General features: G+C 48.5%; 62 protein-coding genes (2 of these 62 only partly in view). 20 read left to right on the top strand and 42 right to left on the bottom strand.

Going from position 1 to position 56,524, the window contains the following annotated elements; all coding sequences use genetic code 11:
• The 6 genes from ssuC to AC07OI_RS16700 form a co-directional block, all read right to left on the bottom strand.
• On the bottom strand, positions 1-446 hold the 5' portion of the coding sequence (gene ssuC, locus AC07OI_RS16725) for an aliphatic sulfonate ABC transporter permease SsuC (RefSeq protein WP_495257994.1). It extends 439 nt beyond the left edge of the window; 446 of the gene's 885 nt are visible here — the first part of the coding sequence; its start codon is at positions 444-446; its stop codon lies beyond the left edge, outside the window.
• 9 nt (positions 447-455) lie between these two features.
• On the bottom strand, positions 456-1,601 hold the full coding sequence (gene ssuD, locus AC07OI_RS16720; protein ID WP_495258103.1) for an FMNH2-dependent alkanesulfonate monooxygenase: 1,146 nt from the start codon (positions 1,599-1,601) through the stop codon (positions 456-458).
• A 120-nt stretch (positions 1,602-1,721) separates the two neighbouring features.
• Positions 1,722-2,702, bottom strand: coding sequence for a sulfonate ABC transporter substrate-binding protein (locus AC07OI_RS16715; protein ID WP_495257993.1), 981 nt, complete (start codon positions 2,700-2,702; stop codon positions 1,722-1,724).
• Between the two features lie 5 nt (positions 2,703-2,707).
• Complete coding sequence (locus AC07OI_RS16710) at positions 2,708-3,688, bottom strand: sulfonate ABC transporter substrate-binding protein (RefSeq protein WP_492704807.1); 981 nt, start codon at positions 3,686-3,688, stop codon at positions 2,708-2,710.
• Between the two features lie 104 nt (positions 3,689-3,792).
• Entirely contained in the window at positions 3,793-4,365 is a 573-nt protein-coding gene (gene ssuE, locus AC07OI_RS16705; protein WP_495257992.1) for an NADPH-dependent FMN reductase, read from the bottom strand.
• 31 nt (positions 4,366-4,396) lie between these two features.
• Positions 4,397-5,416 (bottom strand): sulfate ABC transporter substrate-binding protein, encoded by a 1,020-nt coding sequence (locus AC07OI_RS16700; RefSeq protein WP_495257991.1) that lies wholly within the window; start codon positions 5,414-5,416, stop codon positions 4,397-4,399.
• Between the two features lie 397 nt (positions 5,417-5,813).
• On the opposite strand from AC07OI_RS16700, the gene AC07OI_RS16695 reads away from it, so the two are divergent.
• The gene (locus AC07OI_RS16695) at positions 5,814-6,380 is read left to right on the top strand and encodes a glutathione peroxidase (protein ID WP_492704802.1); all 567 of its coding nucleotides are present in this window, start codon (positions 5,814-5,816) and stop codon (positions 6,378-6,380) included.
• Positions 6,381-6,390: 10 nt separating this feature from the next.
• On the opposite strand, the gene AC07OI_RS16690 is transcribed toward AC07OI_RS16695, so the two are convergent.
• Positions 6,391-7,194: an IclR family transcriptional regulator gene (locus AC07OI_RS16690; RefSeq protein ID WP_495257990.1), complete on the bottom strand. Its 804-nt coding sequence runs from the start codon at positions 7,192-7,194 to the stop codon at positions 6,391-6,393.
• A gap of 135 nt (positions 7,195-7,329) precedes the next feature.
• Between AC07OI_RS16690 and AC07OI_RS16685 the strand changes: the two genes are divergently transcribed.
• From AC07OI_RS16685 to AC07OI_RS16675, 3 genes are read left to right on the top strand one after another with little or no spacing between them, the layout of a single operon-like run.
• Positions 7,330-8,292, top strand: a complete 963-nt coding sequence (locus AC07OI_RS16685; protein ID WP_495257989.1) for an MBL fold metallo-hydrolase — start codon at positions 7,330-7,332, stop codon at positions 8,290-8,292.
• Between the two features lie 56 nt (positions 8,293-8,348).
• A complete protein-coding gene (locus tag AC07OI_RS16680; protein ID WP_495257988.1) occupies positions 8,349-10,025 on the top strand; it encodes an FAD-dependent oxidoreductase in 1,677 nt (558 codons plus the stop codon).
• Positions 10,025-10,276: a DUF2783 domain-containing protein gene (locus tag AC07OI_RS16675; RefSeq protein ID WP_495258102.1), complete on the top strand. Its 252-nt coding sequence runs from the start codon at positions 10,025-10,027 to the stop codon at positions 10,274-10,276. Before AC07OI_RS16680 ends, AC07OI_RS16675 begins: the two co-directional genes overlap by 1 nt.
• On the opposite strand, the gene AC07OI_RS16670 is transcribed toward AC07OI_RS16675, so the two are convergent.
• Complete coding sequence (locus tag AC07OI_RS16670; protein ID WP_495257987.1) at positions 10,273-10,893, bottom strand: TetR/AcrR family transcriptional regulator; 621 nt, start codon at positions 10,891-10,893, stop codon at positions 10,273-10,275. The two genes, AC07OI_RS16675 and AC07OI_RS16670, sit on opposite strands and share 4 nt — an antisense overlap.
• Positions 10,894-11,158: 265 nt before the next feature.
• On the opposite strand from AC07OI_RS16670, the gene AC07OI_RS16665 reads away from it, so the two are divergent.
• From AC07OI_RS16665 to AC07OI_RS16635, 7 genes are read left to right on the top strand one after another with little or no spacing between them, the layout of a single operon-like run.
• Positions 11,159-12,460, top strand: a complete 1,302-nt coding sequence (locus AC07OI_RS16665; RefSeq protein WP_495257986.1) for an NAD(P)/FAD-dependent oxidoreductase — start codon at positions 11,159-11,161, stop codon at positions 12,458-12,460.
• A 2-nt stretch (positions 12,461-12,462) separates the two neighbouring features.
• A complete protein-coding gene (locus tag AC07OI_RS16660; protein WP_495257985.1) occupies positions 12,463-13,272 on the top strand; it encodes a DUF1365 domain-containing protein in 810 nt (269 codons plus the stop codon).
• Positions 13,269-14,534, top strand: coding sequence for a class I SAM-dependent methyltransferase (locus tag AC07OI_RS16655; protein ID WP_495257984.1), 1,266 nt, complete (start codon positions 13,269-13,271; stop codon positions 14,532-14,534). Before AC07OI_RS16660 ends, AC07OI_RS16655 begins: the two co-directional genes overlap by 4 nt.
• Positions 14,531-15,130, top strand: coding sequence for a chalcone isomerase family protein (locus AC07OI_RS16650; RefSeq protein WP_495257983.1), 600 nt, complete (start codon positions 14,531-14,533; stop codon positions 15,128-15,130). Before AC07OI_RS16655 ends, AC07OI_RS16650 begins: the two co-directional genes overlap by 4 nt.
• Before the next feature lie 37 nt (positions 15,131-15,167).
• On the top strand, positions 15,168-15,719 hold the full coding sequence (locus tag AC07OI_RS16645; RefSeq protein WP_495257982.1) for a DUF3833 domain-containing protein: 552 nt from the start codon (positions 15,168-15,170) through the stop codon (positions 15,717-15,719).
• Positions 15,716-16,483 (top strand): SDR family NAD(P)-dependent oxidoreductase, encoded by a 768-nt coding sequence (locus AC07OI_RS16640; protein ID WP_492704784.1) that lies wholly within the window; start codon positions 15,716-15,718, stop codon positions 16,481-16,483. Before AC07OI_RS16645 ends, AC07OI_RS16640 begins: the two co-directional genes overlap by 4 nt.
• A complete protein-coding gene (locus AC07OI_RS16635; protein ID WP_495257981.1) occupies positions 16,484-16,954 on the top strand; it encodes a nuclear transport factor 2 family protein in 471 nt (156 codons plus the stop codon).
• A gap of 30 nt (positions 16,955-16,984) precedes the next feature.
• Here AC07OI_RS16635 and AC07OI_RS16630 read toward each other — a convergent pair whose 3' ends face one another.
• The 13 genes from AC07OI_RS16630 to AC07OI_RS16570 form a co-directional block, all read right to left on the bottom strand.
• Positions 16,985-17,413: a nuclear transport factor 2 family protein gene (locus AC07OI_RS16630; protein WP_495258101.1), complete on the bottom strand. Its 429-nt coding sequence runs from the start codon at positions 17,411-17,413 to the stop codon at positions 16,985-16,987.
• Positions 17,414-17,517: 104 nt separating this feature from the next.
• Positions 17,518-18,726 (bottom strand): phospholipase effector Tle1 domain-containing protein, encoded by a 1,209-nt coding sequence (locus AC07OI_RS16625; RefSeq protein WP_492704780.1) that lies wholly within the window; start codon positions 18,724-18,726, stop codon positions 17,518-17,520.
• 11 nt (positions 18,727-18,737) lie between these two features.
• On the bottom strand, positions 18,738-19,247 hold the full coding sequence (locus AC07OI_RS16620; RefSeq protein ID WP_492704779.1) for a hypothetical protein: 510 nt from the start codon (positions 19,245-19,247) through the stop codon (positions 18,738-18,740).
• Positions 19,248-19,822: 575 nt separating this feature from the next.
• The gene (locus AC07OI_RS16615) at positions 19,823-20,137 is read right to left on the bottom strand and encodes an HU family DNA-binding protein (RefSeq protein WP_495257980.1); all 315 of its coding nucleotides are present in this window, start codon (positions 20,135-20,137) and stop codon (positions 19,823-19,825) included.
• Positions 20,138-20,373: 236 nt separating this feature from the next.
• The gene (locus AC07OI_RS16610) at positions 20,374-21,408 is read right to left on the bottom strand and encodes a hypothetical protein (protein WP_495257979.1); all 1,035 of its coding nucleotides are present in this window, start codon (positions 21,406-21,408) and stop codon (positions 20,374-20,376) included.
• Positions 21,409-21,445: 37 nt separating this feature from the next.
• Positions 21,446-22,486 (bottom strand): M23 family metallopeptidase, encoded by a 1,041-nt coding sequence (locus AC07OI_RS16605; RefSeq protein WP_495257978.1) that lies wholly within the window; start codon positions 22,484-22,486, stop codon positions 21,446-21,448.
• 49 nt (positions 22,487-22,535) lie between these two features.
• The gene (locus tag AC07OI_RS16600) at positions 22,536-23,252 is read right to left on the bottom strand and encodes a hypothetical protein (RefSeq protein ID WP_495257977.1); all 717 of its coding nucleotides are present in this window, start codon (positions 23,250-23,252) and stop codon (positions 22,536-22,538) included.
• Positions 23,249-23,890, bottom strand: a complete 642-nt coding sequence (locus AC07OI_RS16595; RefSeq protein ID WP_495257976.1) for a hypothetical protein — start codon at positions 23,888-23,890, stop codon at positions 23,249-23,251. The genes AC07OI_RS16600 and AC07OI_RS16595 overlap by 4 nt, the downstream gene beginning before the upstream one ends.
• A 40-nt stretch (positions 23,891-23,930) precedes the next feature.
• On the bottom strand, positions 23,931-25,427 hold the full coding sequence (locus AC07OI_RS16590) for a transglycosylase SLT domain-containing protein (RefSeq protein ID WP_495257975.1): 1,497 nt from the start codon (positions 25,425-25,427) through the stop codon (positions 23,931-23,933).
• 211 nt (positions 25,428-25,638) lie between these two features.
• Entirely contained in the window at positions 25,639-26,829 is a 1,191-nt protein-coding gene (locus AC07OI_RS16585) for a hypothetical protein (RefSeq protein WP_495257974.1), read from the bottom strand.
• 14 nt (positions 26,830-26,843) lie between these two features.
• Entirely contained in the window at positions 26,844-27,473 is a 630-nt protein-coding gene (locus AC07OI_RS16580) for a hypothetical protein (protein WP_492704771.1), read from the bottom strand.
• 123 nt (positions 27,474-27,596) lie between these two features.
• Complete coding sequence (locus tag AC07OI_RS16575; protein WP_495257973.1) at positions 27,597-28,217, bottom strand: hypothetical protein; 621 nt, start codon at positions 28,215-28,217, stop codon at positions 27,597-27,599.
• Positions 28,214-28,702: a type IVB secretion system protein IcmW gene (locus tag AC07OI_RS16570; RefSeq protein WP_495257972.1), complete on the bottom strand. Its 489-nt coding sequence runs from the start codon at positions 28,700-28,702 to the stop codon at positions 28,214-28,216. The genes AC07OI_RS16575 and AC07OI_RS16570 overlap by 4 nt, the downstream gene beginning before the upstream one ends.
• 178 nt (positions 28,703-28,880) lie before the next feature.
• Between AC07OI_RS16570 and AC07OI_RS16565 the strand changes: the two genes are divergently transcribed.
• Together AC07OI_RS16565 and AC07OI_RS16560 are read left to right on the top strand one after the other, a co-directional pair.
• Complete coding sequence (locus AC07OI_RS16565) at positions 28,881-29,411, top strand: hypothetical protein (protein WP_495257971.1); 531 nt, start codon at positions 28,881-28,883, stop codon at positions 29,409-29,411.
• 90 nt (positions 29,412-29,501) lie between these two features.
• Entirely contained in the window at positions 29,502-31,796 is a 2,295-nt protein-coding gene (locus AC07OI_RS16560; RefSeq protein ID WP_495257970.1) for a DotA/TraY family protein, read from the top strand.
• A gap of 224 nt (positions 31,797-32,020) precedes the next feature.
• On the opposite strand, the gene AC07OI_RS16555 is transcribed toward AC07OI_RS16560, so the two are convergent.
• From AC07OI_RS16555 to AC07OI_RS16495, 13 genes are all read right to left on the bottom strand, one after another.
• Complete coding sequence (locus AC07OI_RS16555; RefSeq protein WP_495257969.1) at positions 32,021-33,034, bottom strand: hypothetical protein; 1,014 nt, start codon at positions 33,032-33,034, stop codon at positions 32,021-32,023.
• A gap of 817 nt (positions 33,035-33,851) precedes the next feature.
• On the bottom strand, positions 33,852-34,934 hold the full coding sequence (locus AC07OI_RS16550; protein ID WP_492704765.1) for a hypothetical protein: 1,083 nt from the start codon (positions 34,932-34,934) through the stop codon (positions 33,852-33,854).
• 4 nt (positions 34,935-34,938) lie between these two features.
• The gene (locus tag AC07OI_RS16545; RefSeq protein ID WP_495257968.1) at positions 34,939-35,583 is read right to left on the bottom strand and encodes a YcbK family protein; all 645 of its coding nucleotides are present in this window, start codon (positions 35,581-35,583) and stop codon (positions 34,939-34,941) included.
• Positions 35,584-35,591: 8 nt separating this feature from the next.
• On the bottom strand, positions 35,592-38,150 hold the full coding sequence (locus AC07OI_RS16540) for a type IV secretory system conjugative DNA transfer family protein (RefSeq protein ID WP_495257967.1): 2,559 nt from the start codon (positions 38,148-38,150) through the stop codon (positions 35,592-35,594).
• Between the two features lie 93 nt (positions 38,151-38,243).
• Positions 38,244-39,023 (bottom strand): hypothetical protein, encoded by a 780-nt coding sequence (locus AC07OI_RS16535; RefSeq protein WP_492704762.1) that lies wholly within the window; start codon positions 39,021-39,023, stop codon positions 38,244-38,246.
• Positions 39,024-39,063: 40 nt separating this feature from the next.
• Positions 39,064-40,221, bottom strand: coding sequence for a type IVB secretion system coupling complex protein DotM/IcmP (gene icmP, locus AC07OI_RS16530; protein ID WP_492704761.1), 1,158 nt, complete (start codon positions 40,219-40,221; stop codon positions 39,064-39,066).
• Complete coding sequence (locus AC07OI_RS16525; protein ID WP_492704760.1) at positions 40,199-40,726, bottom strand: lytic transglycosylase domain-containing protein; 528 nt, start codon at positions 40,724-40,726, stop codon at positions 40,199-40,201. The genes icmP and AC07OI_RS16525 overlap by 23 nt, the downstream gene beginning before the upstream one ends.
• A 10-nt stretch (positions 40,727-40,736) precedes the next feature.
• Complete coding sequence (locus tag AC07OI_RS16520; protein ID WP_492704759.1) at positions 40,737-41,279, bottom strand: hypothetical protein; 543 nt, start codon at positions 41,277-41,279, stop codon at positions 40,737-40,739.
• A 23-nt stretch (positions 41,280-41,302) separates the two neighbouring features.
• The gene (locus AC07OI_RS16515) at positions 41,303-41,866 is read right to left on the bottom strand and encodes a hypothetical protein (protein ID WP_495257966.1); all 564 of its coding nucleotides are present in this window, start codon (positions 41,864-41,866) and stop codon (positions 41,303-41,305) included.
• Complete coding sequence (locus AC07OI_RS16510) at positions 41,863-42,582, bottom strand: hypothetical protein (protein ID WP_495257965.1); 720 nt, start codon at positions 42,580-42,582, stop codon at positions 41,863-41,865. Before AC07OI_RS16510 ends, AC07OI_RS16515 begins: the two co-directional genes overlap by 4 nt.
• Before the next feature lie 5 nt (positions 42,583-42,587).
• Positions 42,588-43,205, bottom strand: coding sequence for a hypothetical protein (locus tag AC07OI_RS16505; RefSeq protein WP_495257964.1), 618 nt, complete (start codon positions 43,203-43,205; stop codon positions 42,588-42,590).
• 11 nt (positions 43,206-43,216) lie between these two features.
• Positions 43,217-43,678, bottom strand: coding sequence for a hypothetical protein (locus AC07OI_RS16500; RefSeq protein ID WP_495257963.1), 462 nt, complete (start codon positions 43,676-43,678; stop codon positions 43,217-43,219).
• Positions 43,679-44,030: 352 nt separating this feature from the next.
• Positions 44,031-44,804: a hypothetical protein gene (locus tag AC07OI_RS16495; protein WP_495257962.1), complete on the bottom strand. Its 774-nt coding sequence runs from the start codon at positions 44,802-44,804 to the stop codon at positions 44,031-44,033.
• A gap of 746 nt (positions 44,805-45,550) precedes the next feature.
• Between AC07OI_RS16495 and AC07OI_RS16490 the strand changes: the two genes are divergently transcribed.
• Complete coding sequence (locus AC07OI_RS16490) at positions 45,551-46,417, top strand: hypothetical protein (protein ID WP_495257961.1); 867 nt, start codon at positions 45,551-45,553, stop codon at positions 46,415-46,417.
• A gap of 16 nt (positions 46,418-46,433) precedes the next feature.
• Here AC07OI_RS16490 and AC07OI_RS16485 read toward each other — a convergent pair whose 3' ends face one another.
• The 3 genes from AC07OI_RS16485 to AC07OI_RS16475 all read right to left on the bottom strand — a co-directional run bounded on the left by AC07OI_RS16485 (position 46,434) and on the right by AC07OI_RS16475 (position 48,076).
• Complete coding sequence (locus AC07OI_RS16485; RefSeq protein WP_495257960.1) at positions 46,434-46,781, bottom strand: hypothetical protein; 348 nt, start codon at positions 46,779-46,781, stop codon at positions 46,434-46,436.
• A 171-nt stretch (positions 46,782-46,952) separates the two neighbouring features.
• The gene (locus tag AC07OI_RS16480) at positions 46,953-47,174 is read right to left on the bottom strand and encodes a hypothetical protein (RefSeq protein WP_492704751.1); all 222 of its coding nucleotides are present in this window, start codon (positions 47,172-47,174) and stop codon (positions 46,953-46,955) included.
• Between the two features lie 62 nt (positions 47,175-47,236).
• The gene (locus AC07OI_RS16475; RefSeq protein ID WP_495257959.1) at positions 47,237-48,076 is read right to left on the bottom strand and encodes a FimL-related protein; all 840 of its coding nucleotides are present in this window, start codon (positions 48,074-48,076) and stop codon (positions 47,237-47,239) included.
• A gap of 520 nt (positions 48,077-48,596) precedes the next feature.
• Between AC07OI_RS16475 and AC07OI_RS16470 the strand changes: the two genes are divergently transcribed.
• Both AC07OI_RS16470 and AC07OI_RS16465 read left to right on the top strand, forming a co-directional pair.
• Positions 48,597-48,935, top strand: coding sequence for a hypothetical protein (locus AC07OI_RS16470; RefSeq protein ID WP_495257958.1), 339 nt, complete (start codon positions 48,597-48,599; stop codon positions 48,933-48,935).
• Positions 48,936-49,052: 117 nt separating this feature from the next.
• A complete protein-coding gene (locus AC07OI_RS16465; protein WP_492704748.1) occupies positions 49,053-49,583 on the top strand; it encodes a PH domain-containing protein in 531 nt (176 codons plus the stop codon).
• Positions 49,584-49,590: 7 nt separating this feature from the next.
• On the opposite strand, the gene AC07OI_RS16460 is transcribed toward AC07OI_RS16465, so the two are convergent.
• Positions 49,591-50,226, bottom strand: coding sequence for a DsbA family protein (locus AC07OI_RS16460; RefSeq protein WP_495257957.1), 636 nt, complete (start codon positions 50,224-50,226; stop codon positions 49,591-49,593).
• 350 nt (positions 50,227-50,576) lie between these two features.
• On the opposite strand from AC07OI_RS16460, the gene AC07OI_RS16455 reads away from it, so the two are divergent.
• The 4 genes from AC07OI_RS16455 to AC07OI_RS16440 are packed head-to-tail and all read left to right on the top strand — an operon-like array spanning position 50,577 to position 52,951.
• On the top strand, positions 50,577-51,455 hold the full coding sequence (locus AC07OI_RS16455; RefSeq protein WP_495257956.1) for a UbiA prenyltransferase family protein: 879 nt from the start codon (positions 50,577-50,579) through the stop codon (positions 51,453-51,455).
• Positions 51,455-51,895, top strand: a complete 441-nt coding sequence (locus tag AC07OI_RS16450; RefSeq protein ID WP_495257955.1) for a hypothetical protein — start codon at positions 51,455-51,457, stop codon at positions 51,893-51,895. Before AC07OI_RS16455 ends, AC07OI_RS16450 begins: the two co-directional genes overlap by 1 nt.
• Entirely contained in the window at positions 51,892-52,545 is a 654-nt protein-coding gene (locus AC07OI_RS16445) for a hypothetical protein (protein WP_495257954.1), read from the top strand. The genes AC07OI_RS16450 and AC07OI_RS16445 overlap by 4 nt, the downstream gene beginning before the upstream one ends.
• Positions 52,535-52,951, top strand: a complete 417-nt coding sequence (locus AC07OI_RS16440) for a hypothetical protein (RefSeq protein ID WP_492704743.1) — start codon at positions 52,535-52,537, stop codon at positions 52,949-52,951. The genes AC07OI_RS16445 and AC07OI_RS16440 overlap by 11 nt, the downstream gene beginning before the upstream one ends.
• A gap of 67 nt (positions 52,952-53,018) precedes the next feature.
• Here AC07OI_RS16440 and AC07OI_RS16435 read toward each other — a convergent pair whose 3' ends face one another.
• From AC07OI_RS16435 to AC07OI_RS16420, 4 genes are all read right to left on the bottom strand, one after another.
• Positions 53,019-54,461 carry a hypothetical protein gene (locus AC07OI_RS16435; RefSeq protein WP_495257953.1) on the bottom strand — a complete coding sequence of 481 codons (1,443 nt, stop codon included), beginning with the start codon at positions 54,459-54,461 and terminating at the stop codon, positions 53,019-53,021.
• Positions 54,462-54,573: 112 nt separating this feature from the next.
• Positions 54,574-54,861, bottom strand: coding sequence for an IcmT/TraK family protein (gene icmT, locus AC07OI_RS16430; RefSeq protein ID WP_492704741.1), 288 nt, complete (start codon positions 54,859-54,861; stop codon positions 54,574-54,576).
• Between the two features lie 9 nt (positions 54,862-54,870).
• Positions 54,871-56,133, bottom strand: coding sequence for a type IV pilus twitching motility protein PilT (locus AC07OI_RS16425; protein ID WP_492704740.1), 1,263 nt, complete (start codon positions 56,131-56,133; stop codon positions 54,871-54,873).
• Between the two features lie 13 nt (positions 56,134-56,146).
• On the bottom strand, positions 56,147-56,524 hold the final stretch of the coding sequence (locus AC07OI_RS16420) for a type IV secretory system conjugative DNA transfer family protein (RefSeq protein ID WP_492704739.1). Its footprint extends 567 nt past the window's final position; the window shows 378 of its 945 coding nt (coding positions 568-945); the start codon falls outside the window, past its right edge — the gene reads right to left on this strand; it ends in the stop codon at positions 56,147-56,149.

Raw genomic sequence — 56,524 nt, 5'->3', positions numbered from 1 at the left:
ACCAGCGGTATCAAGGCCAGGGCAGGAATATTCCTGACCATTTGCAGCGTCGTATCCAGCAAGGTTTCTGCGAAGCGGAAACTACCTGTCAGCAAACCCAGCAAAAGACCCAGTCCGCCACCTACTGCAAAGCCGGAAATCGCGCGCCATAAACTGGTCTTGGCATGCACCCAGATTTCACCAGAGGCTGCCAGTGTCCAGAATGCTTTTATCACCGCCAACGGTTCAGGCAAGATACGGCTCGATAACCAGCCAGTCTGCGCCGCCAGTTGCCAGAACAGGATCAATGCTACTGGTACCAGCCACGGCAAACCCCGCTTCAGCAGGCGCACGCTGGCCTGATGAAAGACATCCGGCTTTTTTGTCGTGAACTGTGCTGCATGGCTGGAGCCACCCTGCACATAGGTGGCAGCAAATTCGCTCACTTCAGTAATCATTGGTCCCATATTGCCTCCCTAGCTTTGTGATACCTTGGGGACGATGCCATTGGCCATGACTTCACCAAACGGGCCAGTCAGACTGCTGGAAACACCGGGCACTTCCTTGCCTATCAGAGGGAATACCAGTTCTGAGAAACGGTAAGATTCTTCCAGGTGTGGATAGCCTGAGAAAATAAAAGTGTCTATGCCCAGTGCCTGATATTCCTTGATGCGTGCCGCCACAGTTTCAGGGTCGCCCACCAAAGCAGTTCCCGCGCCACCGCGCACCAGACCTACGCCAGCCCACAAGTTGGGCGACACCTCCAGCTTGTCGCGCTTGCCACCATGCAGGGCGATCATGCGTTGCTGGCCGACTGAATCCATCCTGGAGAATGCAGCCTGGGCACGGGCGATGACATCGTCATCGACATAACGGATCAGGTCTTCTGCGGCTTTCCAGGCTTCATCGTTGGTTTCACGCACGATGACATGCAGGCGTATGCCAAAGCGCAAGGTCCTGCCATGTCTGGCTGCGCGTTCTCGCATGTCAGCAATCTTGGCCGCCACGGCTGCAGGTGGTTCACCCCAGGTCAGGTAAACATCCACCTGTTCTGCGGCCAGCTCATGCGCTGGTTCAGAAGAACCGCCAAAATACAAGGGCGGATAAGGCTTTTGCAAAGCAGGGTACAAAGTCTTGGCAGCCTTGACCGTAATATGCTTGCCTTCGAAATCATAACCGGCATCCCCACCCTCGCCGGAAAGCGAAGCGCGCCAGACGCGCAGGAATTCGTCGGTGATTTCATAGCGTTTTTCATGATCGGCAAATACGCCATCGGCTTCCAACTCACCCTGATCACCACCGGTAACGATATTGATCAACAAACGCCCTTTGGATAAACGGTCAAAGGTAGCGGCCATGCGCACAGCCAGGCCGGGGCTACTCAAACCCGGACGTATCGCCACCAGAAATTTCAGCTTGCTGGTCGCGCCTATCAAACTGGAGGCGACTACCCAGGCATCTTCGCAAGAACGGCCAGTCGGCAAGAGCACGCCATCGTAACCCTGGGTATCTGCCGCAACCGCAATCTGTTTCAGGTAGTCATGGCTGACCTGACGTGCGCCTTGCGTAGTTCCCAGATAGCGGCTATCGCCGTGTGTAGGGATGAACCAGAATATATTCAAACTCATTATTTGCTCCTGTATTTTTCTAGTGTCATAGTTAGAGGCTTTTGCAAAATTAAGCTGGCTAGGCGCCCCCGGCAAGACGGCGCAACAACGCCAGATTAATTTTGCGAGAGCCTCTCATAATTTCGTGCCCAGTGGCAGCCATACTGCATCACGCACAATGACAGCTTTGGGTATCAATTTTTGTTGATAGAAATTGTCAGCAACTCTTTGCTGTTCATCGACTATATTTTGGGTCAAATACACCACTGGAGAACGTGGCCGGCGCTCCAGAAAACTGGCGATGGTTGGCTTATCCAGACCAGTGCTGGCGGCAATGATGGCCACTGCCTCATCGCGATTCTTTTGCACGAAAGTGTCGCTGCGTGTCAGTTCTTCAAACAGCACTTGTATGACTTTGGGATATTTGTCGGCAAAGCTGCGTGCTGACAAATAGTGCGACAGATTGTTGACCAGCCCCTTGCCAGTCGCCAATATTCTTGGCGCGGCACTTTGTTCGATTGCTGCCCAGTACGGGTCCCAGATAGCCCATACATCAACACTGCCACGCTCGAAAGCTGCACGCGCATCAGCCGGCGCCAGGTAGACAGGAGTAATGTCTGACCACTGCAAACCAGCCTGTTGCACGGCACGTAAAACATGGTAATGCGCGCTTGATCCTTTTTGAATGGCGATCTTCTTGCCCTTCAAATCTGCCAGTGTGCGTATGCTCGAATCCGGTTTCACCAAGATCGCACTGACGCCTGGCTTGGCAGGTTCAGCGCCGACATACACCAGATTGCTGCCCGCAGACTGGGCAAAGATAGGCGGCGGTTCACCGGTAGTGGCAAAGTCTATACTGCCAACTGACAGGGCTTCCAGCATTTGCGGGCCTGCTGTAAATTCAAACCAGGTAACTTTCACACCTTTCAATTGCTGTTCCAGCGCTTGCCTGTGTTTCAGCAGAGTCAGGTTGACTGAACTTTTTTGAAAACCTATGCGCAACTCTTTAGGTAACTCTTTAGGTAGATCATTTGCTGCGGCAAAGGCTGCTGCAGGCAGCATGCTGCTCAAAGCAAGAGTCAATAACAGGCGGCGGATGGCAGACAATTTCATCATTCACCTCAGGTCTTGACTGCAAATACCGCATCACGGATATTGATGCGCTTGGGTATCAGCTTCAGATCTGCAAAGGTGTCAGCTATGCTTTGTTGTTCCTTGATGACTTGCTCAGTGAGCGGCTTGACGCCAAAACCAAAGCGTGAAGTCGACAATTCCACGATGCTGGTTTCCAGCCCGGTTTGCGTAGCCAGTATGCTGGCAACTTCCTTATGATTTTTTGCAGCCCATTCATCGACCTTGGCCAGTTCTTCGAGAACGATGCGCAAAACTTCAGGACTTTTTTGCGCATAAGGCCGCGCTGCCAGATAGAACTGGTGATTGCTGACCACGCCTTTACCATCAGCCAGTACCCTGGCACCCAGTTGCTTTTCAGCGGCAGCCAGGAACGGGTCCCAGATCACCCATGCATCGACACTGCCGCGCTCGAACGCAGCACGCGCATCGGCAGGCGGCAAGAAGATGACTTCAACATCCTTGTAATTCAGCCCGGCTTTTTCCAGCACCTTCACCAGCAGGTAATGGACGTTGGAACCTTTGTTCAAAACGACTTTTTTACCCTTGAGTTCTGCTACTGATTTCAAGCTGGAATTCTTGGGGACGATGATGGCTTCACCACCTGGTGCTGGCGGTTCATTACCGACATACAATAAATCTGCACCGGCAGCTTGGGCAAAAATCGGTGGTGCTTCACCCGTCGTACCAAAATCGATGCTGCCTACATTCAAGCCTTCCAGCAATTGCGGGCCTGCTGGAAACTCTGTCCACTTGACATCGACACTCAGACCAGCCAGACGCTTATCCAGCGCCCCTGTCCCTTTCAGTACAGTCAGTGTTCCATACTTCTGATAGCCTATGCGCAGACTGCTCTTGTTCTGGGCAAAGGCTTTTGGCAAGACCACACTCAGGGCGGCGGCTGTCAGGGCAGACAGGCGGGTCAGGGTAAGACGTTTTGCTTTGCTGGTGACTTGAAATTTGCGGCTCATTTTCTACTTTCATTTTTTTGACAAGGCTTCCCCCTGCCAGGCTCGCCAGCATGAAAGGAAATGTATTTTTGAGGTTTAAATCTGTACTTAGATCATCAAGATCATCAACAAGGCAGAAGTGCTTCAGGTACCGCCTGTACCGGGCTGCGTAACAAACTCAGGCTATCAAGCAAGAGTTGTACGCCATCTTCCACCCGGTTTTGTATGGCTGCATCAAGTTGTAAACCATGCAGCTCAGACCAGGTGACTTGTGCATCAGTCGCATAAATACTGGGCAAAATATGCCGTGCCGACAATGATGCAAGCACAGGGCGCAGCCCGTAATCAAGCGCCAGCATATGCGATTGGCTGCCGCCGGTTGCCAGCGGCAAGACCAGTTTCCCGGCGAGACCATCCTGCGGCAGGATATCCAGAAAACTTTTCAACAAGCCGCTATATGCTGCTTTGTAAATGGGCGTCGCAATTACTATCGCATCCGCCCTGGCCAACAGGCTTTTTGCCGCCGATAATTCTGGATCAGAAAAATCAGCATGCATCAAAGCCTGGGCAGGCAAGTCACGGACATGCAGACTGCTGGTACGCTGCCCTTGTTCATTGAGCTTGATACCCACATGATTCAGCAAACGTGCTGAACGTGAGGGGGAAGAGGGGCTTCCCGACAGCAGTAAGATGCGCATTTTCTTGCCTCCGGTTTTCTAAATACGAAGCTTATTTTTTGCCTGGTTGATAAATCTGGTCAAAAATTCCGCCGTCAGCAAAATGCTCTTTTTGCGCCTTGGTCCAGCCACCGAAAGTGTCATCAATGGTAAACAATTTCAATTTCGGAAATTGTGCTGCATATTTTTTCGAGGCTTTTTCTGTCGTCGGGCGATAGTAATGTTTAGCGATCGTGTCCTGACCTTCATCGGTGTACAGGTAGTTCAGATAAGCTTCTGCCACTTTGCGGGTGCCACGGCGGTCTGCAACTTTATCGACCACAGCGACCGAAGGTTCGGCGAGGATACTGGTGGATGGCGCCACGATCTCTACCTTGTCCGGGCCCAGTTCCTTGATAGCCAACAGGGCTTCGTTTTCCCATGCCAGCAAGACGTCGCCTATGCCACGTTCAACAAAAGTCGTGGTGGCACCGCGAGCACCAGAGTCCAGCACCGGTACGTTTTTATACAGTTTGGACAAAAACTCTTTTGCCGTGGCTTCGCTACCGCCCGGCAATTTCAGGGCATAACCCCAGGCTGCCAGATGGTTCCAGCGCGCACCGCCTGAAGTTTTTGGATTAGGTGTGATCACTGCCACGCCAGGTTTGACGATGTCAGCCCAGTCCTTGATACCCTTGGGATTGCCCTTGCGCACCAGGAAGACGATGGTAGAAGAATAAGGGGAGGCATTGTGCGGCAAGCGCTTTTGCCAGGCTTTGTCGAGCAAGCCTTTTTCCGCCAACGCATCAGTGTCATAGGCCAGTGCCAGTGTCACCACGTCAGCATCGAGGCCATCAATCACCGCACGTGCCTGCTTGCCAGAACCGCCATGCGATTGTTTGATCGTGACATTGTCACCCGTTTTGGCTTTCCATTGCTTGGCAAAAGCCTGGTTCACATCCTGATATAACTCACGGGTTGGGTCATAGGAAACATTAAGCAGATTGATATCCGCCGCTACTGCGGCAGATGAAAATGCGGTAGCAAAGCTTGCTACGATGCTTGTTGCGAGGATTATTTTTTTGATCGTCATTTCTAAGTCCAGGGAAGTAATAATTTTTATGAGGAGTACAGGATAAAACGGCTCTATATAAATTAAAACGAAGTGTTTCGATGTTTTATATGCGTTTTTGGCATATGCGAAAGTGCCTGTTCGAAAACCAAAATCTCACCACAGTGGAAGGAAAGGCATCTTGCAAGATGCCTTCGTGACACAGGCGAGCGGGTATCCCGCCCGAATTCCCTGCAGCACTAAAGACGGGGCACAGAGGTATGCAGAAAAACCGTTATAAATATAATACTGCTTGATCGCCCTGTCTCTTTATTAACAGATGCAAGATGTCTGCTCATCATCTTAAACACTTGGTCTTCAACCTACATATTTCCGCAAGACTGAGCTAAGATGACATCCTCTTCTTCAGGAGTTAGCCATGTTGCGACGCACACCAATTCAAGTTGCTGTTTTTTTGGGTTTGATCACTTGCTCATTGGGAGCGTGGGCAGATACCGGGGATGCCTGTCCGGCTGTGTTGAACCATAAATTCAAGCGCCTGCAAGATGAAGCGCCGCAAGATCTTTGCCAGTACAAGGGCAAGGTCGCACTGGTCGTAAATACTGCCAGTTATTGTGGTTTCACCAAGCAGTATGAAGGTCTGGAAGCCATGTATGCGAAATACAGCGACAAGGGCCTGGTGGTACTAGGCTTTCCATCCAATGATTTTGGCAAGCAGGAACCGGGCAATGACAAACAAATTGCCGATTTTTGCTTTAATACCTATGGTGTGAAATTTCCCATGTTCAGCAAGTCTGCAGTGATGGGCAAAGATGTCAATCCCATGTATGCGCAAATGATCAAGGCGACGGGGACGACACCTAAATGGAATTTTTACAAATACCTGATAGACCGCAAAGGTAATGTGGTGGCCGCTTATTCCAGCGTTACTACACCAGACGATAAAAAGCTGGTCGCCGATGTAGAAAAGGCACTGGCAGAATAATAACTCCCTCTTATTTAGGCGCAGATTTGGACATATAGCCCAACTGATGTGACAAGGAGCTGGCACTGGCGCGCAAAGCCTGTGCCAGCTCTCCATGCCAGTCTGTATCAAAACTGCCCTTGGGGCCAGTAGCGGTAATCACCAGGCTCAGTGTCTGGGCATGATTGAAGACCGGTGCGCTGAGGGCATTGATGCCGGGTATGGGTAAACCCTGTGCCCTTGCCAGCCCCTGTTCACGTACCTCTGCCAGTACGCCAGCAATATCCCGGGTTGTCATCTGTACACCTGCCTGCCCTATCACCAGCTCATCTTTAAGTTCCCTGATAATCACCTTGTCGACCAAAGCTTGCGGCAAGAAAGCAGAAAACACCAAACCTGTTGCAGTACCCAGCATGGACATCACCGAGCCCGCATGCATATTCACATGGATGGGGCGGCTGGATTCTGCGATGTACACCACGGTAGGGCCATGACTGCCCCACACCGCCAGTGCGACGGTTTGATCTGTGCTTGCTGCCAGACGGGTAATTTCAGGTATCGCCAGCTTCACTGGCGACATTTGCTGCAGGCTGACCAGGCCCATCTGCAGTGCAAAAGGGCCAAGCTGGTAAGCGCCAGTGGCCGCATCCTGCTCCACCAGCCCCAATTTACCAAAGCTGACCAGATAGGCATGTGCCTTGGAAGCTGGCATGCCACTCTCACGCGCCAGATCACCCAGGGACATGGCACGACCAGAGCTGACCAGGGCATTCAGGATCAGGCCGCCGACTTCTATGGCGCCTATGCCGCGTCTTTCCTTGCTTTTTTCTACCATGGCTGCCTCTTGATTAATCTGAATTCATTTTACTATTAACAAATGCATTTACAAATAACGAATTAATGCTTATTCTTGTTTTCTGTCGCATGCTTCATTTTTAAGCATGCCTTGCACCGATCAAAGGATGTTGTCATGACCACCAAACAATTCGCCTCCCACGCTGACCTGGAAGAAAAGAAAGTCAGCTTCCAGCAATTATCCGAACATGCCTACGCCTACACAGCTGAGGGTGACCCGAATACCGGCATCATCATCGGTGACGATGCCGTCATGGTCATCGATACCCAGGCTACACCCATCATGGCGCAGGATGTGGTGCGCCGTATCCGTGAAGTCACTGACAAACCCATCAAGTATGTGGTGATGTCACATTACCATGCGGTGCGCGTACTCGGTGCCAGCGGCTATGTGGCGGAAGGGCTGGAGCACATCATCGCCAGCCGCGACACTTATGACCTTATCGTCGAACGTGGCGACGCTGACATGAAGAGCGAGATAGGCCGCTTCCCGCGCCTGTTCCGTAATGTTGAAAGCGTACCCGGCCTGACCTGGCCGACGATTACCTTCAAAGGTGAAATGTCGATCTGGCTGGGCAAGCTCGAAGTGAAGCTCATGCAGGTAGGTCGTGGTCATACCAAGGGTGACACCATCGTCTGGCTGCCGCAGGAAAAAGTCCTGTTCTCTGGTGACCTGGTTGAATTTGGTGCGACACCCTATGCGGGCGACGCCTATTATTCAGACTGGCCGCAAACATTGAGTAATCTGGAAGCGATGAAAGCCGAAAAATTGGTGCCTGGCCGAGGTGCGGCCCTTACGACACCAGAACTGGTGGCGGCCGGTCTCAGTGAAACCCGTTCTTTCATCAGCGACTTGTTTGCCAGCGTCAAGGCAGGGCAGCAACAGCAGCATGACTTGAATACCATCTACAAGAATACTTATGCCGCCTTGAAACCCAAGTATGGCCATTGGGTGATCTTTGATCATTGCCTGCCGTTTGATGTGACGCGGGCATTTGATGAAGCCTCGGGACATGTTGATCCACGGGTGTGGACGGCGGAACGGGATGTGGAGATGTGGAAGAGTTTGGAAGGATAGTTTTTAAGTTAAAGACCTCTCGACACAGACAGAGAACAGCAAAGAGGAAGCGTATCTTGCTCAGCACTTATCAATATCAAAAATTCCCTTTCGTGGCTCCAGCGGAATTACAGACGAAGGAAATCACACACCGTAAAGTTGTGATAGTCGGTGCTGGCCCCGTTGGTTTGGCGGCGGCGATAGATTGCAAATTGCAGGGGCTGGATGTGCTGGTGCTGGATGATGATGATACGGTGTCGGTAGGCTCACGCGGCTTATGCTACGCCAAGCGCACACTGGAAATACTCGACAGGCTAGGGGTGGCAACGGCAGTGCGTGACAAGGGTGTGGAGTGGAATGTAGGGCGCACTTTCTTTCGCAAGGATGAGGTATTCAATTTCAATCTCTTGCCTGCGCCTGACCACAAGCACCCTGGCATGGTGAATTTGCAGCAATACTATCTGGAAGAATTCCTGGTACAGCGGGCGATGGAGCTCGGCATTGAGTTGCGCTGGAAAAGTCGCGTCACTGCGATTGAGCAAGCTGAAGAATTTTCCACCTTGCAGATAAGCACACCTGAAGGTGATTACAGCCTGCAAGCCGACTGGCTGATCGCCTGCGATGGTGCGCGCAGCCCCTTGCGCCAGATGCTGGGGTTGGAAGTTGAAGGCAAGGTTTTCATGGACAGATTCCTGATTGCCGATGTCGTCATGAAGGCTGATTTTCCGGCAGAGCGCTGGTTCTGGTTTGACCCACCTTTTCATCCTAATCAATCGGTACTGCTACACCGTGAAGCCGACAATGTCTGGCGCATAGACTTTCAACTGGGCTGGGATGCCGATCCGGTGGAAGAGCGTAAACCCGAAAACGTTATACCGCGTATCAAGGCCATGCTGGGGGACGACAGGGAGTTCGAACTCGAATGGGTCAGCGTGTATACCTTCCAGTGCCGGCGTATGGAAAAGTTCCGCCATGGCAGGGTGCTGTTTGCCGGCGATGCGGCACATCAGGTTTCCCCCTTTGGGGCACGCGGTGCAAATTCCGGCATACAGGATGCAGATAATCTGGTGTGGAAACTCAAGCTGGTCGTCGATGGCAAAGTGCCGGACGGCCTGCTCGATACATATTCGGATGAACGCGTATTTGCAGCTGATGAAAATTTGCTGAATTCAACACGCTCTACTGATTTCATCACGCCTAAAAGTGCCATCAGCAAATGCTTTCGCAATGCAGTATTAAACCTAGCGCAGGAACATGTATTTGCGCGCAAGCTGGTCAATTCCGGGCGCTTGTCGGTGCCGGCCATCCTGTCAGTTTCGACTTTGAATACACCTGATAACAGCAAGTTCGATACGGCTCTACAAACTGGTGCACCGTTTGAAGACGGACCTGTTGCAGATCAAAAAAAATCAGGCTTCCTGATCGATTATTTACAACCAGTTTTTCATGGCCTGTATTTTTGCGATACTGCATCTGACATTCCTGATACACATCTGGCAGCGATCAAGGCTTTGGAACAAGATGCAATTCCAGTAGCCACGCTCATCATCAGCAAACAGGAAAGTTCACTCAATGACCATCTGGTCTTGACTGACATCAAGGGTCTGCTGCATCAGCGATATGGCGCAAGCAAGAGCAGCTATCATTTGCTCAGGCCTGATCAGCACCTGACCGCACGCTGGCAAAAGTTTGAACTTAATCAGGTACGCCAGGCAGTACAAACTGCCAGCGGCAAATCATCGGGAGTGGCATGATGCCTTTGAACCTGCAAGCAAATTTTCATTACACTGATAAATCAGCACAACGCGATTACAGTGCTGGCGATGACTTTTATCAGTTACTGATAGACAGTCATCGCGATCTCAGCGATGAAGCCAGCGCTGCCCTGAATGCCAGACTGATCTTGCTGCTGGCAAATCACATCGGTGACATCAGCGTCTTGCAGGAAGCCCTGCGCCTTGCTGCAGAAAACAAAGAATCAGATCAATCAACTAAATCTCCTTAATTTTTCCGCGCTTCATTCGACAAAAAACCACCGATGGTCGCATGCACCATGGCATCCACAATTTGCTCATGCGTCAGGCGCTTGTCGCGCAATAAAAACTCCATGGTCGGATCACAGGCGCGTGAATACAGGGTGTAGACCAGGACATCATCCGGCACCAGCGGTGTCAAAGCACCCTGCTCTCTGGCTTGCGCCACGAGCGCATAGAAGCGCTTGTTGACACGCAAGGCCACCATCACATAATCCAGGTTCAGCATCAGGCTGCGCTGCAAAGCCAGGCTGGTTGAAGGCAGATGCGGTACCCCACCTTGCAGGCGCAGTCGCAAAGACCAGGCCAGGATATGCCTGATCTTGTCTATCGCTGGCATCTCCGCCGCCAAAGTGTCCAGTTCCGCCTGGGTCGCCTTCAGGAGCCGCGTCATGGCTGCCCCTGCCAGCTTTTCCTTGGACGAAAAATGCTTGTACAGACTGCCCTTGGCAATCCCTACCGCGTCAGCGACATCATCCATGGTCATCAAGTCATAGCCTTTTTCTGACAAAAGGCGATTGACGGCATCAATGATGGCTACTTCACGGGCATCAAACTGTTGTTTTTTAAAGGGAATCCGGATTTCCATTATTTTTTCTGCACAAATAAAAACTTTGTAGTATATTTTGTGACCGATCAGTCACAAAATGAAATTCATGGTCATATTCTAACCCAAGGTGGCTTCTTTATCGGAGAAATTATCGTTCATGGCAACGGTAAAACTCCTGAATCCAAAGAACTGCAGCTTGCGTATGTATATATGAACACGGTCCAGCCAGTGAATTACAGGTCGGATCAAAGTAATCGCTTCACTATAAATATATTTTTACTACTTTCCTGGGCAAAGTCAGACTATGAAAATCGCTGTCATTGGTTCCGGCATCTCCGGCCTCTCCTGCGCATACGAGCTTTCCAAAGCAGGGCATGAAATCAGCCTGTTTGAAGCCAATGATTATTTTGGCGGACATACCCATACGGTCGATGTCAGTCTCGAAGGCCAGACTTATGGAGTAGATACAGGCTTCCTGGTATTCAATCACAAGACTTATCCTAACCTGGTCAACCTGTTTAAGGAACTTGGCATCGCGACTGTTGCGACCGACATGTCTTTCTCGGTCAAGATGCCCTTGGGTAAAAATGGCAGTCGCCTGCTGGAATGGGCAGGCGCCAATCTTGACACGGTATTCGCCCAGCGCCGTAATTTGCTGAGTCCAGCGTTTATACGCATGCTGCGCGATATCTTGCGCTTCAATAAACAGACAACTGCGCTGGCAACAACGCAAGATCATCCAGACTTCAAGCAGCCGCTGGGCAGCTTCCTCGACCAGCATGCTTATAGCAAAGAATTCCGTGCCTGGTATCTGCTGCCAATGGCAGCCTGCATCTGGTCCTGCCCTACTGAAACCATGATGGCTTTTCCGCTGTCGTCTTTCGTGAATTTTTGCCATAACCACGGCTTGCTGCAAGTGAATGACAGGCCGCAATGGCAAACCGTCAAAGGTGGTGCAAGGCAGTATGTGGAAAAAATCCTGCCAAGAATTGCACATAAGCATTTGCAAACCCCGGTATTAAGTGTGCGCGAAAAAGCACCGGGCGCAATTGCTGTCCAGACTGAACATGGCACGCAAACATTTGAACATGTCGTGATCGCCAGCCACAGTGACCAAAGCCTGAAAATGCTGGTTGATGCTGACCTGGCGGAGCGTCAGATTCTGTCGTCGGTCAAATACCAACCTAATCGTGCGGTACTGCATACCGATGCCAGTGTATTGCCGCAAAATAAAAAAGCCTGGTCAGCCTGGAATTATCAAAGCGAAAGCGGCAACGAGCCACGTGTCTGTGTGCACTACCTGATCAATCAATTACAACCCCTGCCCTTCAAGACACCCGTTATCGTCACCTTGAATCCGATTCAAGAACTGGCGACAGCCAGCATTATCAACAGCTTTGATTATTCCCACCCCGTATTTGATGCGATGGCCATCAATGCACAAAACCAGCTGGTGAATATTCAGGGCAGAAGAAATATCTGGTTTGCCGGTGCCTGGACAGGTTATGGCTTCCATGAAGATGGCTTGAAATCTGGCTTACGTGTCGCGGAATGCATACTCGCCCGCGCAGAAGCTGTCTACGAAAAAATGATACACGCAGCCTGAACATGAGCACGCCGACCTCCACATCAACTGTCATTTTGTGCACTGGCGAAGTGATGCACAAGCGCTTGCGCCCGGCAAAAAATGCCTTTCGCTACGGCGTATTTTTTATCCGGGTGCCTGTGCGCAAGATCAATCACATAAGCACGCCCACACTGTTTTCTGTAAACCGCTTTAATGCCCTGTCTTTCCATGAACGTGACCATGGAGATGCACGTCAGCCACTGGTGCAATGGATAGATGGTTTGCTCGAAAGCGAAGGCATTACAGATGCCGTTGGTGATATCTGGCTGCAATGCTTTCCACGCGTGTTTGGTTATGTGTTTAATCCTGTGTCTTTCTGGTTTTGTCATCATCAGGATGGCAGCTTGCGTGCCGTCGTTTGCGAAGTACGCAATACCTTTGGCGAGAAGCATTTATACCTGCTGGAAAAAGGTGGCAAGCTGGCCAATGGCGAAGAATTACAAGCCAGGAAAATCTTCCATGTCTCGCCCTTCTGCAAGGTGGAGGGCAGCTATCGCTTCCGCTTCATGCAAGCTCAGCAAGATATGGTCGGGCAAGACGCAGGACATGCACAGAAAAAACACCTGGCGCACATTGACTATGCCGATGCAGAAGGCCCGCTATTACTCACCAGCGTTTCTGGCCGTGAACAGACCATGAGTAATACCCGCTTAGTCCAGGTCATGTTGCGCTACCCCTTCATGACTCTGGGCGTGGTGCTGCGCATTCATATACAAGCACTGCGTCTGTGGATCAAGCGTGTGCCCTTTATTTCTAAACCTGTCCCTCCTACTGAAGAGTTAAGCCGATGAGCAGCCTACATCCCACCTTTGCCTCTGGCACTGCAAGCGCTGGCAACAATGCCGTAGCAAACGCACAACTGAATAGCAAACACTTTCCAGCGCAAGCCAGGTTTGTCCTGAGTCTGCTTAACAAACTTGAGCATGGCTGCCTGACCATACAATTCCCGGATGGGCAAACTGCCAGCTTTGGCCGCGCCTATGAAGGCTGGCAGCATGTGAGCCTGCATTTGAAAGACTGGGAATTATGTCGCGCGGTACTCAAGTCTGGTGATATAGGCTTTGCCGAAAGTTATATCGCCGGCCACTGGACCACCAGCAGCCTGACTGGTTTGATAGAACTGATTTCGCATAATCGCCAACAACTGGAAAGCGTTATCTATGGCAGTTGGTGGGGCAATCTTATCTATAGGCTCAAGCATCTGCTGAACCGCAATTCTCGCACAGGCAGCAAGAAAAATATTCATGCCCATTATGACATAGGCAATGAATTCTACAAGCTGTGGCTGGACCCATCGATGACGTATTCCAGCGCAATTTATTCTGACGAACAAGAACAGTCACTGGAAGAAGCACAGCAAGCAAAATACCGGCGCATATTGCAGCAACTGGCATTGCCAGAAAATGCCAGATTGCTGGAAATAGGTTGTGGCTGGGGTGGCTTTGCCGAGATGGCAATACGTGATGCCGGTGCCCACGTCACTGGCCTGACTCTCTCTACCGAACAATTGCAATATGCCCAAGAGCGCCTGGCCCATGCGGGCTTGCATGGACAGAGTGATTTAAAAATAGAAGATTATCGCGATGCAAATGGTAGCTATGACGCGATCGCTTCCATAGAAATGTTTGAAGCCGTAGGCGAAGCTTACTGGCCTGGTTATTTTGATTGCCTGCAACGTAACCTGAAACAAGGTGGCCGTGCCTGCGTACAAAGTATAGTCATCGCGGACGAATTATTCGAACGCTACCGCAAGGGTACGGACTTTATACAACAATACATTTTCCCCGGTGGCATGTTGCCATCGATAGAAAAATTCCATGCCACGGCTGCCGCTTACGGTATGGAAGTATTGGACACGTATAACTTTGGCCTGGATTATGCGCGCACCCTGCTGCACTGGCGCCATGCCTTCATGGAAAAACTGGCGCAGGTCAAGACCCAGGGTTTTGACGACGAATTCCTGCGCACCTGGGAATTTTACCTGGCCTATTGTGAAGCAGGCTTCCGTGCAGGAAGTATCAATGTCACGCAATTCACTTTGAGAAAAAAATGAACTCCGCTCACACCTTGCGCAAACTATGTTTGTCTTTACTGGTTTCAGTGACAGCAATGTCTGCGCACGCAGCGGATGTTCCTGCAAACCCGCCACTTGCACCAGCACACATCAGTGAAGAAATTCCGCAAGCCAGTTTGCAGGGTACAGGCAGTTTTCGCTGGTTTGGCCTGCATATTTATGACGCAAGCTTGTGGTCTGCACCTGAAGGCTATAAGCCTGATAGAGACAAGTCGGATAGCGCCCAGCCACAAAAGTTTGCGCTGGACCTGGCGTATGCCCGTACTTTATATGGTGGCAAGATCGCCGATGCCAGCATAGATGAAATAGAAAAGCTCAAGCTGGGCACACCAGAAAAGCGGGAACGCTGGCTGGCACAGATGAAGAAAATTTTCCCCGATGTAAAACAGGGCACGCACATTACCGGCATTTATATACCGAATGAAGCGGCCAGGTTTTATTTGAATGGGAAATTGCTGGGTGAGATACGCGACGCAGAATTTGCTCATGCTTTCTTCGCCATATGGCTGGACAAGAAAACCTCAGCGCAAAATTTGCGCACCAGGCTGCTGGGCAGCAAAGCCGCCGCCAATTAAGCGCCTCCTCAAGAGGACACTCACATCAGGAAAGCATATGTTGAAGCACACCTACCGCTTATTTTTCTGCAGCCTGGTCTTGTTGCTGACATCCTGTGCCAGCCAATACGAACCTGGCCGTTATCGCAATGAGATACCAAAGCTGGATATGCAAAACTATTTCAACGGCAAACTTGATGCCTGGGGCATGTTCCAGGACAGGTCAGGTGCCATCGTCAAACGCTTTACAGTGGTCATGGATTGCCAGTGGTCAGGTGACATTGGTACGCTCAATGAAGACTTTACTTACTCAGATGGCAGTAAGCAAAAACGCATCTGGACGTTGAAGAAAGTAGGGGATGATCAATTTACCGGGACTGCGGCTGACGTCATAGGCGAAGCCAGGGGTCAAGTATCAGGCAATACCCTGCACTGGAATTATGTCCTGGCATTGCCGGTCGATGGCAGCGTCTACAACGTGGATTTTGACGACACCATGATCTTGATGGATGACAAGGTCATGCTGAACCGCGCCCTCATGCGCAAGTTTGGGGTTGAACTTGGCAGCGTCACTTTATCCTTCACAAAGCGTAGTAACACCACGCCATGAATCCCGCCATCCGTGACTGGCAGGGCAAACGCATCTGGATCATAGGTGCCTCCAGCGGCATAGGTGAAGAAACTGCCAGACTACTGTTAACGCGGGGAGCCAGAGTTGCCTTGTCCGCACGCAAGCTGGCGCAACTGGAAAAGATTGCAGCAGACTACCCCATGGCTGAGGCCATGGCAGTAGATATCTGCGATCACGCCAGCATAGTGGCTTGCCATGCAGGCTTGATAGAAAAATGGGGCAGCATAGACTTTGTACTTATCGTCGCGGGCAGCTACAATGAAATGCGGGCAGACAGTTTTGATCTCGCTGCAGTCAACAGCCTGATAGACATTAATTTGCGCGGCGTCTACCAATGCCTGGATGTGGTTTTGCCTGCCCTGCTAAAACAGGGTAGCGGCGGCATAGGTATCGTTGGCTCGGTGGCAGGTCTCTCAGGTTTGCCCAAGGCACTGGTGTATGGTCCGACCAAGGCGGCGATTATCAATTTGTGTGAATCTCTGTATCTGGATTTAAGCCCTAAAAATATTGCGGTGTATATGATTAACCCTGGTTTTGTCGAAACACCAATGACAGCCGGAAATGATTTCAAGATGCCTGCCCTGATGAGCGCGCCTGAAGCGGCATTGGCCATCGTCAAGGGGATGGAAAAGGGCGACTTCCATATTCACTTCCCGCATCGTTTTACGAACTGGCTAAGACTGGCTCGCCTGCTCCCGTACCGCAGCTATTTTTATCTGGTTCATAAAGTCACAGGTTTATAAATGCCTATTAATGATATGCCTGCTACTGATTTGCCCCTTCCTGATCATCAAGTCAGCCTGGACAAACTCATCGCCTTCTTTGAATCCATTTCGCTGGCAAGCTGCCAGGATTTGTCTGGCATCTATACTGAGGATGCTTATTTTAAAGACCCGTTCAACGAGCTACACGGACTGGCTGCCATCAATCAGGTATTTCAGCACATGTTCGTGCAGGTACATGAGCCACGCTTTCGCATTACTTCATCGGTGCTGCAAAACGATAGCGCCTTTCTGGTCTGGGATTTTTTATTCACGATGAAAAACTTCAATGCCGCACCACAACGCATACGTGGTGCCACGCATATACGCTTTGCTGACGATGGCCGGGTGAATTTCCACCGCGATTATTGGGATGCAGCGGAAGAGTTATATGAAAAGCTGCCCGTGCTAGGCAGCTTCATGCGCTTTTTGAAAAATCAGGCACGCAAGTAAAAATGACTCTACCGGAAATTATTTCGGTACTTATTTAGTTGCCTTATAGGCTGGCAAATATTGCGCCAATCTTGTACCCATTTCCTGCCCCAGCGCTTGCAAGCCACTCATGGGTCTGACCATGACTTCAAAATCGACGATTTTGCCATCTCCATCAAAGCGTATCATGTCTATACCCTTGAGTTGCTTGTCGCCTATATTGGCGCTGAATTCGAGTACGATATTCAAGCCATCGTCAGAAGACAGCTCACGGTGATAAGTGAAATTTTCAAACACTTTGACGACCGTACCCAAAATCAGCACGACAGCCTGGGCGCTGGCATATGGCTGATGCGCCATGGGTGAGCGGAATACTGCATCCGCATGCACGATGGATGGCAGGGCACTCAAATCTTTACTGGCAATCATCTCATGCCAGGTTTGCAGGGAAGCGGCAACAGGTGCAGGCAGGTTTTTCATCATCATCCTCTTTTTGAAAAGCCCGGCATGCCAGGCTCAATATGAAAAGGACAATCTTAGACCAAAACCCTGCCTGTATGTAATTTTGCCAAAATGAAGCTTGTTTACAACTTAGGCTGTACCGGTTTCGCCGCCTCAGGGGTACGCGATAATAATCGGCTTGAAGGGCTGTCGTCCGCACTCAGGACATTCAGGTCAGCCCCTGGTCTGGTGATGGTAACCGCTTTGATACTATCGCTGAATGGCTCAGCCACTTTCTTGTCGACTGGCTCTACCGCTCTGCCCAGTGGGTCTTGCTTGGGCGTGATACCACGCTCCTCTACCCTGCGGTAAAAGAACTGATGTTGTGTCGAATCGTGGATAACGCTTTTCTCTGGCTCCACCGGCACTTCGCGCTTCAAGATCATGGCTGAACCCAGAGTCGCATTCAGATAACCGCTCATCAGGTTGAAATTGCGCGTGGACAAGCCATTGAGTTCATAGCCACCACCAACATCACTATGGCAGCCAGCCGTTGTCACACCCAGGAAACGCTTATCAGCCGACAGCCCTTGAGGAATGATGTTATCTGCCGGGAACAAAGAACGATGCTCATCGCCAGCCTTGATCTGCAAGCCACTGAGTACTGAATCGGCAGGTCGCCTGTCCTTGCGCTCTGGTGCGCCGGTAGCAACCGGGTCATACATGGCCAGTGCCTGGGCGACCTCGCCAGGCTCACGCAATGGCGGGGCCGTATAAGTAATCTTGTCATCCTTGAGTCCCAGAGGATAGGTGTCCACCTTCCTGGCATTCGGGTCCTGGATACCTCGTTCATCCACCAGCCTTGTAAAACCTGCAGCCTGCTCAGCACCCCGGCTGAAACCGACAGAAACGACACTGATCTTGGCGTCCGGATTTTCTTTCAGCCACGCCGCTGCCTGACGGTCAAACTGTTCATACATATCTTCCAGGCGCTCCTGATATGTACCACCAGTAGCGCCATCCAGAGCGCCCCTGAGACCACCCTGCGTACCAGGCCCTTCTTTATAATAACCACCGATATTCGGGTTGGTTTGCGCTGCTGCTTCAATCTGATCCTTCAACAATCCCACGTTGGTAATGTGTTTGGGATCGTGAATCGCGTCGTTACCTGTGCCGTCGAACAAGGCGACGAAAACGCGTGAGTTGGGGTCCTTGCTGTCGTATAACTGTGGCACCTTGAAGGCATTGATTTCCGTTTCTGCCTTGGTATAAGTTGCCAGTTGTGCAGGGGTCGCCTGCTTAACGTCAACACCGTCAGATTTAACTGGATCAGATTTCACAGGATCGGTCATAGTGATTACCGTTAATAGGTTTTGGAATATGCCAGCGTGCGGTGGTCATGATGCTCGCGCGTCGATGCATCTTTCTCCAGACGTATCGTGACGAGCATGTACACATTCAGTGTGCGGTCGTTGACTTCAATGATGATGGTCGGATGACCACCAGCGACAGGGTCGGCCTTGTACAGGCGGCTCACATCATCTGTATGCAAGACTTTGCGGTCCTTGAATATTTCATCGAGATTCAAACTGGCAGACAGCTTGCTGCCATCGGCGGCTGACCACTTAACATCCACCGGACCGGCGAAAGTGATGTATGAGCCCGATTTAAAATTCGGAAACTTGTTTTGATCTTTCTCGGTCTTTGCTGGCGAAAGCTTTCCTGCGCTCAGCTTGTGCGGCGTCCCTGCATACAGCACTTCAACATCACTGGCGCTATATGCCTGTATGTTCAGATCATGTTTGGAGAATTTCAAAAAATCTTCGTTTGCCATTGCGCTAGATCCCAGTTGTGTTTGTAAAGCGATTGCCATCAAAAATCCTGCAAAATTTCGTTTCGAGAGTTTCATTTTTTGCCCGTTTTTGCAAAGAACTCATTTCATGATTCGGGTGAAATACGTTCCGGAATGATGTTAATTAAATGTACTGCACACGAATTATTATCAGAATTTCAAAAATAATCCAAGCTGCCACAGTGCAATTTGCAAACAGACGAGGAAAAACAAAGCTGGCGACTACATCTGGAATCAGCCCCTGATCATGCGTGACCAACATGCCTGGATATGATTGGTAGTGGAACACCATGCTGTGACACAAAGAACGCATGCTAAAAACTGACTTGGTGTCAGGAATTATACTTCCACGTTTTTCATTTTACAAATATTTATACAAACAAAAGTAAAAAACAATTTAGGAATTAATGATGCTGAAAAACCAACCGGGATTTTGATATGGCAGCCACTTCGTATCGAATGCACAATTAATCAGGTTTAAAGCTATTGATGGGAAAAACAAAAATGGATGCTCAAGGGCATCCATTTTTGTACTAAGCAAGAACCAAAGCAGTCTCAGTTCATAGCTAACTCGGCTTAAACTGGCTTTACCTTGATTAATCGTCTTCGTCCTTCATGTCATCAACTGGCAGGTTATTGACTTTGTTTTGCAGGTAACGGCTAGGCTTGAATTTGGGGACTTTACGATCCTCTATCATGACTGGCTCACCAGTGCGAGGGTTTCTGGCTTGTTTGGCATTTCTTTCAGCCACTTTGAAGGTGCCGAAGCGACTGATCTTGGCTTCGCCATCTTCTGTCATTTCGCGAACGATCTCATCAAAGACGAAGGTAACGATGTCTTTAACTACATTTCTGGTCAAAGTCCCCTGATATTTACCGTAAATACGCTCGACGATGTCATGTTTTGTCATTTCTATTAAAGCTTTCTTGTTACAGCTAAAAACTGCCGATTTTCTAAAAAGCTATAATATGCCTTCATAAATTGAAAGTCAAAGCAAGCGGTAGAGGTCTGAAAATGAGGGAGCCATCCTGCAGTAGCGCTCAGGCTGAGCGGAATCACGTATCAGTGGCGCGACAAGATGAAGAAGGTCGAGCCAGCGCAGGATGAAAAGACCCCGGCTTTCAATGCCCATGCTAGCAGGAAGAATTAAAGGCCGGGTATGGAGGAAGCTTTGCGTGGAAGCTCTTCTGACGGGACTTTGCCCGCACCTGCTGTACCGGTTACAGCAGCATTACTGGTACTTGCCGCAGGCTTGCCATTACGGGCAGACTCTTGCAGCCTCTTTCCTTCAGCCTCGCTGACAGTACGGGCATCCGGGCCATAACGATCCGATACTGTCATGCTCTTATTTGAACGCAACTGCAAAGACAAGTCGTCCATTTGCGCCCTGACGATTTTTAGATTTACCGGGGCTAAAGTCGATGCTCTTGGCATCAGCGCGGCAGGATCTTCAGTCGCCATCTTGCGAACCAACCAATTGGATTTTAAGGCGTCTGGTAAGGGAGCCGCCTTGGTCTGGTCTGTTTTGACTCCTGCAGATTCAAAGTTTTTTGCGTAATCTGCTTGTCTGTCCAGATTGGCTTTGAGGTAAGCATTTGATTCATCCTGCATGCGTCGATTTTTTTCACGACGTGCCGGATCAAAGTATTTCTGCCGTATCTGAGCCTCTTTGTGCTCAAAATATACTTTTTGTTGTGCAGTCATTTGCTTGCCGTCACCACGATCCAGGCCCAGCAAATGCAAATGCAACTTCTCCATGGTGGTATCAAGCGACCTATATTGGGGATTGGCGTCGCTGGCCTTCAATTCTGCCTGGTATCTTTTTTGGTAATCCTCAACCTGCTTACGTCTTTCAGGGGACATTTTCGCCAGTTTGGCGGCATTGTCTGCCTGCATGGTTTTAAGGATTTCATCACCATGTTTTCCTTCCATGCCGGTAATAACGGCCTGATACTTTTTGTTGTCTTCGGCTCTTAATTTTGGTACAGGGCGCGGGCTGCTCTCTGGCTTTTGCTGAGATGGAGACAATTTCCCCGCATTCACATTATCCATCTGAGTCAGATCATTGACTTGCTGCGCGTGAACATACACCGGCCACAACAAACCAAGTAGCAAAGACAAGGCGGCCGCGTGGCGCGCACTGCACTTTCTTTGCTCTGGCTGATAAAGGCGCATACTCATGTCCATTGATGCTGATTTCATAAGAAATAATTAAGCGCTAAGGCGAAATAGCGCGCAATGCCGGTTCACGCAGTTTCTTGACTTTCATCTGACCAGCTACCTCATTCAGCAGTGCCGTCCTGGTTGCAGATAACTGGACTATGTTTTCAGCCACTTCCTGCTTTTGGTATTGCATATAGATCTGGTAGGCAGTCATGACCGCTAATTCATAGTACAAAGGCAGCTCACCCTTGAGTGAGAGTTCGGAATACCATTGTTCTGAACCAAAGCGTTTTTTTGCTTCGCCGACGATCATTTCCGAAAATGACATTTCCTCACCAGTAATAGGTGCAGGCAAGGGCGGTTGCTGTGAAGCGTTGTCCCCTGACTTGGCAATTTTGGCTGCATCCACATTGGCGACAGGATTGGCGACGCCAACAGATGAACTCGGTATTGTTCCTGTCGTGGCATTCTGGGCCAGATATTTGTCGTAAAATTCTTTGTCGAAATTCGGTACAGCAGCACCAAAGACATCCCTGTCAGTCACGCCAGCCGGACGCACCAGACTCAATGGAGGTTTTCTTTCGGGCTTGTCGACAGCGGCCTGATAAGTAAATGACACGCCACCGCAAAAAGGCGGAGGTATACGCCAGGCCGTCGTGCGGCTAGCATCACCTTTGGTAATTACTTCCAAATGGATATGTTCAGGATTGGGAAGGATACCGGTATTCGAAGGCACGCCTATCTTGTCACCCACACTGATTGCGGATCCGTTCAGCCTCGCCTTGCCATTAGCATCGGGTTCAAAACTTTTCAAGTGACAGAATTTGGTTGCGAAACCATCTGGCTGTGAAATGACCACCATATTTCCGCAACCTGCCGTACCAGCAAAAGAACGGTACGTACCATCTACAGGCGCCACCACCATGGGATCTGCCAATACTTTTTTTGAAAAATCCGTTCCATAGTGAAATTGCCATTTACCGCGGCCATTGGGATTTGCGTCAAAGCGCCAGCCAAACGGGCTGCTGACAACCAAAGAGCCGGATTTGATGACCGTTTGCAGGCAAGTACTTGCCGACGCCAGATTTTGCGTCAATAAGCTTGCGCATACTGCAATTGCCAGCAGATAGGGTCTAGGAGTAAATTTAGCCTGCATTTTTTTTCAACAATGGTTTTAATATGGACTTAATCGTGTCTTTTTCACTTCGCGTGGGATTTTCACGCTCCATCAGAAACAATCCAGCCTCATAGGCTATCTTGTCTTCAAACCCTAATCCCAATGCGGCCCAGTTAAGGTATTGCCTGAGTTTCTCATTACGTAATTCGCCCTGTGCCCGTGTCGCTGCTGCCTGCACGGTCTTGCATACAGCCTGGTCATATTCGCTGTCATGCGAAGTATCGACACAGATACTGTTATAAATAAAATGATGCAAAGTCAGATAAGGTAAATCGAGTGCCACACCTTTGTTCTGGTCTGCCTGTTTCAAGCGTACAGCGCTATAAAACAAAATTTGTGCTGATACCACCTGATCATTTGCTGCATACCACGCCATCTTCTTATAGATCATCGCATAACGCTTATCCGGTTCTGTGGCGATAATACCGCCGGGACGCAGAACAGCCAGCCTGGGATAGGCATAGGCTAACGAAGTATCGATTTTCTTTACTGCATCCAGTTCCTTCATGGGGAACTTCTTGTTAACTTCAGCCTGATTCTTTGCCGCTTTTTCGATCACATAAAACGAAAACCAGGGATTGTCTTCTGTTGGCTCACTGCCCGTACTGATTTGTGCCTGCGCCATGGCAGAAACAACAAGTCCCAACACGATAAATAATAAGTTATTGAAAAACACCCGCATCATCGTTTTGCAACATACCGCTTTGTTGCGGCATCAAAAGTAAAAGAAAAGGTCCTGTCCAGTTTTTCCAAAGCAGTGCCTGTCTGATTCAAAGCCATTCCTGACTGCCGCAAAACCACGTCTGGATAATCTGGCGAGGCCGACGCAAGGAAACTGGCCGTCAGTTTGCTATCTGCACACAGTTTCCTGCCTTGGCATGCAGCACCTTCCAGATTATTGAGTAATACTTCAGCCGTCTTGAGTACACTTTGTGGTTTCTTGTCAGCGCCAAATATGTATATATCGGCAGATGCATACAGGTAACCACCTTTGTTCGCAGGGAGCAATACCACAGCTACCGGATTTTTGTTTTGGGAAAAAAATCCACCTGTTCCGCTTGCGTCTTCAATGGCAATATTGAGCACACCGCCAGGGCCTCGTACATTGATGGCATCACTGGCACATTTACCAGATTTCTCTGGGCAATTACCGTCACGTATAAAAGTAGATACCCAATACAGATCGTTGCCGCTACCACCAAGTGCAATAACTTTTTCAATGCCAGCTGCTGTCTTTGCTTCCTGCCCCAGCTTGATCGCATCCGCAGCCTGACCAGTCGCAGCCACTGCACACATGATTATTGCAAGCACGCTTTTTTTCATGACATCACCAGATCTTCATTTCTCTTATACAAAAAAAGCATCAGCATGCATTAATACCAAATTTCTTGCGCCAGAATTCCCAATACATTTGTCCATTGATTTGTTCAAGAGGCACGCGCGGGCTCATATTCCCTTGTATCGCTTTTTTCCTTGCGGCAGATAAAGGGGCACCTGTCGTAATATTGTCGTAAATCTGTTTGAAGCCAGAAGCTCCCATATTATGCATGCCGTACAGCACAAACACAGGCGGTACGCCCTTCACACCTTGCGGGAAAGTGCTGCTGAAAGCAGCGATATTGGAAATCGCATATTTTTTCGCTGCGATACCGTTCTGATAGGGATCGAACACCTGATCTGGCAACAGACCACTCATACCAACGTCAGCCAATGCCCCGGCTCCCATCTGATACAGACCATAATAATTCGCAGGACTTACCGCATGCGGATTCTTGGTCGACTCTACATAAGCATAGTAATGCCAGGCAGAACGTGAAATGCCAAAGTTAAGCAAAGGGGTACCAGAATCGCCATTCGCAAAAGAATTATTGATGGCGGTATTCACATCTGCCTTGCCCATTTTTTCATACTTGGCAAAATCCGCACTGGCAGCGCAACGTGCCTGCGTTTCGGCAGAACCTGTCGTCGTTGAAGATGGATCAAGATTAGGATTGGCATCAGCAATCTGACTGGCCACATCGGCACGTGCTGAATTATCGGCGTTGAAGGCAACCACCACTTTACTGCGGCGTGCAATTTGTGAATTCAGAGAATGTGCGACCGTACTCATGCGCGCCTGCATGACGCTATTACTGCCAGAGAATGCCTTTCGGGCGTCAGAGTTATAGGTGTCTTCACTGTAATCAGTAGCAGGATAATTTCCCATACCCATGACATTTTCGGACCATACCATCGCAGCACGTTTTTCTTCTTCCGACAATTGCGTGGTTTTTGCTTCGCCGGTCTTGGTATAACCAGGAGGCATGACATCCAGATTTTGCAAATGATCAGCCGCCGCAGCTTCGCAAATCCCGTTGAATACATCGGACATACTGCAATAACTGGTGGAATGCCGTAGATAACTTGCTTCAGCATCCGCCATTCTGGAGGTGCGCATGCTATTGACCATTCGGGTATTCATTGCATCGGTGGCGATCGCAGTACCTGAAGAAATCAATGGCGTTACTTGCGTTTGTGATACCAGTTCATTGCACACCTTGGTCGGCATGGTGGTTCCGGTTTCCTTGATCAGGGTTGCAGCAACGGCTTCTTCGGGACCACGGGGCGTACTGCCTGGCAAGCCTACCTGCGTTCCATACAAAAAAGATTTACCTTGCAACATCGCTGCTTCGCCATCGTTCTCAACTTTATTGCGCGCGCCACCTAGTTCAAAGGCAGCCGCCACTTTTGCACCGGCACCCCAGGTTTCTGGCAACACCTGGTAATTGACCAGTGAAGTGGCAGCTAAAGTCATCGAAGAAGCGGCAGCAGAAATTGCCGCGACGATCGCTGATGTTGTAATCGAGATTTCAATCAACATTTCCGGCGACCAGATCTCGCACCAGTAGCCCCCCAAGTACACGCAGGGTCCCGCCTTGGCCGACTGCGAAATAAAAAGCAGGGACAACAACAATAAACTCAGAAGCGACACGGCATACCGTCGCCAGCCACTCCTCCTGGCCGCGGCAGGCTTCTGCGATTTCTGTTTATTAAAATAAATTCGCATGAATTTTATCGCTCTTTGAATGCGATTAAGGAGTGACCGGAGGTGTAGATGGCGGCGTACCAATTGCACGAAGAGCCGCTTCACGATTTTTTGCGTAATTCGGATTCATGCTCACGGCAATTTCATTCAAGATGGCTACTTGTGTCGCCAGATTTTGCTCGACCCGTTCTTGCTGCACATAGGATTGATAATCCATCCAGCTCTTGAATGCCATCATCTTGTTCAATTCACGCAACAGACCATTGGTATTGTATTGCGACAAAGTCAGATACCAGGATTGATCAACAAAGCGGTTTTCAACAAAAAGCTTCATTGCCTGCAAGGGTGATAAAGCAGTAAGGCCAGGAGCAACCAGGCCCATGGAGTCTGGTGTCAGGCTAGGATCTACCTTGCGCATCAAAGCGCCGTTTTCCATTGTCGCCAGCGGAACAGATGCACGTGCTGCATAAGTATTGTTGGCTGACAGCCATTGCTTGCCTGCCGCCGTCTTGGAAATTTCATCCACATTTTTTGGTGTATTGGGGGGCTCACCAACCACGTTAACGGCAAAGCGCGAGGCTGCAATCAGACCCGCATCATCCAGTGGCTTGTCTGCCGAGGCTAAAACCGTTTTGGACGCATTTACAGGTGCTTGATAATAGCGCTTATTTTCAGCACTGGCAGCCATATAAATCATATCGTCCTGATAGCGCTGAGCCATCTCTTTACGGATGTCCGACGCGCCATTACGGAAATAGTTAACTTTTTCCTGTACGCTTTGTGAGTCTGGTGAAACGCCACCAACAGCCGAACCCAGCGTCGTTGACGATGCCAGATCATAACAATTGCGCTGACCGTTCAACATCGGGTCTTTGATATTCAGCAAAGCAATTGCGGCAGCTTCATTGATCTTGATATCGCCATCAACAGCGATCTTGCCTTCTGCCAGTACCTTGGCCCTTGCGCCATTCATTTCAACTGCAGCCTTGACCTTGGCACCAGCGCCCCAGATTTCCGGCAAGATTTGCAGCTCTACGAGTTCAGTCATGGCTGCAATAACTGCGACTGCTGCTGCCTCAACCGCTGCAACTACCGCACCACCTGCAGAAATTGCGCCGGCAGCGGCGGCGGCACCGTCACCACAACAAGCTTCAGCGCGCATGGGGATTAAAACGACAGGCACAGCAAGGGCGCATGAAACTGCAACTGCCACTAATTTTTTATTCAGATTTTTCATCGCTTAACCTTCACTCATAAGCCGGGGATAGTCGATTGTGACTGGGCGGGCGCCGCTGGCGGCGGTGCCGGCGAATATGCTGGAGGAGGGCTTACCGGCGCAGGTCCCACATTGACAAAGCTACCGAAGGTATTCACACCCGACTGATTAATACCGGAGTTAACGGTATTGACAGCATTGCTTACTGCGCTATTCCATGCACCAGTCGCCGCAGCACAAATCTTCATGATGATGTCATTGACGATTTTATCTATCAGCTGATTCAGGATCGCTTCAAAAGCTGCAGTAAAGCTGAAGCTGGTTGGCAAATTGAATGCCACTGAAATCATTTGGATATTTTGCAGGCAAGAATTGATGGAATCATTAAAGCGCTTGACCGGGTCCCCGGGCGCAGCCGCAGTTGCCATGTTTTTAGCAGAATTATTGATCGCAGTATCCATCTGAGGGCCACAATTTTTCTGTGTCCTCGCATTTGTTTCGTTAGTACCCAGCGCATTGGTGGCACGCATATTTTTTTGCGTATTGGCATCCAGAATCACCAGCCCTGAGTCAACTGAGCCTACCGCACCGACAGTCGATACGCTGTCGGCCCTGGCCATGACTGGCATGATACCGATAGAGATAATCAAGAATCGGCACATCATATTTTTCACAATTTCCCGCATCACTAAGCTCCTTGTTTTCATATCATTGTCTGAGCCACTCACGCACGCACATTTTATTTACTGCACCTGACTTTTGGATTAGCCCGGCTACAAGTTCAAAAACTACAAACCCGGTATGGCCGAAGGTGGATTAGAAGGCACCGGTGCAAAAGGTGCCGGGCTAATCGGCGCTGGCCCCACATTGACTACACTTCCAAAAGTATTGATACCTGATTGATTGATACCCGTATTGAGTGTGTCTATCGCATTACCTACAGCCGAATTCCACGCTCCTGTTGCTGCTGCACATATTTTCATGATGACTTCATCGACCAGTTTTTGCATCAGCTGTTTCAGTATTGTTTCAAACATTTGAGTAAAATTGAAACTGGTCGGTAAACTCAGAGCTGCCGAAATCGTCTGTATGTTTGCAAAGCAGGCATTCACACTGTCATTGAGTTTTTTTACAGAATCACTGTGGGTCATGGCAGCTGACATGTTTTCCCGTTTTTTCTTACCAGTCTCTGTTGCTTTTTTGGCACAATCGTCAATCACCGCGTTATCTGTCTGATTCGCCCCCACCACTCCATTCAGCTCTAGAGTTTTTTGAGCGCTGGCATCCAGCGTGGTGATAGTCAGATCACCAATTCCCGACATACTGTCTGCGGTACATATGCCAGGCATCAGCGTCGCAAACGCAAGCCAGACCGACAGCAACAGCTTGTTATTAATTAATTTCATCATGCTATCCGTGCACTCTGTTCAATGGCGGCTTGCACTGCAGCCAACCGTTCAGGTGCGAATACGGTCTGCAACAACGCTGTCTTCCTGGCAAAGCGTAACCTGTCCATCATGAGCTTGAAGGCAACCCGGTCGACGGTGGTTACGCCACCCTGCTCATAGAGTTCGTGCGCTTCACGTAAAAAATCAAATTCAAATTCCGGGAATCCGGTTTCCAGCCAATACACCAGCCGCAAAGCCTTGGATGAATGCAGATAAGCGAGCACGACCAACAAGTCATTAATGAATGCCGTCTTTTGTCCTGAGCTTACCGCCTGTGCCAGCATGGCAGGCATCGCAGCCAGAAATACGGCCAGCTCATCATCCAAAGACGCATCGCTGTCGATGGCCCAGTCCTCCGTCGCATCCATCGCGCCAATAATATATGGCGCACCGGGCGAAACCTCGCCCCAATACGTCTCCAAGCCTTTACTTGTTAAGTCGACCATATATTATCCATGCCAGAAAAATACAATACTGACGCATTATAACTACAGAATTATTTAAAGAAAATACCCTTGTACTTTTTACTTTATTTCAAAAAACCTTTATAAGTAATAAGTTTTTTAAAAAAATTATTTTACTTGTCGAGTTTTTACCATCAGGTTATCATTAATAATTGAAAAAGTGAAAGTAAAAAACTTAATGGCGGTGAATTTGAACGATCAATCTACATTAAGAAATGCGAATTCAACAACATCCGAGGTTGAAGGGGCCGATGATGAGTTGGGCGAGCATTTGCAAAAACACAAAGTGATTGAGGCTGCCCACCATATTGCCGATGTCATGCTGGGCCCGGTTGGTGGCATGCTGGTTGCGCACTCCCTGCATGCAGCTGACATGGCAGCAGAGTTGTACAGCCAGCCAAATAAGAACAATGCAAATGCCATTCCGCTGAACCAACCTCATTTGACATTGAATGGGGTACCAACTGCAAAACCCGTACTAGTACTGGATGCCAATGATGATCCGCGAAATCCAGGCAAGAAGTTGAACAAAAAACCAAGTGAAAAAGTGGTCAGTGAAACTGAGAAACGCTATCACGAGCGAGCCTTTAGTCAGGCCATGGATTTGACACCAGCGATCAACCTGCCTTCAGACCGACCGGGTATGCAAACCACCACATCACGAAAAAGAAAACGCATTACCCCGATTTGATCAGTTACAGAAAATCGAATTAGAACCAGAACACTGTTATAGCAAAAGCCGGACTTTACCCATCAGCTTTCAGCCATTAAAGAGATAACCATGCGTACAAGCAAAAAACTCACTATTTATATCTTGCTGACACTGGCAATTGCCGTCATGGCGACTGGCGCGCAGGCGGGAAATTTTTGGACACCTGAATCTGGGACAGGTGATTTTTCCGTCAGGATCATCGCTTTCGTCTTTGGCGGCGTCGTCAATAGTATTTATGGCGGTAGTGTCACGCCTCAGACCGGCCATATCCTGTCACTTTTGCTTGGAACGATGAACGCCGGTGTTCTTGTGATAGGCATGATCATCATGGCCTACACTTATATTGGTGGCGCGGTTCATACTGCCAAGGATGGCGAATGGCTGGGAAAGAAATGGGACACCATGATGGTCCCGTTACGGACAGCCGCAGGCATGGCGATGCTATTGCCTACAGTGGCTGGCTACTCTTTTTTGCAAATTGTTTTGATCTGGTGTGGATTACAAGCAGTTGGGCTTGGTGGCAAAATATGGACAACTGCATCGACATTTATAGCTAATGAACATTTCCTCTCTACACCTTATCTGGCGCCAAATAAAACTGCTAAGCAGGCATTCTTGATGGTCGCCTGCCGTCAGGCGGGCGACAAATTTGATATGCATATTGATGAAGATCTGGTAGATGAACAAGTCAGTTACAGAGCAAGCGGATCACAAAGTGCACAAAGCTCTGGCTATTGTGGGACCATACGCTGGGGCTCAACAGGCATAGGCACTGTACTGAAGAACGAATACAAAGACCTGGTGGGCTGCGATAGCGTTATTTCCAGCGCTACGGCATGTCGAACTGTGGTTGCAGATCCGCATGGAAAACTACCGGACATGTTTAATATGACAGGAGTTGATGCGGTACCGCTATTCGATGATGCCCAGATAAAGAAATTTGAAGATGAGATGCGCAAAGAGCATAAGAAAATCATTACCGATATCCTGCACAGCACTGGGAACTATTTAGATCCAGCACGCAATCTGAATCTGATGGCTGCCGTAATGCTATTACCCACTGATGCTGCCAAGATCAGCCTGCTTCCTGGTGCCAATTCCTTTGTCAATACAATATCCAACGTGCAATACCAGTATGAACAGGATTTGATGGCCAAGGTCAGGGAGTTGACTCAATCCATCTTGTTCGAGGGCAAGCAAGCCTCGGCCTTATGGACAGACAAGATGCAAGGCCAAATGAAAGATGGTGGATGGATACATGCTGGCTCTTTTTACATGAAAGTTGCCAACCTGAATAATGCCGTACAGAATGTGATTAATGGCGCAGTGCATGCCACCTATACCCTGCCAAATTTAGCAGGCATGCAGAATGAAATGCAAAATTCGGAATTTGCTGCTTATCTCAATAACGTAGAACAAGCTGTCATAGGCACCAATAGTCTTGCCTCAAAAATTGACAGCCAGACTCCACGTAGCGGCCTGTTTGCAGATGCCAGAAAACTTTGGACCAGTGTGACTGACGGGATTTCGACAGGTTTATTGAAGTTTGCCAAAGTAGGGACGATTGGAGACTACGGACTAGACCCTCTGGTTGAACTAAAATCTATCGGCGACACTACCATCGTTGCCGCTGAAGCGATGCTGGTTGGTGGTGCCAGCGCATTATCGTCCTCATCCAAAGATGACAAAGGTGGCAAATCAAGTGACAGTGGCGAAAGTACCATGGCTATGATACTTGCGGCAGCCGTTGGTGCCATGTTGAGCATGGGCATGTTCCTGGGCATAATCTTGCCCATGATGCCCTATATATTCTGGGTGACCGGCGTTGCCTGGTGGTTGATTTCTTTTGTTGAGGCTGTTATTGCAGCACCGATCTGGGCAATTGCTCATATGCACCCCGAAGGTCATGATGTCGCAGGCAGAGGCTCGCCAGGTTATATGTTTGTCTTATCCATTCTGGTGAGACCGGCACTAATGGTGATCTTCCTGTTCACGGCGATGTTGTTGATCAAGCCTATCATGACCTTTATCAATTCAGGATTCTTTCAGGCACTCTCGAACATGACAGAGGGCTCAATGGTTGGTGTAATGACCATCCTGGGCACTTTGATACTGTACTCAGGTATTTCTACAAAAATGATATTGATGGTATTTGGCATTATTAATACCGGCCCGGACAATATCATGCGCTGGATAGGCGGTAGTGATGCAGTGGGCACACAAGCGAACTCAACTGCAGGCACTATCCAGCATGGGGTTGATGCGGCCGGTGGCCAGACTGCCGGAGGCACCGGCAAGGTACTCGGCGGCATAGGAAACAAAATCGCCAACAAACGCGGTAGCGTGGTATCGACTGCGCAATAACTGAAAAACCCATGAGTCACAGTGTCCGGGGTCAGGCTACGCTCTCGCCCCGGACAGTAAAACCAGGAAATAGCAGGCATTAACAATGCAATTTCGGTGTATCACTAAGCTGATTTAGATGTACCGACAGTGATCCACAGGCATAATTAAGCACAATAAAAAACGCTGAGCACTCTATGGTGGTCAGCGTTTTTTATTGCAGAAAACTGCAGATTTTTTGCGCATCAATTGTCTTTTTGTGCGCCCGCAGTAGAAAACAGTTTCATGCTGTTCAGTGGAAGCTGGGATAGAAAAGGCAGTTTGGAACCAGCTTCACGACCCCGCTTTGGGCGCTTTACAATCTGGTTGCCCTCCCCGGGAAACTGCAGGCCCATACCATCCAACATGTCCAGATTCAATTCCCATGACTTTTTAGATCGCTCTTTCCAGACATGCAAGGCATGCTGGTAATAGGTCAATGCCTGAGCCTTGCTCCAGCCATTGATCTTTGCCAGTTGTGCCATGGCGGTATCAAATTCATTATCACTTTTCGCTCTGCTCAGCTCTATATTTTTAACCGAATGGCAGCGCGGGCACAAGCTCATCAGAGCAGTGATTTTTTGCACTCCTCTGGCTTCGTCATATTCAAACACTTCATGACATTCGACCGGGTGCTGATGACCTTGTTCAAAGCCATTTTCAAGACAAATTTCGCAGCGATAACCAGCTCGTACAAAAACAGATTTTTTGAGCCTGTTGAAGTCGGCATGACCGAGATAACTGCGCACGCTGGAAAAGCGGCTGGAAAAGGGGACAGGCTCTATCGAAAGCACGGGACGACTCAATGGTACTTGCACCAGATTTTCAGCACTTGGCGCAGTGGTGACAATGGTGGGACGCAAGATCGCCATTTTTTTTAATTCTTGCTGCAAGGCTGGTAATTCACTGGCAAGCACACCGATTTCATTGGTATGTTTATTCACCACACGTACATAGGGAAATATGTTGGCCAACTGTGTCAGGCCAAAGTTCAGCTCATCCCTGAAAAGCATACCTCGCTCTTCATAAAAGCCTTCACGAACCAATACCCGGCGCTGGGCAAGCGACAAAGGTCCCAATAAACACAAGCGCTTACTTTGAGTATCAGGGTCATACGCAACCACCATACGCAAGGTGTGCATCGTCAGGTCCGCCCACTTGGTCAGTGGCTGAGTTGCGGTTTCTGAAGATTTCAAGTCCTCATTCATGATTTCGTTCACTGAATGCTCCAAACTAAAACGCTTTTATCAATCTTCCTGTTTCATGTCTTGCTGTGCACGTTTTTTTAACTGCATATCTGCGCTCCGCCCCGACACATCCGTCTTAAATCCATGCAAGATGTTCCTGCCCAGCTGACGCGCAGAACGCAAACACCAGATAATCATACGCATGAATAGCTTACGCGGCCTGACCGTTTCAGGATCAAGTTCAGATTGCTGATCAAAGCCATATACAACAAGACAAAGCAATACGACTACCAAAATCCAAAAGTAAAACATATCTACCTCACACCGTCTTTTTGACTGAGGTGCTCATTTTCATGCGCTCCTCATTGTTACAGGAAAAAATGTCCGCACGATGAAAAATGCTGACTCTCTTATCCCAATTTGGCTTAAAAAGACGGAAGTTGCCGTAGAATAATAATAACTAATACGGAATCTTGGCAAGCGTTTAAGTTACATATCTTAACCTAGAGGTCGTGAACAAACCTATACCGCAGCATCCAAAGTGGTTTCGCTTTTGTTTCTATTTGCAAGCGCCCTTGACAAAAATGAAAATAGTCAATTAACAACGCAATAGACTACTTTCTGATTGAATGACACCTTCATTTGATACTGGCATTTGTGGCAGACTATTCCCTATGAAGCTGTGGACATCAGACCCGCAGGAACTGCGAAATTCAGGCGGCACCAAATGCCTGGTTTCAGGCAACTTTGCTGGTCTGGTTTTTACCTGCTTTAAGACCAGATACATACCGAAGTATGCAAATACCTGCCTCAAATATCAGCAATAGTCAGAGTCAGGAAACATTTGGTTTCAATTTTTCCTGATCATGCGCTCAATCTGCTCCACCTCAGGTTGCTCTGGGACAATGAATGCATTACGTTCTCCGCCGCGCTGATAAATCAGCAGAGGAGTTCCTCTAAATTTAGTATCGCGTAAGAACAACAAGTTTTGTGACAAGGAGCGTGCCATCCTGTCATCCGGAGCAACAGACTTGATAGTTTTCTTGAACATCTTTTCAACGATATCGGTTTCACCACGGTTTAATAAAAAGTATGCCGCCATTTGCGCTGACGGGCTTTGCATATTATTACCGCTGAGTGAAATGACAGGAATCCAGCGCACACGCAAGAGTCCACGCTGTACATAAGGTCGCAGCATTTCCCAGGTTTTATGGCAATGTGGGCAGATAGGATCAAAAATCACATACACGATGTTATTGCCGCTGCCCTCTTCTACCCAGGCAGTAGATTTTTCTGCTGCGGCAAAAACCTTGTTTTTGAATTCAGTAGGAACGGTCTCCAGTTCACGGATGGAGGTAAGCATCTTGCTTTGCTCTGCAATGGTCTTGTCAACTTCACTTGCACTCACTGCTGGTGCTGCAGGGGCCGCCTGAGCAATGCCTGCCTGTTCAGCTAATTCAATTTTGGTGATAGAGCCACCGGCAGAATTAAAAACCTCGCCCGCTGCAAGGAATTTGCCATTAGCAGTGATGTAGAAAATCTTTTTGCTGCCATTGCGCTCAACCACCAGGCCCTTGAATCCTGAAGAAGAGCGGAATTCCTTGACGACATTGTTGCCTTTCCCCTGCATGATGCGATTCCAGTCCGGTGCAGACTTGGGGGCTACACTCTTTTGAGAGATAGGCAGGCCATCTTCACCGAATAATTCCCCAGAAAAAAGGTAGTCGCCATTTTCGGTCACATAGAAAGTTTTCTCGGCACCGCCTGCTTCTACCACCAGACCACGGAAACCTGATGGAGAAGAAAAGTCTTTAACGACTTTGTTGCCACGCGCCGTCATTATCTTCTTCCAGTCAGTCGCTGCCATCGCAGACAGAGAAAGCGATATCCCCATTGCCATGAGGATACTTTTTAATATGCGGTTCTTTTGCATTACATCATGCCTTCCATAAATTCGGCTTTCCCACTACATCAGTGTGAACAAACCCACGTTTTTTATATAAGCCAACGCCGCCAGCCTTAAGGCTGAGGGCAACGCCAGCAAGATCTTCCACACCTACACCATCCATCCAGCCATCTGCAGCCCCGGCATAGACATGACCGGAATCTGCTGCGGCACCTTCGGTCTGATCATTGGTGACCCAGGAACGATATCCAGAAGTCAGGTGGTAATAACCATGGATGCCCTGGTTGAACCAGAAATGACTTTGTACGGCAGTAATCAGGGCTGCCAGACGCATATCTACCTGAACAACTCTGGCACTTCTGACATCCCGTAAAAACCAGCATAGCCGCTTGTAGCCTTCTGCATCGATGCGGCCATCTTTATCCCAAAGTATAAAATCAGCACGCTCAGCTGCATGCCACTTTGAAGCTTCCCTTGTCAGGTAAATGCGACGCAGTATGCGTCCTTCACCAGATTTTTCTGGGTAGTAGTAATCAGGGCTGAACAGTTGTGCAGCGGCAGCCCCCGCTGTAGCAGGTAATATCAAGCCTGCCGCAACGGCAAAGGATTTCGCCAGAAAATCACGTCTGGGTGATTGCTCTGTGCAAGTTTCCAAATTAGTGGGCAGCTTGTTCATTTATACAATTACCTGGCAGCGTATTTCTTGCTGAATGCTTCCAGCAAGCTGCTTTTGCCGTTACGTTTTGCCGGTGTCGGCTGGCAGGCATATGAGGCATTGGCAACAATGGCATTGATCACATGAGCGGCATCATTTTGAGCCTTCAATGCGTCCACACCCAAACGCATATCCATCGCGACCAAAGCTGCATGGGTATGTTTCTGGTCTATCAGTATTTGCGTCTGCTTGCCCTTGCCATTTTTTTCTTCCATGGCATACAGCTCACTCAGGGTGGTTGCCGTTTGCCAGCCAATCTCATAAGCGTTTGTCGGTGCCAGTTGTTCATGCAAACCGGTCTGCACATCTGCTGCCCAAGGAGCGACCACTGCCTTGCTGGCATCATTCAGGCTGTCATTGCTACGACCAAAAATACTGACGACCGCACCATCAAATTCTTGTCCAGCATTTTTTTTCTGACCTGAACGTTTGCCAAACAGGGCTCGGGCAGTACGTTCTTTGACATCGTTCTCTGGAGCAGCCTGAGGCATTGTTGATGCTGATATCGGCTTGCTGTCGACTGGAGCTGCTACTGCCACTTTTTCAGCAGCCTGAGCAACACTTGCGCTCGTGGCACTGGTAGCAATGGCTTCTGCAACTACTGTTTTCTGCGCCGATTGGGCTTGTGCCTCAGCAGCATCTGCTTTCTTTTTCAACGCTTCCGGCGACAAATCCCAATCTGCCATTTCACCATAAGCAGGTGGTTTGACTTTGATGAAATGATTCAATCTGTATTTGCTCAACAGATTACGTTCGTCCACCATACCGCAAGAAAACATTCTGGCGCGGATAATTCTGGACTTGAACAGGATATGTGCCTCACCCGGCGTTTGTTCTTTCAAATCCTGCAGGGAGCCACGTGAACGCTGTTCCATAGTGGCATTCATATTGTCCATATAGTTGGTGGACATACCATTAGTGCTGGCCTGCATACCGCCCATGACCATGACGTCGGCCATGCCTACTGATTTTTCAAAAATCTCATAGGTGCGCTCTGCATCTTCCAGCTTCATGAAAATCTTGATATTGCAGTTGGCGGCGATGGACGCAGCATCTTCCTTGGATGCTTTTTCAAAGCCCGGCATATCCTGGCTGGCGAATACCATGCTGAAACCAAGGCTGCGTGCCTGCGCAGGCATGACGGCAACGCCAGGCACGGCATAGGCACCATATTCATCCAGTATCGTCACGAAGGGGGATGGTGCGTTGGTAGGCCGGTTATCCAGCACTTCCATTTTGCTGCCTTCCATCTGTGCACCCAGAGTCGCTGCCATCATGTTTTTCAGGCTCATGATGACGACTTTACCCAAATTGGCCAGCTCATCCTGGGATTTCTCCAATGCTGGCAGCAAGACGACCAGGATGCGGCGGTTGACCACAACATCGTACAAATCAACTTCACCGAGATTGGTTTTGAAAATATGACCAAGCGTATCTGACAATGAACCGAGTACGCGGGTGAACTGCATTTGCAGATAACCATGCTGCTCCAGCGTAGTGGCTGACTGGTCAGCGCCTTTCTTTTCTACAAAGCCAGGCAGAGAACTCAGATATGCCTTGATAGCAGCCTGGGCACGGTCAGACAATTTGATGGGTGTGCCATCGATAGGATTTTTGCCATTCGATAAGGCGACGATGTATTTCAATTGCATGAAGTCACGTATGACTTCCACGTCCAGCAGAATACGGCCTGCATCGCGCAGGGACACCAGGGCAATCATCAAACCGGTCAGCAGGGAAATCGCACGGCCTTTCCACATATCGCCACTGCCGCCAGAATCTCCCATCAGGCCAACCAGCAACTGTGTCAAGGCATCTGATGCCCCGAAAGCAAAGGGGTTGATGGTATTGGATAATTTGGTGAGTTGCGGACCTTCAATATCGCGGGAACCTGTACCAAAATTGATGATGAGGAAATCATCTTCCCGGCCCATGGCACGGCTCATGGAAAAAATGGTGGCAAACAGACTGGCGTCACCCTTGCCATCAACAAAGATAAAACCCGAGCCCTGCATCAGGGCGTTATATGCCATGGACACCAGCGCCACGGTTTTACCACTACCAGTAGAACCAAAAATCAGTATGTGGGTACGCAGATCATCATTATTGAACCAGAGTTCGGCATCATCTTTTTTACGGTTGCCAAAATGCGAGATGCCCTTGGCCCAGGTCGGTTTATCGTTTGCGGGATTGATTTCTTCCGGATCAATAATGCCTGAACGCCCTTTGCCATCATTTGCAGACGCATCATAAGCCGTCGACATGGGCATGCGAAAAGGCAGGCTATAGTGTTTAAAGCTGGAGCGTATGTACAGGAACAGCAAAATGCCGAACACGACTATGTATTCATGCCAGGTAGGCGAAATCATGGCCGCCGCACCAATCACAAACATCAGTATGCTGGCGGCTTCCGGCTTGAAAAGAATATCTTCTTTTATTCTTTGTAACTGCGGACGCGTATCACGACGCCGATGATGGGCCTTGACTTCATTTTCCGGCTCAAGACCTGACTGTTGTGGTTGGGCCATACTTCCCTCAATACTCGATTATGTCGAAAACATCACGGGCTGTATCCAGATCAACGGCCCGCTTTATCCATGCGCTATTCGCTATAGCGACGATCAGAAACCAAAATTCCCCTGGCTCTGCTCAGGCTTGGCAGCAGCCGGTGCCGGTGCTGGTTCCATCGCTGTGGTTGGGCCACCCAGCATGGAAGATGGATCAGGCTGCGCTTGCATTTGCGGTGCTGGTTGCGCCATGAGCTCGCTGCCGACGGTGCGGCTGCGGTTGATGTTTTCCATTTGTCTCGCGACTTCAGGATTGCGCATTTCCATGCTGGTAGTGATTTCCTCCAGGGATTTTTGTGGGGGACGTTTCATCATGGGAATGGACAGCAGCAGATAGACAACGATCAGGAAGCCTGCGATTTTCCATGCCCTGGTTTTTCGGGCATTGAGTTTTGCCAGTTTGCGCAAAGCAATGCCGGCGCTTTGCATATTGGTGAAAGATGCCAGCACCATGCCATTCTCCAGCGTATTCCCCTGCCTGACGATGAGGTGATAAGCATCATTCTTGAGATCATTGACAAGACCGGTAGCAAGTCTGGGCAAGATACGGTCGGGCTGAGCAACAGCCACAGGTGAAGATGCCGTTGCAGAGCTTGCATCCGCTTCATTGACAACAGCCGGGCTTGCCGGTGCCGACAGCGTAGAGCCGCTTTCTATAGAAAAGATGGAAAAGCCTTGTTCTATTGATGGAAAACGTATGACGTTGGCCACTTCAACTTCGCGGGCACCCTCCAGCAAAATCTTGCCAAGCACAGTCAATTCATGAGAATTAAAATTCTTGTTGACCTGTATGGCTTGATAGCTTTCAAAACGATTGATCAGATTTTGTAACATTCCATTTTCCTAAATAAAATCATGTTGAATTCAAAGGCCATCACACCTGGCTGCCGTAGGTATCAAGATATTCATCCAGATAAGACTCCAGGCCATCCAGTGCAGTCTTGACGTAAGGGCGCATCACTTTCGTACCAGACTGCAGTTCAGCCTGGTAATGAGCGAATATTCCTGCTGATTCCATCCAGCAGGTTCTGCGTCCGAGAGCATTGAACATATAGAACAGTGTGCGGTTCACTGGTTTAAGCCACAAAAATTCAGCTGAAGCCACCACACCGCTAGTACGCGCCTTGTCCAGCAAGGCCAGCATGGCTGTCGCCATATAGGCATGGCGTGCGAGGATTTTTACGATGGCATCCGTATTTTTATATTTCTCGAAACAGGCCAGGCCCAGCTCAGTATCAAATTTCGCCACAGCCAGTTTGACTGCCAGATCATTACTGGCCACACCAACAGCCGAGCTGGACGCTGACAATTGGTTCAAAATCTTCAATGCAGTTTTCTTGTCGCCACTGATCTTGGCCATGAAAGACCCCAGCAATGCCTTAAGGTAAGGAGGCAAATCATTGAACGACACAAATTTGGGGCCTAATTGCTTGATCAATGCGACTTCTGTGCTGGCACGATCCAGACGACGCTTATTGACGGGCAAGCCACTGACAGGCGATGTCTCCTGATAAATTTCCCAAAGCTGGTTTTTTTCTACCCACTCTTTTGGTGTGGTACTCCAGGCCCAGCGGCCGCTCTCAACCGGTACTTTCAAGAGATTGGCATCCAGCACGGGCGTAATGCAGGGCCACAATATTGCTTCTTTTTTCGCCAGACTGAACATGTCCCAGCGACGCTTGAATTTTTGAGAAGGATGCTTGAAAAAGATATAGACACCCATGGCGACACATAACAGCATCGCTGGTACCTTGGTGTACTTCCCTATCAACTCACCGTTGGCGGCAAATTCGTTATATTCCACATTGCCGTAAGACACACTACCCATCCAATCAACGGCTGCACGCACATCGGCATCAAACAAACCTATCAGTGGCCCTGTTACATAAGAACGGAACAGGAAGACTGCACCGACAATGAAGCCCTTGCCGATAAACCAGAGTATCAGCACACCTGCGACAAATAACAGCATGGCCCACAGGCCTTCGTTGGAAGTGTCGTTACCGGAATTACCTGTTTGTGGTGGCGGCATGCCCTGCTCCTGCGATTAAATATTCCCATTTACCTTTGCTGGCATCGTATAAAGCCAGCGACCGGAACCAATTCAGAAATTCTGCGTCTCGTTGAATTGCCTGATACTTTTTATAGACATTACCCACATAAGCAGAACGATAGGGTTCATTGGCCGAGTGATACAAACCTATGGCACACCACACATCAGACTTGCAGGTGAGATACCTGAGTTTGAAAATATTCGCTCCCACATAGGCATTCAGGCAGTTATCTTTCAGCACCCTGCTTAAAGGAATGCGATGTTCCGCCAGATACTGCTTCCAGCTTGCATCGTTGATCTGAAAACGGCCATAGTCTTGCGTACGGTTTGCATTGCTTGAAGTGCGTGCAGAGGAGCCCCGTTCCTGCGCATAAATTGCCAGCAGTGCCATTGACGGCACTTTGTAATATTCAGAAGCGCCTTTAATGCAAGAATAGAAGGCTGGTTCAGATATGGTATCCACTGGCGCAATGTAGGCATCCACAAACCTGTCCTCAATTATTATTGTGGTTCTTGTTCAGGTCGACGACCTTAGCGGACTCGTCTGCGCGCCTGCCGGTATCTGCCGCTGATTTTTCACTCAGCCCTGCACTGATTTCCCTGACACTATCGGAAAGGAAGGGAAACAGAATGCCCAGATATTCGGAAAATGAAAACAGCGCCCTGTGACGTAATTGGGTCAGGCGAAAATGCGCCACCAACCATCTGGTACCTATCATCAGCATGACAGCCAGTGAAGTGACGAGGTGCGTCAAGGGGTTTTCTGAATACGGTGCACCACAGGCGAATAAAAAAGCCACAGCCGTCAGCAGAGCATAAATGGTGGTCTCTTTTTTTCTGTAGGATATGAAGCCTGCTATATCGTCCTCAGTCCAGTTCAAGCGTACCTGAGCTTCATTAAAACTTTCTTCCCGCTCTGAACGTACGCTGGTAAACAGGCGCTTGAATGCACTCCGCGTAATACCGGCAGCTTTCTGGGCATCACCAGAAGGAACAAGTTTACGCCTGAGCGGTGATGCTTCTTTTTTTTCCGTCATTGGAACTCCACACGAAAGTGCGATTAAGTATTTTCAGGTTCTGGCTCAGGTATAGGGGCGAGTACCATCTGGAACAAATCCAGCAAACCGTTGGCATTAACTATCTTTTTTTCTTCCAGCTCTTCAAGCAATCGCCCATCGTCTATCTCAAAACGCCAGTCTTTCACTTTTCGATAGCTATATTGATGCATACGCTCTATTGCATCATGCACAAACAGCAAGACGACGGAGAGTGAAACTTGCAGACCGGCGTCTGAAATCTGGGCACGATAGCCAGTCCGGCTTTGAAAACTGGGATCGGGAATCCAGTCAATACCAAAACCTTGCGCCAGCGTGCCCTGTTCGGGCGGGATTGCATAATCCCCCTCAAAAAAGGTGTCCTTATAATGCCGCTCGGCCAGATACAGCATGGCAGGAAACAAGCCATCTTCGCCATAGACCCAATCATTTTCACTACTGCCATAAACAATACCGTCATGAACACGACCATCAGCATTGTTGGCGAAGAAAATGTATTGCGGTGCGAGCAGAGATTCCAGGGTCTGACTCAACAAAGGGAGAGTATCCATACTGGCTAGTGCATTCATTTGGCACGTATCTCCAGAATTTTCAGTTCGCAGACTTGATTCATAGCATCCAGCGCCAGTTTTTTGTCGACCTTGCCTATCAGGCCCAGTTGCACTGCACGGTTCTGTGGAGAGATGTAGTACTGGTCTTCCACCAGGGTGGCGAACAAGGTGCTGATGTACTGCATGGGTTTGGCTCCCGCTTCACGCACAAAGGGTAGACGCATGACCTGCTCACTCAACTGCCTGGCCTTTTCTTCATAAGGCGGAAAAGCTTCGCCACGTGATCCTGCTAATAACGCTCCCATTGCGACATCAGAAAAACCTGCGCAAATCTGGCTCGCCTGTGCCATGGAAAACACAGATGGAACACCGCTGGCTGCATCTTTTTGACCAAAAGGATTTTGTGTATTTGCAACTGGAGCAGTTGCAGGAGTTCTTGTTGGCGAATCCTGTTGACTACCGCCTGGCCTGGACATATCCAAAGTCACTGACCCACCATTGCCGGGTGCATTACCAGATAGACCAAAATCGCCTGACACCGGGACGGTCAATTCTTCATTCTTGCCAGACATGCCTGCATACGCCACAAAAACACAAGAAAGCAAAATCATCACCAAGGCTGCCAGGCCAGCAAATTGCAAAAAATTATGCTTGTTGGCACCCGCAGGTACATATATACGTGTGCCCAACAGCAGCAAACCAAGGATAAAGAAGGACGAAGCGGCGTAAACCATAGGTTTTATTTACCTGAACGAAAGTAATCAGCGAAGGCTGTTTTTCCTGCTGCTTTTTCCGCTGCCACGCGGTCTTGTTCATCGCGTTGCGCCTCCGCAGCTTCGGCCATCGCATCTCTTAGCTCTATCCTGATATAGCGCTCTTTTTCAAAAATCGTGACCTGCACACTTTTTGTACGCAGCCGCTTGGTGTCATGATATTGATGGAAATTATTTTTCCCTTCATCAGAAAAATAAGCCAGGTCTTCAATGGCAGAATACAAATTACCAACAAAACTGCCGTCAGATTGCACATAAGGGTCCCAACCCAGTGGGATACGCGATTCAAAGCGGAAAGCGTAGCGATGCGCCCAGGTATCCAGATGTTGCCCCAAAGTTTGACCACGCTCATAAAACCAGGTGTAATTCATAGTCACCGGATCTGTTTTGACGTGATCAGCAGACTGTGCCGGTTCCAGCTTCATATCCCGCATAAAGAGTGAAGGCTGCTTTGCTGGCACTTCGACAATGCCTTTGAAATTATTTTCCGGAATGACTTCACGATACTGCGCCGTCGTTTGTCGCGTGGCGCAGCCAGATACAGTAAGCGCAGCCATCACTACTACCATTGAAAAAACTCTCACCTGTCACTCCTCTAAACAGCGAATCCGACTTGATAATCCAGCGATACCGGCACACGCTCTATTAAATTTACCGTGTAGCCACCAGCCTGCTCCAGCTTCACCAAACCACAACCATCGCGAAACAGGAAGGACATGGCAAATGCCTGATGCCCATCCGAGCCATACAATCTGACTGCCTGGGCAATCATTTCATTCATGACATAGCGTGTATTCATGTGCAGAGATTTGATGTCGTAGTCCAGCACTACTGCTTCCGATACCGCAATATCTACCTGCAACTGCCCGGTAGGTCTCGATAAAAAAATCATGCAGTTGTGGAAGCAAAATGGTGCGATCACATCAACATCCAGCACCATCTGCACATCCAGCAGATATTGCACGCAGAGTTGCACTGCCTTTTGCAGGGCAATCCTTTCTGCAGACGGGATAGTCCCAATGATGTCATGCGCACACAAATCAGGTTCCTGGCTCACAGCAAACGCTCTTTGCAAGTAAATAAAAAAGCAGCCATTGGCTGCCCCTACTATTCAATATACATATATGTGATTGGTGAATGCGCCAGCTTTGATTTGCACAACCAGATCAAACTGGCGGCAAGCCGGACAAATGCAGACTCAAGATGTATCGATATTGCCCACCCAATAAGGCAGGCAATCATGCGGCTAACATCCCTATCCAGTTGATTGCCATCTATTCATTTCGCGATAGCAACTCTACGCAAAAGCAAGATAAAGAAATCATCAACTTTTATTTCGCATTTTGTGGCACAGGCAGCAGCACCACCCCCATATATGAGGCAAAGTTTAGGCGAATGAAAATCAAAAGTCAAACGATTTTCCGCAAGTACCTTTCGGACATGGAAAAGCCCTCGGCAAGCAGGGCTGTGACGGCGTGATCATGCTCTTCCAGACGATTGCATTTAATCGCCAGCTCAGCAAAATTTGCTGAAAATGCCGGGATGGACCCGCCGTACCGGGCATCAACTATCCAGCTGACGAACTTCTTTAAATGCCCATTGGCAATCTTTTTTTCTGACCACTCTTTAACACGTTCAAAATTATGCAAAACCAGAAGTTCAGGACGTGGCACTTTGACGACAAATTCACCTATGGGATCAGAGCATATTTTGTCTTCGTAAAATTCATATTCCTCATTGGTCTTGAGCATTTCATAAGGTGGATGCAGGGATTGCACCAGCATCAATTTAATGTCGCCCTCGCCCAATTCCAGCCCGTACGAATACTCACCTGCAACAAAGACCAAGGGCGGGCCAGATTCAGAGGTAATCGCTTCTAGCGTGAAGGCACTTGAGTAGCATAGTCCAGTCGCATTTTTGAAATGCAGGCTGGCCAGCCGGATCGCATGCCGCATCAAAATGGCCTTGCCATCTGCCATTTTGTCAGTCGGTATGTATACGCCGTGTGCCACACGTTGTATCAGCGCTTTTTGTGCCAGGTAGTAACTTTTATTTTTTGCGATATTAGTCCCGACTATCATCAGCTCAGGAAATACTTCATCCACGACCACTTCCTTGGCAGATGTTTTACGCCGCGCAGTCACTTTCGTGACTTTTTCAGGCACAGGTTTACTTGATTTCAATTACAGGTTTCCTCAACAAAAACGGTGATTACAAACTGAAACCCATTTCAATAAAATGAGTTGGTTGGTTAGTATATTCTGAATTAACTGTCATCCTGCAGCTCACTTACGCACTTAACAATGCAGATGCACACAGATGCAACACTGATGTTTTTTAAAAAATATGAAATCATGCAGCAGGCGCCTGTATTTTTGACTTTCACATGTAGATAAACACGAAATACCGCGTTCACTTTTGGCAATGTTATGACTTTTGAGTCAAATATCAGACGTCATTGTGTTACATTTTGTAAGACCGTCACCATCCTTATGCCAAGACAGCGCAGATATCCGACAATGCGTTTAATGAGAAAACTGTGCGTCAACTTCATTCGTATAACAGTGTTAACGAATCCAGTCACAAAGATATTTTGATTGCCAGTCACCCACTCTTTTTAAGTCGACTTGGAAATAATATGCTTACATTCCTGGGCTGTTGAATATCTGAGAAGTGCCCCAATTTGAGTATGGTATGTCCAAAGAAATGCGTTTGTATTTATATCGTTTGATATGACAAACGTCAGTTCAAAAAACTTAATGCACAGCATATAGTGCGCGAGGCTGGCAACATGAGTGAAAGAAGCAAGACCCACCAAGATACAGAACTACCTGCCGCAGGAAAGTGCGAGTTTGACTTTCCTACTTTAATTTCGTAATATCTCGCGTGCTAAAAATAAAAATTGCTTGTAGAGAGCAAGAGGACAAAGATGAGTGGCTCAACTATCGATCTTACGGAGGAAGATATTCTTGATGTACTTCGCCGTAATGGAGTTGATCCTGAATTTGTCTCTCCAGAACAACTAGACCGTATTTTCGAATATATTGAATCGGAAGAAGATCGTGTTCTTTCGGGGGTACTTTACTTTGAAGACCCCAAGCAAATTCAAATGTATGCGCGCGTCGAAATCGCCAACATTTTGCGCGAAAAGGGCATACTTGAAGTCAAGCCTGAACTTGCTGTCACTGTTACCGGCGCCTGCCTGATCAGCACAGATATTTTCGAGCGCTACAATAAAATCCGTGCAGAAGTTGAAAAGCTGGAGAAATTCGGCAATGTCGCCATCACGATTAATCCAGGCGTCGATGGTGAAAAATCGGCACATCAAATCAGTGTAGACATCCACGAAGTGGCACTGGAAAACGTCAATGCTGCTTCTTTGATCACAGATGCCTTATCAGAAATTTCCAAACGCGCCATGCTGGGCGGCAGCTTCCAAGTCAACTTCATCGAACAACGTGAAGACACAGCGACACATCAGCGCAATATCGATAGCGGCATCATGCCTGCCAAGCTGGAAGTGATTGACTTTGGTTACGGCAGCGATGGCGACGAAAAGTTCGCAGAGCGCACCTACAAGGATATGGAAGGCGATTTCTTCACGTTGCGCCGCGAAGCAGGTGGCTACTCTCAGTTCAGTGTAATTGGCCCGTATCAGAGCGCCAGCGACAAGGACCACGCGCCTGTCAACGCCCTTAGTGGCGACAACTGGACAAAAGTGGAGCCTGAATTGTTTGATCTGATCAATCAAAAGCTTGAACAAACTGCCACATCCAAAGCAGTTCCAAAAATGTAGTCTGTCCAGCTACTCATTACTTTGCTATAGCCCCCCTCACTGCAGCCTCCTTCTTGCGATCAGCGATCACTTGCAGCACCACCTTTGGGATCTCGGTACTGGAGCTGGTTGCATAAAATGGCCACGGACGTGACGCAGGGCATTTATATTCAATAATTTTTTTATCCGCAGACAGTCGCCAGGCAATCATGGTTTTTGCTGTCAGACCTTTGCAATCCCCGGTCGGATGCGGCACATCTGCAGCCAGTAACTCACCCTCATAACGAAAAGGATAGGTGAAACGTTCTATCGCTGCAGCAAAAAACCAAATCGTCGCCATTAATAGCCAAATCCGGACGTACAAAACAAGATCTGAAATTTTCATGAGGTTGGTTGGCTATGTTAGCAAAATCGGTATCGGATGCTATCCATGGGAAATATACACGAGACAGTGCAGGGCAAACAGATTATCTGCTTTCCCTATTCCAATGACAAGTATTACTGAGCAATGCCCTGACTGCACCAACGACACGACCTGCACAACAATAGGACGGGCCTATTTCATAGATAATGCTGCGTCTTTCGCCAGCGACTTGACTGGTGGCTCAGTAACTGAAGACATCAGCATTTTCGACGGACCAAATGGCACATCCATTTTCCCCCCCTTGTCGAGCGCACCTGAAGACTTGATGGATTCTGCAAGTTTCTCAACCCCATGCTCTATCACTTTTGAACCTACGTATTTTGCAGCCATACCGGCCAGAACTGGCAATGCCATACTTCCTCCTGATAAAAATGCTTGAATTAAGCACTACAAAAATTGATCATGACAAGATCATCTCATGCACGGATAGATTCGCGCCTCCCGAGCGCTGCCCCATATAGCAAACCCTCCAGATTGAAATGCGTCTGTGTTTCGCGTACCGCGGATAAATCTGCCGTTGATTTGGCAATTACATGTAAAAGACGGGATATGAAAACGGGCTCGGGAAGATGTCCCTGGTCTGCCTGCTTAAAAAACACTCCGTCTACCATAGAAAACAATTGCATCTCATCCTGGTTAAGAAAAGCGTCCCGGCTGGTAACCACTGCAAAAAATGCTGCCAGTACGCGACACAAGGAGTAGCTGCAGGCACGCTCATTCGATACCGCAATTGCCACAAACATTTGGACAAACCTCTCCAGGTCAACAACGTCCTTGTTACGCAAAAAAGTCAGTAAAGCAGCCTGATAAGCTTCGCGCGACAGCGCATTATCAGCATCCCGGACGCTTTTATTCAGGTCATCTTCAATGTCCCAAAACATATACGGGGCAAAGAAATTGCCACAAGCTGGAGGCAAACGGCCTGAAACATCAGAGAGCAGTAAAGCCTCTTCATAAAAAAATAGCGTTGGCCCCGCACCAAACCGGACAGCATCTCTTAAATAAGAGATCAAAACCGTCAGTGCACGCTTGAATGCCCGCACTTCCCGCGCCCCCAGTATGGCTTGCGAAAATGCGCGCTGAACTTCCTTAGCAAATACAGTTGGCGCCACAAATCCTGCAACCCGCAACATATCTGTCGCATAAGATAAACCTGAATATACCAATGGATCGGGCGTCCCGGCATTATTTGAAATAATCTTTCCCACATCACTGAGTGCTGCAATCGCACTTTCAGAGGCAAGGGAAGAAACCATATCAAGCTCATACCGCCACATTAATCCCCACCTTTTCAGTCATTTAGAAAACACTGCAGTCAAAACCAGGCGCTTCAAGTTCAGAAATATATGCTCATACGGAGGCGCATGTATCGAACTCAAGAAGCTTGTGCTTGCATTCGAGCTCATTTCGCAAATAAAAGTGAGATACGCTCCAATATCCATCCCTCAATATCTCATTAAATCAAGTCATTGATTATACAAACAAAAGTAACAAAATCAAGAATAATATATTAACTAACAACTCTAATTTTTATTCATCTTTGCATAGCAAAGGATGAGTGAAAAGTAATCACAATGGATGATGGCATACAAAAACAAGCTTGAACTAATCCAGGTATTACTAAATAATAGTCAATAATTTCCAGGTAAAGGCTTGCCAAAAGATAATTATGTCTAAGCATTTTGATGGCAAAAATCGGGTTTTATGAATGAAAACGCTGCGCAAATGCATGACAAGCAGTCTGCGCTACTAAAAAACTGCAGGTCCGCAGAAAAAATGAAAAATTCCACTCATATGCATACCAGTACGAGCTTGGTCAAACCAGGTGATACTGCCAGTGCACCCGATCTCAAAGACCCCAACATCACGCCAGGCAGCATACTTGACCTGGATGCGGATGGCCGCCGCGACACCAAAGAAATGAGTTTGCATGCGCTGTGGCATCTGCAGCATGGCGACACCATGATAAACGGACAGGTGACGCATCCCGAGCAAAATTGTGTGCTGGCATTGCCTGAATTACTTCCCAGCACAAATATTCCTGCCTTGCCGGTCCCTGTTCCGGCACAATACAAGGATCCGTGCATACCTGCGCCATATGAAGACGAAGATTAAATTGCGATTAAGTCGCGGAAATCTTGCATTCATCTCAACCTATGACCCGGCATGACCCAATAAGATAGGCCATGGTCAGTTTGACCAGGTCTTCTTCTGCACACAAAAAGGATATGAATGAGCGAGCAATTGAACGAACAGAGCATGCCATGTCCGGTATGCCGCGAAACCATTAAAGTCGGCGCCTTAAAATGCCGGTTCTGTAATTCCAATCTGAAAACAGCTGCTGTTGAACAAGAGGCAGAAACCGAGCGTGTGCTGTACTCGGGACACCCAGCCGCCATCTACAGCGCATGGCAGTGGCTGGCCGTGATCTGCACCTTGGGAATCGCATTTATTTATTACTGGATGGAAAGCATCTCTGTCACTTACCACATCACGACTCAGCGCATCAAGATAGAACATGGCGTACTGTCGAAATTAATGGAAAGCGTAGAATTATTCACGATAGAGCATTTTGATGTCTACAAGCCGCTTGGTATGCGTCTGGCGGGCTACAGCAGCATCAGACTCAGGTCATCCGATGCCAGCTCTCCAATAATCAGCGTTTACGGCATTGACGACCTGGAAAAACTTGCCGATCAATTGCGTGAATGTTCTTTGCGTGAGCGCAGCAGACGCAAAATTACTTCGATCATTCAGACCTGAGACCTGATTAAAATGCCGTCGGCTTGCCGGCATTTTTTGTGTAGAACTCTTTGACCTGATTCAATAATGCAGCTTCGACGGCCTGATTATCAGCATATTCTTGCGGCAAAATGATGGCGCGATTGAACAAAATGAAAACGGGTACGGAATAAATCCCATATTGTTTGGTCAGCAATTCAGCGCGGCTTACATCGGCCTTTACTTCCGCACTTTTAATGGTTGTAATGAATTCCGTTACCGGAACAGCTTCTTTTTGCAAAAAGCTTCTGATAGAGTCAGGATCACCTGCATTCAGGCTCTTGTCCTGGATGGCGACAAATACCTTGGCGCGCAACTGGTGCTCCAAACCCATCCTGCGCAAAGCATAGTAGATGGCCGCTTCCCTTTCACCTACCTTGCTGTCACTGCGCCAATTGGCAGAAAAGATTGCGGGTATCTGCTCAAACACATATATCCCTTGTTGAAACAAGATAGATTGCTTGGTCTGCCAACTGGTGATATTGGGTTCAACGGCACGGCAGTGCGGGCAGGTGTACATGAAAAATTCGAGAATTTTCTTGTCCTCTGGCTGCGCCGCAATGGCTGCCTGCATCAATTCTTTGGATTTTCCCGTATCTGTACAGGCAAACAACAAGCTTGACACCAAAAAAATTCCAGAAATTTTCAGAAAAATCTTCCACATATCATTGTTTCGCATTTGTTAGCTCAAACCCCAAGGTAGTTTCAATATTGCATTGCATATCAATGCAAATTTGCTTATCAGATGAAATAGTAATGCATTTTCCCGTCAATTATTCTTTTCCATAAGCGATTTATTTTGTATTTATATTGAGTTAAACTCTAGTAGTTAAATAAAAATAATCAAACGGGAATATTTTTTTCTGCATACAGGCATACCAGCTGAATGCGCGGAACCATGGCTGTCCCTGGCATATTCATCATGCTGGCAAGCCGCTGACCTGAAACTATGTAAAAGAACAAATGAGGTAGCGAATGGAGTATTGGAAACTGGCTCGGTGGCCACATTGGGCCTCAGGTTTTTTTGCCTTGATGGGCATTTTTTATGCGAGAAAGCTGTTTGATGCAAATTACCTCGCCATTTCTTTCTGGTTCTTTTTTCCTTTCCTGCTGGCTGGCATCGCTTCAGAATTATTGGTTACGGCCATCAGCCTGAAAAAGAATGTACGCCTGTTGTCTGAAACCGAAAGACATCTGGCCAGGCGCTTCGACTGGAAAGTTATTGCCAGTTTGGCGGTCGTCCTGTTTATCACGGCAGCAGTACTGGCCAGCCTGTACACAAAGGGCATACATAGTAGCTGGTTCGTGATTGCCATGGCAGTCTTGTCCCTGATATACGGTCTGGTATTGCGTCAGGTATGGCTGGTGGATGTCCTGAGCTTTCCTTTGTTTTACCTCATTCCAGCAGTCGCAGGCACGCTTGATACCATGCTGCCTTTATTTGCAACGCAGATTCTGCTGGTGTATATGTTCGGTGTGATGGCGTATGCAGTAAGACTGACCTCCATGCTAGAAGTTTCCACCATTGCCAATGAAGACCATAGTTACATGATGGCAGGCGGTATCTATGACCGTCATTTGATGGCTTACCTGCTGGGATTAAGCGGTGCCACCTTTGCCCTGGCCATGGCTTACCATTTAATAGAACAAGCCAGCAGAATGGGAAGGGTCTCTCTCATCATCATCCCGTTGATGATCTATATCATCACCCATGTGACACAACATTACCGGGTCTATGTAAAAGCTCAAGGGCCGGAGAAAAGTTTTCGCGAAGTAGTGTGGAATTTGCGCGTGAAACTCTGCACCTGCAGCGCTCTGATTTGTCTGGCCATCGCGGTTAACTGGGGAATTTGATGACATCCAAGACTCGCGTCAGCCTGGTGTTGCTGAGCTATCTTTTAATTGGTGGACTGTTGCTGGCATTGCCGGTACTTTTACTCATCGTAAAAGACATACCATACCGTTTTGAAATGCTGGCCGGTTTCTATGTCTCACTGTTCTTCGCTTTTGTCATCAGAGCCTTCATGCTCGGCGGCGGCCTTGATCTACGTCTGAGTACGCAGATCAATGAAGTGTATGGTGTCAGCTTGCAAGATATGCCGGGCTGGTTTATTGACTTGCAATGCATGAGTTTATTACGGATCTTTGGCGTATGGCTGGTATTTCCAGCTGCATGGTCATCTAAAATTATTCAACAAGCTGATTTATTCCATGCATATGAGCTGAGCCTGGATGCATGGCTAGCTACTCCCTCTGCATCTCTGCAGACCAGGGAAGAAGGGAAGACATCTTGAGCTACACACTTTTTCTGCACACGCTGGAACAAAGGCGCGATGAAGATGGCCACGCAGGCTGTTACAGAGATGATGCCATCAGGGCATTAGCACAGGATGATCTGTCATCCATGTTGAACAAAGGCCGCGGCCTGGATATCAGGAAGGATGATGTGATGGCGAAAAATAGACTGGAAGAATTAAATCAACTTTTACAGTCAGGCAGTAAACCTGATTTTTCTGCTTCAGATGCAGCCTGCAATCCACAGTCATTTGACGTCAAGTACGCCAGTGCAGTAGAACGTTGCAATCTCTTTTTAATACAAAAACAATTGACCAGCCTGAATACCCAGGCTGCCCGCGTAGATATGGCAGCCAAACTGACAGGTGTTGATACGAATAATATCAAAGCTGAGTCTCTTCAATTGCCTGAAAACCAGGTACTGCTCAAAGAACTGGAAGCATTCAGAAAATTAAGTATCAATATCGCTGGCTTACTGGCTTTCGATATATCAAGACAAGAACGCTCAGAGCATTTGCAAAAAAACATACAGCAGATAGGCGTAAAAGCCAGAGAAATACTGAATGCCCTGTCACCTATCCATCATGACTTGAAGCTGGAAGCAGAGGAAGTAAAACAAGCCAATACAGGAATCAGAAATGGAAATTGAAAATGCGTGCTTTTACCTGATCAAAGATAAGGGCAATGAGAAAATCGTGTTCACGCTATCAGATGGCGTCAAGGACAGATTATGTTTTATTGAGCATATGAGTGCCGGACTAGAAGAGTCTTTTGACCCGGTCACTTCCACTGTCGTCAAACGTATAGGCAATGCGGCAGAAGTCTGGGAAGATGAATTTGCGGCGAAAGTATTGGGTATACTTGTCCATGACGGACTGGAACTCGATACCCTGGAGTCGCTGAAATTGGTACAGAAAATTCGCCAGCAATCGTTGCCATTAAGTGACTTGAATGGCATACGGAGCTTGGTCTATCAATTGCATGAAGAACGCAAAGAAATCGAAGCTTCACGCAGTAATTTGTGGCGTACCTTTGCACATCGCTCTGCGATTTGAATCATCAGGCCAAAGAAAAAGGCACCGCTTATTATGCGGTGCCTTTTTTTGTTTACTCTTCTGGCACTTAATCGGTGACGATAATCAATCGTCCCAACAATCTGGATTCGATTTGGCGGATGCGCTTGCCTGTTGCAATTTCAATTTCACGCAGGGCGCCGTCAAAAGTACCAAAGAAGGTGCCGCCCATTTTTATATCCTGGTCCTTGGTCTGGTAAGACAGTGAGTAACCATTCTTGGAAGCCAGACGCAATAGTGCATTGCGCAAGGTTTTATCATTCAGTGAAATTTCCCATTTGGTGCGTGGTGCTTCCACTACTTCGACATTTGCCTGTACCGGGAAAGAAACGACATTATTGTTGACCGATGTCGTCGACACTTCAGTGATGACGTTATTATCGATCACAGATGAGGTGCTTTGCGCTTCAGCAGCGTCAAATTTGACTTTTCTGACTATGGGCTTAACTTCATCCGCACTTGCAAGCGCAGCATTGGACAGACCCATCTTGCTCATTCTATAGCCTCCAGCTGCAGGCATTGGCAGGCGGTAATCGGCCCTTACCATTTTTCCTGCAGTCACAGGTTTGCTGTCACCATCATCAAAGCTGATAGGCTGCGCAACTGGCTTGGTAGTCGTCGCATCTTGCGGTATGGATGACGGCTCAGGCTTGACTTGCTTGCTGCGGGCATTCAATTGCTCCAGCTTTTCGCGATACTGTGCTTCCAATGCTTCCAATTGTGCCATTTTTGCTTTGGTCGCTTGCTCTACACGCTGGCTGATCATGCTGTCTATCGCACCATCAGGTACCCGGACACCGACGTTCGTGCTGCCGCGGCTGTCACCAACCTCACCCAAGGCACGTACTGGCACGTCAATAGTGGCAATCGGTACTGAACGCGCTTCAGTGATGGCTGCTTGCGCAGGCTGCAAGCGCAAGGCAATCAGCGGTTCCGGGGTTTCATATTGCTGTCTTACCGTAACATGACGCAGGATGCTTTTATCTTTGCCCTGACTGAACAACTGAGATGCATAAGCCCGGTTCGACATGGGAGCCAGGGTAATTTCCCGGTTTTCCCAATTGATGTCAGCAATCAAGCGGTTTTTGAGCAGCATACCATCCAGGGCGATGACCCAAGTCTGGGCACTATTCCACTCAATTTTATTCCTGAGATTCACGCCTTTCAGTGCAAACACGCGCCAGCCCTGGCTTTCCGGTACGATGCCGCGCAAGCCGGTGAGCATGTCCACACCCTTGTTTGCCGCAACCGGTATCATTACCATATCCATGTCGATACGGCCATGATGCAGCGTATTGGCTGTTGCGCCAACTACGCGTTCTTCACGGACATCGACGACTTTCCTCTGCGCACCTGATATCTGATAGACATAAGGTGTGTTGGGATTGCTGACAACTTCAAACCCAGCCATTGCACCAGGCGCATATGCAGCAAGCCCAGTGGCAAAAATGCTGGAAACAAGGATGCTCAATAAATTACGTTGATATTTCATCAGTAATCACTCCAGTAGCTCAGTGCTACAACAATTAAATTCTTATTTGATACTGAAACCCAACCATCATCCGGGATGCGCGCGATATAGCGCATGAGTCTCAAAGCAGTTGCTAACTACGATAACGTTTCATCTCATTCCAGTTTTTCGCATACCGGACTTTGCCACCGATAAAACAGCGAACCAGGCGAAACACTACCATGGGCGAATACTTGAAACGCTCCAGTATCGTCAGTGCGACAATCACCGTTATGGCTGTAACAAAGGTGAACATATTGGCGTGCAATAGCCAAAACACCAGCGGGAAAACTGCCACGTAGTTAATGCCTAAAAACCGTAACTCCCTGGCAGAATCGCGCCAGATTACCTTCGCGGTGCCGTCATCTATATTGTTTGCCATCCCGATTCCTTATTGAGGTCCGTCACTGCCCAGCATGCGTTCTGCCTGACTGGCACTGACTTCATATTTTTTGTATTCAATCTCAGAAATCATCCCTTCGCGGTAGTAACGACGGGCTTCATCCACCAGTAATTGTTTTCTTTCCTTGACGATGGAATGTGTCAGGAAAGGCAGCATATTGACATCGGCACCAACCTGCTCGATCAGACGCGTTTTCACCTCATCATCGAAGACCAGGAATTCACGCAGGGCAATACGCTTGAAGTTACCATCATCATTTTTTTCTGTTGACGCAACCAGACGCTGGGTCAGGATGACCTTGGTAGTATCAATCAGATCAACCATCTTCGATACCCGCTCTTCATGCGGGAAAACGTTGACCATGCGCTTCCAGGTCTGGCCTACCGAGTTGGTGTGCAGGGTCGAATACACCGCTTTACCCACTTGTGCTGCCTGGATGCCGGCATTGATGGTTTCATGATCACGCATTTCACCCACCATCAGAATATTCGGATCACGCCGCACCGCATTACGGATAAATTCTGAAAATGACTTCAAGTGACGGCCTATTTCATGCTGGGCTACCATGGATGAATAGCGCTTGCATTTATCAAACACGAATTCGATGGGATCTTCGCCTGTCAGTATGCGTTTATTTGATTCTGGCTGCTCCAGTATGTAGCGGATAATCGCTGCCAGCAGCGTAGTCTTGCCTGACCCTGTTTCGCCAGTCACCAGCACCAGGCCAATTTCAGGAAACAATTGCTCCATCAAATCGTCCGGCAATTTCATGGCCGATATCTCAGGCGGATTTTCCTGCAAGGGACGCATGACGATTTCTACACCCGGGCCTGAAGGTGATAGGCAACCGGTAGCATTCATACGAAAGCGTACGGAAACGCCGCGTTGCCCTTCCAGTTTCAATTCGTAGGCATAATCGATAGCCTCACCACCACCAAGTTTGGATGGGCCATTGGTGCCATACACTTCAGTGACGATAGTATTGAGTTCGCTGGTTTCCAGGCTTCTCTTGGTCAGTTTGAAGATGGGCTTGCCCACCCTCACTTTGACTGGATCACCGGTCTTCAGATAAATATCTGAAACACCAATATCCAGGCAATGCTGCAGCAAGCGACGAAAAGAATTTTGCTCAAAAGTATTCGGTACATCCTTGAATGCATAGCGTGCTTCGACTGCTTCGCGGTCAAACGTCACATCTTGATTCTTTGCTGACTTGGGAGCGAGCGAAATGGGCTGTACAAGCGCGGACATAATTAACTCACAATCAAAAGCTGGGGAACAACATCCAGTCGTTAGAATTCAAATTGAATTCAGGGCGCTCAGTAATCGTCAGCGTAATATCATCAATGGATATGCCCGTCTTGCCATTGCCCGTAACACCCAGGCGGTTACGTGAAACAAAAGGTTTGGTGACCAGGTTTTGCAACAACAGATACTGATAGCGTTGCATGCCAGAAAAATCCTCGTTCAACATGGCCAGGTTTTGACGATAAATCGCATTTGCCTGATCTACACCTTTGTCCCAGCCCTCAGCCAGAGCCTGGTTCCAGACCCGTTTTTCTTCATCATTTTTGGGGAACAAGCTGGGATGCACATCGTTACCTGGCACACCCGCATCAAAAACCAGATAATTTTCCCAGAT

The sequence above is a fragment of the Undibacterium sp. GW821-FHT07F11 genome (assembly GCF_059418665.1).
This window is presented reverse-complemented; position numbering and strand designations above follow the sequence as displayed.

What these genes read in the sequence shown, in the direction of transcription:
- AC07OI_RS16610 (WP_495257979.1), bottom strand. Translation starts at nt 21,408, where the DNA reads ATGAGTATGCGCCTTTATCAGCCAGAGCAAAGAAAGTGCAGTGCGCGC.
- AC07OI_RS16580 (WP_492704771.1), bottom strand. Translation starts at nt 27,473, where the DNA reads ATGATGTGCCGATTCTTGATTATCTCTATCGGTATCATGCCAGTCATG.
- AC07OI_RS16535 (WP_492704762.1), bottom strand. Translation starts at nt 39,023, where the DNA reads ATGTTACAAAATCTGATCAATCGTTTTGAAAGCTATCAAGCCATACAG.
- AC07OI_RS16670 (WP_495257987.1), bottom strand. Translation starts at nt 10,893, where the DNA reads ATGGAAATCCGGATTCCCTTTAAAAAACAACAGTTTGATGCCCGTGAA.
- AC07OI_RS16595 (WP_495257976.1), bottom strand. Translation starts at nt 23,890, where the DNA reads ATGAAAAAAAGCGTGCTTGCAATAATCATGTGTGCAGTGGCTGCGACT.
- AC07OI_RS16685 (WP_495257989.1), top strand. Translation starts at nt 7,330, where the DNA reads ATGACCACCAAACAATTCGCCTCCCACGCTGACCTGGAAGAAAAGAAA.
- AC07OI_RS16485 (WP_495257960.1), bottom strand. Translation starts at nt 46,781, where the DNA reads ATGAAAATTTCAGATCTTGTTTTGTACGTCCGGATTTGGCTATTAATG.
- AC07OI_RS16575 (WP_495257973.1), bottom strand. Translation starts at nt 28,217, where the DNA reads ATGATGAAATTAATTAATAACAAGCTGTTGCTGTCGGTCTGGCTTGCG.
- AC07OI_RS16545 (WP_495257968.1), bottom strand. Translation starts at nt 35,583, where the DNA reads ATGAACAAGCTGCCCACTAATTTGGAAACTTGCACAGAGCAATCACCC.
- AC07OI_RS16710 (WP_492704807.1), bottom strand. Translation starts at nt 3,688, where the DNA reads ATGAGCCGCAAATTTCAAGTCACCAGCAAAGCAAAACGTCTTACCCTG.
- AC07OI_RS16455 (WP_495257956.1), top strand. Translation starts at nt 50,577, where the DNA reads ATGGAGTATTGGAAACTGGCTCGGTGGCCACATTGGGCCTCAGGTTTT.
- AC07OI_RS16560 (WP_495257970.1), top strand. Translation starts at nt 29,502, where the DNA reads ATGCGTACAAGCAAAAAACTCACTATTTATATCTTGCTGACACTGGCA.
- AC07OI_RS16615 (WP_495257980.1), bottom strand. Translation starts at nt 20,137, where the DNA reads ATGACAAAACATGACATCGTCGAGCGTATTTACGGTAAATATCAGGGG.
- AC07OI_RS16450 (WP_495257955.1), top strand. Translation starts at nt 51,455, where the DNA reads ATGACATCCAAGACTCGCGTCAGCCTGGTGTTGCTGAGCTATCTTTTA.
- AC07OI_RS16540 (WP_495257967.1), bottom strand. Translation starts at nt 38,150, where the DNA reads ATGGCCCAACCACAACAGTCAGGTCTTGAGCCGGAAAATGAAGTCAAG.
- AC07OI_RS16425 (WP_492704740.1), bottom strand. Translation starts at nt 56,133, where the DNA reads ATGTCCGCGCTTGTACAGCCCATTTCGCTCGCTCCCAAGTCAGCAAAG.
- AC07OI_RS16510 (WP_495257965.1), bottom strand. Translation starts at nt 42,582, where the DNA reads ATGGTTTACGCCGCTTCGTCCTTCTTTATCCTTGGTTTGCTGCTGTTG.
- AC07OI_RS16490 (WP_495257961.1), top strand. Translation starts at nt 45,551, where the DNA reads ATGAGTGGCTCAACTATCGATCTTACGGAGGAAGATATTCTTGATGTA.
- AC07OI_RS16640 (WP_492704784.1), top strand. Translation starts at nt 15,716, where the DNA reads ATGAATCCCGCCATCCGTGACTGGCAGGGCAAACGCATCTGGATCATA.
- AC07OI_RS16590 (WP_495257975.1), bottom strand. Translation starts at nt 25,427, where the DNA reads ATGTTGATTGAAATCTCGATTACAACATCAGCGATCGTCGCGGCAATT.
- icmP (WP_492704761.1), bottom strand. Translation starts at nt 40,221, where the DNA reads ATGCCGCCACCACAAACAGGTAATTCCGGTAACGACACTTCCAACGAA.
- AC07OI_RS16480 (WP_492704751.1), bottom strand. Translation starts at nt 47,174, where the DNA reads ATGGCATTGCCAGTTCTGGCCGGTATGGCTGCAAAATACGTAGGTTCA.
- AC07OI_RS16515 (WP_495257966.1), bottom strand. Translation starts at nt 41,866, where the DNA reads ATGAATGCACTAGCCAGTATGGATACTCTCCCTTTGTTGAGTCAGACC.
- AC07OI_RS16655 (WP_495257984.1), top strand. Translation starts at nt 13,269, where the DNA reads ATGAGCAGCCTACATCCCACCTTTGCCTCTGGCACTGCAAGCGCTGGC.
- AC07OI_RS16550 (WP_492704765.1), bottom strand. Translation starts at nt 34,934, where the DNA reads ATGCAAAAGAACCGCATATTAAAAAGTATCCTCATGGCAATGGGGATA.
- AC07OI_RS16660 (WP_495257985.1), top strand. Translation starts at nt 12,463, where the DNA reads ATGAGCACGCCGACCTCCACATCAACTGTCATTTTGTGCACTGGCGAA.
- AC07OI_RS16465 (WP_492704748.1), top strand. Translation starts at nt 49,053, where the DNA reads ATGAGCGAGCAATTGAACGAACAGAGCATGCCATGTCCGGTATGCCGC.
- AC07OI_RS16435 (WP_495257953.1), bottom strand. Translation starts at nt 54,461, where the DNA reads ATGAAATATCAACGTAATTTATTGAGCATCCTTGTTTCCAGCATTTTT.
- AC07OI_RS16675 (WP_495258102.1), top strand. Translation starts at nt 10,025, where the DNA reads ATGCCTTTGAACCTGCAAGCAAATTTTCATTACACTGATAAATCAGCA.
- AC07OI_RS16620 (WP_492704779.1), bottom strand. Translation starts at nt 19,247, where the DNA reads ATGGCAATCGCTTTACAAACACAACTGGGATCTAGCGCAATGGCAAAC.
- AC07OI_RS16475 (WP_495257959.1), bottom strand. Translation starts at nt 48,076, where the DNA reads ATGGTTTCTTCCCTTGCCTCTGAAAGTGCGATTGCAGCACTCAGTGAT.
- AC07OI_RS16715 (WP_495257993.1), bottom strand. Translation starts at nt 2,702, where the DNA reads ATGATGAAATTGTCTGCCATCCGCCGCCTGTTATTGACTCTTGCTTTG.
- AC07OI_RS16470 (WP_495257958.1), top strand. Translation starts at nt 48,597, where the DNA reads ATGAAAAATTCCACTCATATGCATACCAGTACGAGCTTGGTCAAACCA.
- AC07OI_RS16520 (WP_492704759.1), bottom strand. Translation starts at nt 41,279, where the DNA reads ATGACGGAAAAAAAAGAAGCATCACCGCTCAGGCGTAAACTTGTTCCT.
- AC07OI_RS16440 (WP_492704743.1), top strand. Translation starts at nt 52,535, where the DNA reads ATGGAAATTGAAAATGCGTGCTTTTACCTGATCAAAGATAAGGGCAAT.
- AC07OI_RS16650 (WP_495257983.1), top strand. Translation starts at nt 14,531, where the DNA reads ATGAACTCCGCTCACACCTTGCGCAAACTATGTTTGTCTTTACTGGTT.
- AC07OI_RS16695 (WP_492704802.1), top strand. Translation starts at nt 5,814, where the DNA reads ATGTTGCGACGCACACCAATTCAAGTTGCTGTTTTTTTGGGTTTGATC.
- icmT (WP_492704741.1), bottom strand. Translation starts at nt 54,861, where the DNA reads ATGGCAAACAATATAGATGACGGCACCGCGAAGGTAATCTGGCGCGAT.
- AC07OI_RS16585 (WP_495257974.1), bottom strand. Translation starts at nt 26,829, where the DNA reads ATGAAAAATCTGAATAAAAAATTAGTGGCAGTTGCAGTTTCATGCGCC.
- AC07OI_RS16600 (WP_495257977.1), bottom strand. Translation starts at nt 23,252, where the DNA reads ATGATGCGGGTGTTTTTCAATAACTTATTATTTATCGTGTTGGGACTT.
- AC07OI_RS16665 (WP_495257986.1), top strand. Translation starts at nt 11,159, where the DNA reads ATGAAAATCGCTGTCATTGGTTCCGGCATCTCCGGCCTCTCCTGCGCA.
- AC07OI_RS16630 (WP_495258101.1), bottom strand. Translation starts at nt 17,413, where the DNA reads ATGAAAAACCTGCCTGCACCTGTTGCCGCTTCCCTGCAAACCTGGCAT.
- AC07OI_RS16690 (WP_495257990.1), bottom strand. Translation starts at nt 7,194, where the DNA reads ATGGTAGAAAAAAGCAAGGAAAGACGCGGCATAGGCGCCATAGAAGTC.
- AC07OI_RS16645 (WP_495257982.1), top strand. Translation starts at nt 15,168, where the DNA reads ATGTTGAAGCACACCTACCGCTTATTTTTCTGCAGCCTGGTCTTGTTG.
- ssuE (WP_495257992.1), bottom strand. Translation starts at nt 4,365, where the DNA reads ATGCGCATCTTACTGCTGTCGGGAAGCCCCTCTTCCCCCTCACGTTCA.
- AC07OI_RS16700 (WP_495257991.1), bottom strand. Translation starts at nt 5,416, where the DNA reads ATGACGATCAAAAAAATAATCCTCGCAACAAGCATCGTAGCAAGCTTT.
- AC07OI_RS16625 (WP_492704780.1), bottom strand. Translation starts at nt 18,726, where the DNA reads ATGACCGATCCTGTGAAATCTGATCCAGTTAAATCTGACGGTGTTGAC.
- AC07OI_RS16635 (WP_495257981.1), top strand. Translation starts at nt 16,484, where the DNA reads ATGCCTATTAATGATATGCCTGCTACTGATTTGCCCCTTCCTGATCAT.
- AC07OI_RS16570 (WP_495257972.1), bottom strand. Translation starts at nt 28,702, where the DNA reads ATGGTCGACTTAACAAGTAAAGGCTTGGAGACGTATTGGGGCGAGGTT.